Source organism: Corynebacterium sp. 2571A, from assembly GCF_055700935.1.
In genome coordinates this window covers 399,775-455,024 of the sequence record NZ_JASTTE010000003.1, presented here as the reverse complement: position 1 = coordinate 455,024, position 55,250 = coordinate 399,775, and the positions used below count along the sequence as shown (strand labels likewise).

At 66.7% G+C, this 55,250-nt stretch carries 53 protein-coding genes and 4 tRNA genes (2 of these 57 only partly in view); 21 read left to right on the top strand and 36 right to left on the bottom strand.

The genetic code is table 11. The features are described from left to right. Window positions 1–1,735, bottom strand: the 5' portion of a protein-coding gene (polA, locus tag QQS53_RS08555) for a DNA polymerase I (RefSeq protein ID WP_472775471.1). The gene continues 872 nt to the left of window position 1, outside the view; only the first 1,735 of its 2,607 coding nucleotides appear in the window; the start codon lies at window positions 1,733–1,735; its stop codon lies off the left edge, out of view. Window positions 1,736–1,886: 151 nt separating this feature from the next. Here polA and QQS53_RS08550 point away from each other — a divergent pair. From QQS53_RS08550 to QQS53_RS08525, 6 genes are all read left to right on the top strand, one after another. Then, a tRNA-Leu gene (locus QQS53_RS08550) sits at window positions 1,887–1,963 on the top strand. A 238-nt stretch (window positions 1,964–2,201) separates the two neighbouring features. Continuing rightward, window positions 2,202–3,113, top strand: a complete 912-nt coding sequence (locus tag QQS53_RS08545) for an ABC transporter substrate-binding protein (RefSeq protein WP_472775431.1) — start codon at window positions 2,202–2,204, stop codon at window positions 3,111–3,113. Continuing rightward, window positions 3,110–4,045, top strand: a complete 936-nt coding sequence (locus tag QQS53_RS08540) for an amino acid ABC transporter permease (protein WP_472775430.1) — start codon at window positions 3,110–3,112, stop codon at window positions 4,043–4,045. The genes QQS53_RS08545 and QQS53_RS08540 overlap by 4 nt, the downstream gene beginning before the upstream one ends. Beyond that, complete coding sequence (locus QQS53_RS08535) at window positions 4,035–4,814, top strand: amino acid ABC transporter ATP-binding protein (protein WP_472775429.1); 780 nt, start codon at window positions 4,035–4,037, stop codon at window positions 4,812–4,814. The genes QQS53_RS08540 and QQS53_RS08535 overlap by 11 nt, the downstream gene beginning before the upstream one ends. A 52-nt stretch (window positions 4,815–4,866) precedes the next feature. After that, entirely contained in the window at window positions 4,867–5,685 is an 819-nt protein-coding gene (locus QQS53_RS08530) for a DUF368 domain-containing protein (protein WP_472775428.1), read from the top strand. A gap of 101 nt (window positions 5,686–5,786) precedes the next feature. Further along, window positions 5,787–6,791 (top strand): HNH endonuclease signature motif containing protein, encoded by a 1,005-nt coding sequence (locus QQS53_RS08525; protein ID WP_472775427.1) that lies wholly within the window; start codon window positions 5,787–5,789, stop codon window positions 6,789–6,791. Window positions 6,792–7,051: 260 nt separating this feature from the next. Here QQS53_RS08525 and QQS53_RS08520 read toward each other — a convergent pair whose 3' ends face one another. Genes QQS53_RS08520 through QQS53_RS08485 form a run of 8 tightly spaced genes read right to left on the bottom strand, consistent with a single transcriptional unit; the run spans window position 7,052 to window position 14,152 of the window. Then, entirely contained in the window at window positions 7,052–7,789 is a 738-nt protein-coding gene (locus QQS53_RS08520; RefSeq protein ID WP_472775426.1) for a TSUP family transporter, read from the bottom strand. Then, window positions 7,786–8,259, bottom strand: coding sequence for a pantetheine-phosphate adenylyltransferase (gene coaD / locus QQS53_RS08515; protein WP_070767775.1), 474 nt, complete (start codon window positions 8,257–8,259; stop codon window positions 7,786–7,788). The genes QQS53_RS08520 and coaD overlap by 4 nt, the downstream gene beginning before the upstream one ends. 27 nt (window positions 8,260–8,286) lie before the next feature. Further along, window positions 8,287–8,850, bottom strand: coding sequence for a 16S rRNA (guanine(966)-N(2))-methyltransferase RsmD (gene rsmD, locus QQS53_RS08510; RefSeq protein ID WP_472775425.1), 564 nt, complete (start codon window positions 8,848–8,850; stop codon window positions 8,287–8,289). Continuing rightward, the gene (locus QQS53_RS08505; RefSeq protein ID WP_472775424.1) at window positions 8,847–9,062 is read right to left on the bottom strand and encodes an acyl-CoA carboxylase biotin carboxyl carrier protein subunit; all 216 of its coding nucleotides are present in this window, start codon (window positions 9,060–9,062) and stop codon (window positions 8,847–8,849) included. The genes rsmD and QQS53_RS08505 overlap by 4 nt, the downstream gene beginning before the upstream one ends. Window positions 9,063–9,088: 26 nt before the next feature. Beyond that, complete coding sequence (locus QQS53_RS08500; RefSeq protein ID WP_472775423.1) at window positions 9,089–11,164, bottom strand: ATP-dependent DNA helicase RecG; 2,076 nt, start codon at window positions 11,162–11,164, stop codon at window positions 9,089–9,091. A 5-nt stretch (window positions 11,165–11,169) separates the two neighbouring features. Further along, entirely contained in the window at window positions 11,170–12,522 is a 1,353-nt protein-coding gene (locus tag QQS53_RS08495) for a DAK2 domain-containing protein (RefSeq protein ID WP_472775422.1), read from the bottom strand. Between the two features lie 10 nt (window positions 12,523–12,532). After that, entirely contained in the window at window positions 12,533–13,189 is a 657-nt protein-coding gene (locus tag QQS53_RS08490) for a uracil-DNA glycosylase (protein WP_472775421.1), read from the bottom strand. 6 nt (window positions 13,190–13,195) lie between these two features. Then, a complete protein-coding gene (locus QQS53_RS08485; protein ID WP_472775420.1) occupies window positions 13,196–14,152 on the bottom strand; it encodes a thiamine-phosphate kinase in 957 nt (318 codons plus the stop codon). Window positions 14,153–14,180: 28 nt separating this feature from the next. Between QQS53_RS08485 and QQS53_RS08480 the strand changes: the two genes are divergently transcribed. Further along, entirely contained in the window at window positions 14,181–15,101 is a 921-nt protein-coding gene (locus QQS53_RS08480) for a DUF3515 domain-containing protein (protein ID WP_472775419.1), read from the top strand. On the opposite strand, the gene QQS53_RS08475 is transcribed toward QQS53_RS08480, so the two are convergent. Further along, window positions 15,098–16,180: a D-alanine--D-alanine ligase family protein gene (locus QQS53_RS08475; protein ID WP_472775418.1), complete on the bottom strand. Its 1,083-nt coding sequence runs from the start codon at window positions 16,178–16,180 to the stop codon at window positions 15,098–15,100. The genes QQS53_RS08480 and QQS53_RS08475 overlap by 4 nt on opposite strands. A 22-nt stretch (window positions 16,181–16,202) precedes the next feature. After that, a complete protein-coding gene (locus QQS53_RS08470) occupies window positions 16,203–17,198 on the bottom strand; it encodes an NAD(P)H-dependent glycerol-3-phosphate dehydrogenase (protein WP_472775417.1) in 996 nt (331 codons plus the stop codon). Window positions 17,199–17,314: 116 nt separating this feature from the next. Between QQS53_RS08470 and QQS53_RS08465 the strand changes: the two genes are divergently transcribed. Beyond that, a complete protein-coding gene (locus QQS53_RS08465; protein ID WP_472775416.1) occupies window positions 17,315–18,313 on the top strand; it encodes an NUDIX hydrolase in 999 nt (332 codons plus the stop codon). Window positions 18,314–18,316: 3 nt separating this feature from the next. On the opposite strand, the gene QQS53_RS08460 is transcribed toward QQS53_RS08465, so the two are convergent. The 3 genes from QQS53_RS08460 to leuC are packed head-to-tail and all read right to left on the bottom strand — an operon-like array spanning window position 18,317 to window position 21,245. Further along, window positions 18,317–19,171 (bottom strand): hypothetical protein, encoded by an 855-nt coding sequence (locus QQS53_RS08460; protein WP_472775415.1) that lies wholly within the window; start codon window positions 19,169–19,171, stop codon window positions 18,317–18,319. A 23-nt stretch (window positions 19,172–19,194) separates the two neighbouring features. After that, window positions 19,195–19,779, bottom strand: coding sequence for a 3-isopropylmalate dehydratase small subunit (gene leuD, locus QQS53_RS08455; protein WP_472775414.1), 585 nt, complete (start codon window positions 19,777–19,779; stop codon window positions 19,195–19,197). Window positions 19,780–19,820: 41 nt separating this feature from the next. Continuing rightward, the gene (leuC, locus tag QQS53_RS08450) at window positions 19,821–21,245 is read right to left on the bottom strand and encodes a 3-isopropylmalate dehydratase large subunit (protein WP_472775413.1); all 1,425 of its coding nucleotides are present in this window, start codon (window positions 21,243–21,245) and stop codon (window positions 19,821–19,823) included. Between the two features lie 51 nt (window positions 21,246–21,296). Here leuC and QQS53_RS08445 point away from each other — a divergent pair, with 51 nt between their 5' ends. Continuing rightward, window positions 21,297–21,980 carry an IclR family transcriptional regulator gene (locus tag QQS53_RS08445; RefSeq protein WP_472775412.1) on the top strand — a complete coding sequence of 228 codons (684 nt, stop codon included), beginning with the start codon at window positions 21,297–21,299 and terminating at the stop codon, window positions 21,978–21,980. Between the two features lies 1 nt (window position 21,981). Here QQS53_RS08445 and QQS53_RS08440 read toward each other — a convergent pair whose 3' ends face one another. The 5 genes from QQS53_RS08440 to gltX form a co-directional block, all read right to left on the bottom strand. Further along, the gene (locus QQS53_RS08440) at window positions 21,982–22,623 is read right to left on the bottom strand and encodes a DedA family protein (RefSeq protein ID WP_472775411.1); all 642 of its coding nucleotides are present in this window, start codon (window positions 22,621–22,623) and stop codon (window positions 21,982–21,984) included. 163 nt (window positions 22,624–22,786) lie between these two features. Further along, a tRNA-Glu gene (locus QQS53_RS08435) sits at window positions 22,787–22,859 on the bottom strand. Window positions 22,860–23,439: 580 nt separating this feature from the next. After that, a tRNA-Glu gene (locus QQS53_RS08430) sits at window positions 23,440–23,512 on the bottom strand. Window positions 23,513–23,551: 39 nt separating this feature from the next. Beyond that, window positions 23,552–23,623 (bottom strand) — tRNA-Gln (locus tag QQS53_RS08425). 170 nt (window positions 23,624–23,793) lie between these two features. After that, complete coding sequence (gltX, locus tag QQS53_RS08420; RefSeq protein WP_472775470.1) at window positions 23,794–25,287, bottom strand: glutamate--tRNA ligase; 1,494 nt, start codon at window positions 25,285–25,287, stop codon at window positions 23,794–23,796. Between gltX and QQS53_RS08415 the strand changes: the two genes are divergently transcribed. The 9 genes from QQS53_RS08415 (at window position 25,277) to QQS53_RS08375 (ending at window position 36,150) form a co-directional block, all read left to right on the top strand. Beyond that, complete coding sequence (locus QQS53_RS08415; RefSeq protein WP_472775472.1) at window positions 25,277–25,399, top strand: hypothetical protein; 123 nt, start codon at window positions 25,277–25,279, stop codon at window positions 25,397–25,399. The genes gltX and QQS53_RS08415 overlap by 11 nt on opposite strands. Before the next feature lie 111 nt (window positions 25,400–25,510). Beyond that, a complete protein-coding gene (locus QQS53_RS08410) occupies window positions 25,511–27,910 on the top strand; it encodes a choice-of-anchor M domain-containing protein (protein ID WP_472775410.1) in 2,400 nt (799 codons plus the stop codon). Window positions 27,911–27,951: 41 nt separating this feature from the next. After that, window positions 27,952–29,538 (top strand): TIGR03773 family transporter-associated surface protein, encoded by a 1,587-nt coding sequence (locus QQS53_RS08405; RefSeq protein WP_472775409.1) that lies wholly within the window; start codon window positions 27,952–27,954, stop codon window positions 29,536–29,538. Continuing rightward, window positions 29,538–31,031 (top strand): anchored repeat ABC transporter, substrate-binding protein, encoded by a 1,494-nt coding sequence (locus QQS53_RS08400; RefSeq protein WP_472775408.1) that lies wholly within the window; start codon window positions 29,538–29,540, stop codon window positions 31,029–31,031. The genes QQS53_RS08405 and QQS53_RS08400 overlap by 1 nt, the downstream gene beginning before the upstream one ends. Window positions 31,032–31,100: 69 nt before the next feature. Next, complete coding sequence (locus tag QQS53_RS08395) at window positions 31,101–32,009, top strand: choice-of-anchor M domain-containing protein (RefSeq protein WP_472775407.1); 909 nt, start codon at window positions 31,101–31,103, stop codon at window positions 32,007–32,009. Then, entirely contained in the window at window positions 32,002–32,742 is a 741-nt protein-coding gene (locus QQS53_RS08390; protein WP_472775406.1) for an anchored repeat-type ABC transporter ATP-binding subunit, read from the top strand. Before QQS53_RS08395 ends, QQS53_RS08390 begins: the two co-directional genes overlap by 8 nt. Before the next feature lie 2 nt (window positions 32,743–32,744). Next, window positions 32,745–33,623: an anchored repeat-type ABC transporter permease subunit gene (locus QQS53_RS08385; RefSeq protein ID WP_472775405.1), complete on the top strand. Its 879-nt coding sequence runs from the start codon at window positions 32,745–32,747 to the stop codon at window positions 33,621–33,623. Further along, window positions 33,620–35,035 carry a hypothetical protein gene (locus tag QQS53_RS08380; protein WP_472775404.1) on the top strand — a complete coding sequence of 472 codons (1,416 nt, stop codon included), beginning with the start codon at window positions 33,620–33,622 and terminating at the stop codon, window positions 35,033–35,035. Before QQS53_RS08385 ends, QQS53_RS08380 begins: the two co-directional genes overlap by 4 nt. Window positions 35,036–35,046: 11 nt before the next feature. Continuing rightward, window positions 35,047–36,150 carry an isochorismate synthase gene (locus QQS53_RS08375; RefSeq protein WP_472775403.1) on the top strand — a complete coding sequence of 368 codons (1,104 nt, stop codon included), beginning with the start codon at window positions 35,047–35,049 and terminating at the stop codon, window positions 36,148–36,150. On the opposite strand, the gene QQS53_RS08370 is transcribed toward QQS53_RS08375, so the two are convergent. The 10 genes from QQS53_RS08370 to QQS53_RS08325 form a co-directional block, all read right to left on the bottom strand. Continuing rightward, the gene (locus tag QQS53_RS08370; RefSeq protein WP_472775402.1) at window positions 36,147–36,779 is read right to left on the bottom strand and encodes a class I SAM-dependent methyltransferase; all 633 of its coding nucleotides are present in this window, start codon (window positions 36,777–36,779) and stop codon (window positions 36,147–36,149) included. The genes QQS53_RS08375 and QQS53_RS08370 overlap by 4 nt on opposite strands. A gap of 36 nt (window positions 36,780–36,815) precedes the next feature. Beyond that, window positions 36,816–37,610 carry a fumarylacetoacetate hydrolase family protein gene (locus tag QQS53_RS08365; RefSeq protein WP_472775401.1) on the bottom strand — a complete coding sequence of 265 codons (795 nt, stop codon included), beginning with the start codon at window positions 37,608–37,610 and terminating at the stop codon, window positions 36,816–36,818. Window positions 37,611–37,660: 50 nt separating this feature from the next. After that, window positions 37,661–38,296 (bottom strand): exonuclease domain-containing protein, encoded by a 636-nt coding sequence (locus tag QQS53_RS08360; protein ID WP_472775400.1) that lies wholly within the window; start codon window positions 38,294–38,296, stop codon window positions 37,661–37,663. Window positions 38,297–38,338: 42 nt separating this feature from the next. Beyond that, window positions 38,339–40,198 (bottom strand): DUF294 nucleotidyltransferase-like domain-containing protein, encoded by a 1,860-nt coding sequence (locus QQS53_RS08355; protein ID WP_472775399.1) that lies wholly within the window; start codon window positions 40,196–40,198, stop codon window positions 38,339–38,341. A 10-nt stretch (window positions 40,199–40,208) separates the two neighbouring features. Next, entirely contained in the window at window positions 40,209–41,795 is a 1,587-nt protein-coding gene (locus QQS53_RS08350; protein WP_472775398.1) for a cell wall-binding repeat-containing protein, read from the bottom strand. Window positions 41,796–41,886: 91 nt separating this feature from the next. After that, window positions 41,887–42,912 carry a 3-isopropylmalate dehydrogenase gene (locus tag QQS53_RS08345; RefSeq protein WP_472775397.1) on the bottom strand — a complete coding sequence of 342 codons (1,026 nt, stop codon included), beginning with the start codon at window positions 42,910–42,912 and terminating at the stop codon, window positions 41,887–41,889. 143 nt (window positions 42,913–43,055) lie between these two features. Continuing rightward, a complete protein-coding gene (gene serA, locus QQS53_RS08340) occupies window positions 43,056–44,642 on the bottom strand; it encodes a phosphoglycerate dehydrogenase (protein ID WP_472775396.1) in 1,587 nt (528 codons plus the stop codon). A gap of 63 nt (window positions 44,643–44,705) precedes the next feature. Beyond that, the gene (locus tag QQS53_RS08335; RefSeq protein WP_472775395.1) at window positions 44,706–45,653 is read right to left on the bottom strand and encodes a hypothetical protein; all 948 of its coding nucleotides are present in this window, start codon (window positions 45,651–45,653) and stop codon (window positions 44,706–44,708) included. Continuing rightward, window positions 45,643–47,448: a GmrSD restriction endonuclease domain-containing protein gene (locus tag QQS53_RS08330; RefSeq protein WP_472775394.1), complete on the bottom strand. Its 1,806-nt coding sequence runs from the start codon at window positions 47,446–47,448 to the stop codon at window positions 45,643–45,645. The genes QQS53_RS08335 and QQS53_RS08330 overlap by 11 nt, the downstream gene beginning before the upstream one ends. Window positions 47,449–47,469: 21 nt before the next feature. After that, window positions 47,470–48,417, bottom strand: a complete 948-nt coding sequence (locus tag QQS53_RS08325; protein WP_472775393.1) for a cation diffusion facilitator family transporter — start codon at window positions 48,415–48,417, stop codon at window positions 47,470–47,472. 341 nt (window positions 48,418–48,758) lie between these two features. Between QQS53_RS08325 and QQS53_RS08320 the strand changes: the two genes are divergently transcribed. The 3 genes from QQS53_RS08320 to QQS53_RS08310 all read left to right on the top strand — a co-directional run bounded on the left by QQS53_RS08320 (window position 48,759) and on the right by QQS53_RS08310 (window position 50,375). After that, complete coding sequence (locus QQS53_RS08320) at window positions 48,759–49,328, top strand: helix-turn-helix domain-containing protein (protein ID WP_472775392.1); 570 nt, start codon at window positions 48,759–48,761, stop codon at window positions 49,326–49,328. A 117-nt stretch (window positions 49,329–49,445) separates the two neighbouring features. Further along, the gene (locus tag QQS53_RS08315) at window positions 49,446–49,661 is read left to right on the top strand and encodes a hypothetical protein (protein ID WP_472775391.1); all 216 of its coding nucleotides are present in this window, start codon (window positions 49,446–49,448) and stop codon (window positions 49,659–49,661) included. A 360-nt stretch (window positions 49,662–50,021) separates the two neighbouring features. Continuing rightward, entirely contained in the window at window positions 50,022–50,375 is a 354-nt protein-coding gene (locus QQS53_RS08310; protein ID WP_472775390.1) for a hypothetical protein, read from the top strand. Window positions 50,376–50,430: 55 nt separating this feature from the next. Here the strand turns inward: QQS53_RS08310 and QQS53_RS08305 are convergent, their stop codons facing one another. The 7 genes from QQS53_RS08305 to QQS53_RS08275 all read right to left on the bottom strand — a co-directional run. Further along, window positions 50,431–50,805 (bottom strand): hypothetical protein, encoded by a 375-nt coding sequence (locus QQS53_RS08305; RefSeq protein ID WP_472775389.1) that lies wholly within the window; start codon window positions 50,803–50,805, stop codon window positions 50,431–50,433. Between the two features lie 406 nt (window positions 50,806–51,211). Next, a complete protein-coding gene (locus QQS53_RS08300; protein ID WP_472775388.1) occupies window positions 51,212–51,568 on the bottom strand; it encodes a hypothetical protein in 357 nt (118 codons plus the stop codon). After that, window positions 51,568–52,410 carry a peptidoglycan recognition protein family protein gene (locus QQS53_RS08295; RefSeq protein WP_472775387.1) on the bottom strand — a complete coding sequence of 281 codons (843 nt, stop codon included), beginning with the start codon at window positions 52,408–52,410 and terminating at the stop codon, window positions 51,568–51,570. Before QQS53_RS08295 ends, QQS53_RS08300 begins: the two co-directional genes overlap by 1 nt. Next, complete coding sequence (locus tag QQS53_RS08290; RefSeq protein WP_472775386.1) at window positions 52,407–52,988, bottom strand: carbohydrate-binding protein; 582 nt, start codon at window positions 52,986–52,988, stop codon at window positions 52,407–52,409. Before QQS53_RS08290 ends, QQS53_RS08295 begins: the two co-directional genes overlap by 4 nt. A gap of 22 nt (window positions 52,989–53,010) precedes the next feature. Continuing rightward, window positions 53,011–53,346 (bottom strand): hypothetical protein, encoded by a 336-nt coding sequence (locus QQS53_RS08285; RefSeq protein ID WP_472775385.1) that lies wholly within the window; start codon window positions 53,344–53,346, stop codon window positions 53,011–53,013. A 2-nt stretch (window positions 53,347–53,348) separates the two neighbouring features. Further along, on the bottom strand, window positions 53,349–54,935 hold the full coding sequence (locus QQS53_RS08280; protein ID WP_472775384.1) for a collagen-like triple helix repeat-containing protein: 1,587 nt from the start codon (window positions 54,933–54,935) through the stop codon (window positions 53,349–53,351). Next, window positions 54,935–55,250 carry the 3' end of a hypothetical protein gene (locus tag QQS53_RS08275; protein WP_472775383.1) on the bottom strand. It continues 365 nt past the right edge of the window, so only the last 316 of its 681 coding nucleotides appear in the window; the start codon falls outside the window, past its right edge — the gene reads right to left on this strand; it ends in the stop codon at window positions 54,935–54,937. The genes QQS53_RS08280 and QQS53_RS08275 overlap by 1 nt, the downstream gene beginning before the upstream one ends.

Below are 55,250 nucleotides of genomic sequence, written 5' to 3'. Positions count from 1 at the left end.
TGAGCTTCTGGTACTCGCGGTGGGCCAGCAGGTGATCCAGGAACGGGTGCGGGTGGTTGACCGCCAGGGCCTCGATCTCCTTGGCCGCGGTCGAATAGCCGGTCTTGGTCTTCTTCGTCTTCGGCAGGTCGAAGGTATCAAACAGCACCGCCTGCAGCTGCTTCGGCGAGTTCAGGTTCAGCGAGGGGTCGCCGGCCAGCTCGCGCGCGGCGTCCTCCTGCTCCTTAACCTGGGCGACGAAGGCCTCCAGCTGGGCGTCCAGCGTGTCAATATCCACGGCGATGCCGGTGGCCTCCATCCGCGCCAGGATGGAAATCAGCGGCAGCTCCAGGTCCGTGTACAGCTGGAAGGAGTCGATGTCGTGCAGCTGCCGGGTCAGCTCCGCGGCCAGCTCCATGATCGCGGCCGCGGAATCCACCAGGGAGGTCTCATCCAGCAGGCTCAGCTGGTCACTCGCCGCCCCCAGGGTCTTGTGCAGGTGGCGCTGGTAGACGTCCGGCAGCTCGTAGGTGCGCTGGCCCGGGCGCAGCAGGTAGGCCGCCACCGCGGTGTCGTGGGCGATGCCCGCCAGCTCAATGCCGCGCCCCAACAGCATGTGGTAGGCCGCCTTGGCCTCGTGCAGGTACTTGGGGCAGTCGGCATCGGCAAGCCATGCGGCCAGGGCCTTGTCGTCGGCCGCGTCGAGTTCGGCCAGCTCGACCTGCAGGCCGTGGTAGTCGGTGTCGACGAAGGCCATCGCCGCGGCATCGCCCTGCCCGGGCCGCCCGTCGCCCTGGACGAAGACGGCCACGTGCCCGCGCCCCGGCAGCCATTCCGCCAGCTTCTCACTAACGATGCTCACTTCCGGCACCTGCACATCCTCGTCCTGCGAGGCGGCCTCCCCGCCGTCGTTCGGGATGGCCTTGAGGACACGATCGCGCAGGTTGGTGCCGAATTCGAGGTCGTCGAAGTGATCGGCGACCTCGCTGACGACCGCGCCCTTAAAGGCCAGGTCGGCCGGGCCGACCTCTAAGTCCATGTCCGTAATCATCTGGGTCAGCTCGCGGTTGAGCTGGACCTGCTCCACGCGATCCCTAAAGTTCTGGCCGGCCACCCCCTTAATATCATCGGCGTGGGCGACCAGCTCGTCGAGGCTGCCGTACTGGGTAATCCACTTGGTCGCCGTCTTCTCCCCGACCTTCGGAATGCCGGGCAGGTTATCGGAGGGATCGCCGCGCAGCGCCGCGAAATCCGGGTACTGCCGCGGGGTCAGGCCGTATTTCTCCTCCACGGCCTCCGGGGTGAACCGGTGCAGGTTGCTCACCCCGCGCATGGGATAGAGCACCGTCGTGGACTCGTTGACCAGCTGCAGGTAGTCGCGGTCGCCGGTGACGATATAGGTATCGAAGTCCTGCGCCGCCGTAGCCTCGGTGGCCAGGGTCGCCAGAATGTCGTCGGCCTCGAAGTTCTCCCGCGACAGCGTCGTAATGCCCAGGGTGGTCAACACCTCGCGGATGATGTCCACCTGGCCCTTGAATTCCTCCGGCGCCGCCTCGCGCTGGGCCTTATACTCCGGGAACTTCTCGGTCCGGAAGGTCTTGCGCCCCACGTCGAAGGCCACTGCCATCTTGTCGGGGCGTTCCTCGCTCACGATGCTCGACAGCATCGACAAGAACCCATAGACCGCGTTGGTGTGCTGGCCGCCCGAGGTGGAGAAATTTTCCGCCGGCAGCGCGTAGAAAGCGCGGAAGGCCATAGAGTGTCCGTCGATGAGCAGAAGGCGTTGTTTGGAATCAGTCACGGCTCCCCAGTCTAGGCAATAGGCGCCCAACCGCGTAGGGCGGCGGGCGATTTCTCTTCCCCGCTTTCGATGCGCTAGTATTTCCCCAGTGCGGCCACACCCGCGCGCCCCTGTAGCCCAATTGGCAGAGGCAACGGATTCAAAACCCGTCCAGTGTGAGTTCGAGTCTCACCAGGGGCACCACTACCAGCGAAAACACTGTACCGACGCCACGAAACACCCGTTAGTGTCAAAAAAGTATTTCGCACAACAACCGGCCAGGGCAAAAGCCTCGGCCGGTTTTTCTGATCGGGGATAGAAGCTGGGCGAGGTAGAGAAGGAATCTCGCGCTCCGGCGCGGTAATTTCTTAAATGCGGGCGAATATTATACATTTGAGGGGTAACTATTCATTCGCACGTTTTCCCAAAGGACCACACGACTATGGTTGTGCCTGCACCAGGCAAAGTCACCGCCGCGCGCCGCGCCCGCCGGGCTACGGTCGCCGCAGTGGCGATAGCCACGCTGGGCTTGAGCGGCTGCGTGACCAACGTGGAAAAATCCACACCCGACGGATGGCAACCCATCCGCGCGGACAAGGTCGACGAAATTGCCGCAATGTATGACGATGACGACGGTGTGCTCAGCATCGGCGTCAACCCGCCCTTCGCCCCCTTCCAGCTCAAGGACGCCGACGGCCAGATCGTCGGCCTGGAGATGGATCTCGCCCACGCCGTCGCCGACGTGCTCGGGCTCGACTTCCGCATCGAGGAGCAGGACTTCGCCATGATCCTGCCGGCCGTCCAGTCCGGGCAGATCGACATGGGCGTCTCCGGTTTTACCGATACCCCGGACCGCCGCGAGAACTTCGACTTCGTCGACACCCTCTACGCCGGCATCCAGTGGACCAAGCGCACGGACTCCACCAAGGAGATCGACCCGGACAACCCCTGCGGCTTGACCGTGGCCGTCCAGCGCACCACCGTCTCCGACACCGACGACGTCCGCCCCAAGGCGGAAGCCTGCGACGGCGACATGCAGGTCCTGGCGTACGACACCGCCGACAACGCCGCGCTCGCGGTGCTCATGGGGCGGGCCGATGCCCTCTCGGCCGACTCCCCCGCCGCCGGCTGGGCCGTCAACCGCTCCGACGGCCGCCTGGAGCTAGTCGGCGACATCTCCCAGGCCGCCCCCTACGGGATGGCCGTCCCCAAGGGGTCGGAACTAGGCCCCGCCGCAGCGGCCGCGCTGCAGCACCTCATCGACAACGGGCAATATGCCGAAATCCTCGCGCAGTGGGGCGTCGAAGACGGCCTCGTCGACGAGCCTCTCATCAACGAAAGGCCAGTGAAATGACACAGGATACCCCCTCCACTCCCCCGGAAATCCACGCGAAACCGCTGCGCCACCCGTGGCGCTGGGCTTTCGCCGCCCTACTGCTCGTGGTGGCCGCCTGGTTCGTCATCGCCGCCGCCAACAACGAGGCCTACGGCTGGTCGACGTACTTCAGCTACCTGCTGGATACGCGGATTGCTATCGCCTCGCTGCACACCATCGCGATCACCATTCTGGCGATGATCATCGGCGTCGTTGGCGGCGCCGTGCTAGCCATCCTGCGCATGTCCCCCAACCCCGTGCTGCGCGCGGTTTCTTGGGTCTTCCTCTGGGTTTTCCGCGGCACCCCGATCTACGTGCAATTGGTCTTCTGGGGCCTGCTCAGCGCCATCTACCAGTCCATCAACCTGGGCTTTGCGGAAATCTCCCTCGAGGAACTTTTGTCCAACGCCTTCTTCCTGGCTGTTATCGGCCTGGGCCTTAACGAGGCCGCCTACATGGCCGAAATCGTGCGCTCCGGCATCAACTCCGTGGGCGAGGGCCAGCGAGAGGCATCGAAGGCGCTGGGGCTGAGCTGGTGGCAGACCATGTACCGTACGGTCATGCCGCAGGCCATGCGCATCATCATCCCGCCGACCGGCAACGAGTTCATCTCCCTGCTCAAGACCTCCTCCCTGGTCGTGGCCATCCCGTACACCCACGAGATTTTCGGCCGCGCCACGGACATCTCCGCCGCACTCTTCGAGCCGATCCCGCTGATGATGGTCGCCGCCACCTGGTACTTGGTCATCACCTCGCTGCTGATGATCGGCCAGCATTACCTCGAGCGCTACTTCGACCGCGGCGCCACCCGCGAGCTGACCGCCCGCCAGCTGGCCGCGCTCGCCGATGCCGAAGGCGTCATCCCCAACAATGTCAACGTCGTCCAGGAGGCCCCGCGCAATGAACGCTAAAGATACCCGCCAGCCCATGGTGCAGGCGCAGCAGATCCACAAGAAGTTCGGCTCCCTGCAGGTTCTGCGCGGCATCGACCTTGAGGTCCAGCACGGCGAGGTCGTCTGCCTCCTGGGGCCGTCCGGCTCCGGCAAGTCGACCTTCCTGCGCTGCATCAACCACCTAGAAACCATCGATGCCGGCCGCCTCTACGTCGACGGCGACCTCATCGGCTACAAGGAGCGCAACGGCGTCCTCTACGAAATCTCCGAGAAGGAAGCCGCCGCCCAGCGCGCCGACATCGGCATGGTCTTCCAGAACTTCAACCTGTTCAGCCACCGGACGGTCCTCGAAAACGTCGTCGAGGCCCCCATCCACGTCAAGAAGGTCGACCCCGCGGCCGCGAAGCAGCGCGCCATGGAGCTGCTCGACCAGGTGGGGCTGGCATCGAAGGCCAACGCCTACCCGGTCCAGCTCTCCGGCGGCCAGCAGCAGCGCGTGGCCATCGCCCGCGCCGTGGCCATGGACCCGAAGCTGATGCTCTTCGACGAGCCAACCTCCGCGCTTGACCCCGAGCTCGTCGGCGAGGTCCTGCGGGTGATGAAGGAGCTGGCCGCCGACGGCATGACGATGCTCGTGGTCACCCACGAAATCGGCTTCGCCCGCGAGGTCGCCGACAAGATCGTCTTCATGGCCGACGGCCGCGTCGTCGAGGCCGGCCCGCCGAGCCAGGTCATTGACAACCCGCAGCAGCCGCGTACGCAGGAGTTCCTGTCTTCCCTGCTCTAAGCGCCGGAGTGGCGCGACCACCGCGGGTTTAGTTGCCGCTAGGCTGGAAAGAATGAATCATCTTGCCAATGCAATACGCGGTGGGCTCATCGGCTCCGCCGAGCTGGTCCCCGGCATCTCCGGGGGCACAGTTGCCCTCATCGTAGGCATCTACGAGCGGGCCCTCCACAACGCCGACAAGATCCTCAAAGCCCGCTTCAAGGAAGTCGAGTGGGGCTTCATCATCGCCGTAGCCGTCGGCATGCTCGCCGCGGTCTTCGGCCTCTCGTCCGTCATGTCCAGCTTCGTCGAGGGGCATGTGTCCCTGTCCAAGGCCCTTTTCCTGGGCATGGTCGCCGTCTCCATCATCGTGCCGGTGTCCATGATGGACAAGGCCGACCGTTTCAAGGCCCCCTCCCTCATCGCCTTCGTGGTGGCCGCCGTGCTCATTTTCTTCATCACCGGCTTTACCTCCGCCCCGCATGAGGACCCGTCGCTGGTGGTCGTCTTCTTCGCCGCCGCCATCGCCGTCTGCGCCCTAGTGCTGCCCGGCGTGTCCGGTTCCCTCATCCTGCTGACGATGGGCCTCTACCAGCCGATCATCGGCGCCGTCAGCGACCGCGAGATGGGCACCGTCGCCGTCTTCGCCTTGGGCGCCTTGTGCGGCTTGGCCGCCTTCGTCAAGCTGCTCAACTACCTGTTGGACAACCACCACTCCGTAACCTTGGCCGCGATGGCCGGCTTCATGCTGGGCTCGCTGCGTGCCCTGTGGCCCTGGGGCGAGAGCCAGGACGCCGGCACCCCGGCCATCCTCGGCATGATTGTCCTCGGCGTGGCCATTGTCTCCGCGTTCATCTACTTGGACAACCGCAAGGCCAAGTCCTACCAGTAGCTTCGCGCCCACGATGCCCCTTCCAGTTGCAGGCTGGCAGGGGCTCCTTTAGTGTGTGGGGCATGACATCGGGGGATTGTTTTTCTAGGTTCGTGGCTGCCGTGACCCAGCCCGGAATCGAGATCGTGGAGGGCGCTTGGCACGCCGACTGGGATGCCGAGCGCGCCGCCGCCGGCTCCGGCCGCGACGAGTTGGAGCGCCTCTTCGACCTGGCCGGGGTGTTTTTCGGCCCGGTCAGGCACGCGGGCCGCCAGCGGCGGGTGCGCGCGAATGCCGCCCGCCACGGCCACTGCCTGCCCGTGCTGGATGTGTTGCGCGGGGTACTGCGGCGGGTGAAAAACAAAAACGATGCCTGGCGCATCATGGAGGAGCTGTCCGCCCAGCCGGTTGATGCCAAAGAGATGGCCGCCACGGCCCGCCGCAAAATCCAGGAGGCCCGGCCCGCCCCGACGCCGCAGCCGGGGGTGATCTACCGCCGTTCGGCGGAGGGGTTGTGGTCGATGCGCCTGATCGCCGACGCCGGCCTCGTCGCCGATATCAAAGCCCAGGTCCGCACCGTCGAGGATGCCCGCGCGGTCTTCACCGGCGGCGACGGCGATGGTGCTGGTGTCGGCGCCGGTGGGGTGCGCGCGTCGGTGATTACCAACGTGGTAGTCAATCTCAAGGATTTCGGGCACTTGGTTGGCGGCAAGGATGCCGGGGATATTACCGTGCAGTTGACCAACGGTGCGGTGATTAGTGGTGCGGAGTTGGTGACCCGGGCGTTTGAGCAGGTCGGCTACGTCGGGGTTTTCGATCCGGTGGCCGGGCCGGTTAATTGTTACCGGGATGAGCGTTTGGCGTCGTGGAAGCAGCGGCGCTTGGCGTTGATGGAGCATCCGGTGTGTGCGTGGCCGGAGTGTTTGGCCGGCGCGGATGAGTGCCAGGTCCATCACCTGGAGTCGTGGGATTCGGGTGGTCCGACGAACGCGGCGAACCTGGCGACGTTGTGCCCGCACCATAACGGTGCCAACGAGGATGGGCCGGGCCCGGCGCAGACTAGGGGCCGGATGGCTAGGGTTGGCGGCCGGGTGGTGTGGATACCACCCGAACGCGTGCCGGCCTAGTCCGCCTAGCGGCACACCCTGCGGCCAACACCTCGCAGCCAGCCCGGCTGCCACTTCGGCAACGGCAAAACAAACCGGCGATCGATCTGGTGGCAGACGCGCAGCAAACACCAGGAACACGCGAGTAGGCGTCGACGGTGTAAGACCGTGAACGCCCATTCAGCGTGCCTACTCGGCGCGCCTAGTTTGCACGCCTAGGACGCGCGCCTAGGTCGGGCACCGGGGTCGCGCGCCGAAGTCCCGCGCCTAGACCGCTCGTTTTAAAGGCTGGTGAGGCCGCGGACCACGGCGCTGGCGGCGCCGACCGAGGCGATAAAGAGCGAAAACTTATGCGCCGCCCCACGCGGGACGCGACGCGCCAGCGCGGTGCCGGTGCTAATGCCCAGCAGCATGGCTATTAGGCCCACCGGCCACAGCCAACCGCTCACGCCGTCGAAGCCGCCAGCACCGACCAGCAGCTTAACCGTGACGGAGATGAACCCGCCCACCATGAAGATGGGCTGCAGCGTGGCGGTATACATCTGCTGCGGCCAGCGCGCGGCCTGGGCGTAGACCGTGATGACTGGCCCCGCGATGCCGGCCAGCGTGTTGGTAAACCCGCCCAAAACGCCAGCGGAGACGGCGGGGCCGGTGCCCTGCATCGGCGGCACGAAGCGCTTGCCGAAGGTCACCACGCCCAGCGCGACAAGCAGCGCGCCGCCGACGATTACCAGCAGCGGAGCCGTGTCCGTGCGCGCCACTAAGAAGCCAGCCGGGATGGAGCCGAGCACCATCACCGCCGCAATCTGGGCGAAGACCTTCCAGTCCACGTCGCGGCGCACGGCCACCGTCGTCAGCGCAGCGTTGATACAGGCCAGCACGTTGATGACCAGGATGCCCTCGACCGGCCCCATCAGCAGCATGAGCACGGGCCCGCCGATAAGCCCCAGCCCCATCCCGGAGACCCGCTGCATGCAGGAGCCTAAAAGGACGACGGCAAAGACGGCCAGCAGCATCATGCGTGGTACTTGTCCATGACCGCGCAGGCCACCGCCTCGGGGAACATGCCCTGCACGTCGCCGCCAAACTTGGCGACCTGCTTGCACAGGGAGGACGAGATATACCCGTATTTCTCATCGGTGAGCAGGAACATGGTGTCAATCCCGGTCAACCGCCGGTTCATCTGCGCCATCGGCAGCTCGTACTCGTAGTCCAGCGAGGAGCGCAGGCCCTTGACCAGGCAATCGATGCCGTGCTCGCTGGTGTAGTCCACCAGCAGGCCGCCCCAACTATCGACCTTGATGTCGGCGGGCACGCTCTGGCGGATGAGCTCCATGCGCTCGTCGATGCTGAACAACCCCGACGGCTTGTCCGGATTGCCGGTCACGAGCACGGTGACCTCGTCGAACAGCTGGTTAGCCCGGGTAAAAATGTCGAGATGCCCCAAGGTCATCGGGTCAAAAGAGCCCGGGCACACGGCTTTCGTCATGGCGTTCAAGGTCCTTCCTGTAGCGGTCTAGGAGGCGCGGTGGTACAGCGCCATGTCCATCCGCGCAATACCAAAGGTACGCTTCTTCAGCTTCTGGCCGGTCGGCTCGAAGCCGGCGGGCCACTCGGTAGGTGGGGAGTCAACGTGGCGCTCGATGACGACGATCGCCTCGTCGGCCAGCGCCGGCTCGATGGCGGCGATGAGCTCATCGACGGCATCGAAGGCGTAGGGCGGGTCCGCTAGGACCATGTCGAAGAACCCGCGCGGGGCGCCCGCCAGGTAGGCCGAGGTCTTCTGCTGCCGGATGGTCACCCGCGGGTGCCCGACGACGCTGACGTTGTGTTCCATGGCGCGGCAGGCGACGGCGGCATCGTCGACCAAGACGACCTCCTCGGCGCCGCGGCTGGCTGCCTCCAGGCCCAGCGCCCCGGAGCCTGCGAACAGGTCCAGCACGCGGGAACCGGCAAAGCCCCAGCGGGCGTTGAGGGAGGAAAACAGGCCCTCCCGGGCACGGTCGGCCGTCGGGCGGGTTCCGCTATCCGGCACCACGATGGTGCGTCCCCGGGCTTGTCCAGCAATGATCCGCGTCATGGGCGCTGTCCAATCTCGGCCAGCCGGTCACCGCCGGCCACGGTCGAAAAATCCGGAACCAGCACCCGGCTCACGATGCCCGGCGCCGGGCTGACCACCGGGATCTCCAGCTTGGTCGCCTCCACCGTCGCGACAGGGGCACCGGCTGCCACCGTGTCTCCTTCCGCCACGTGGTAGCGGACGATGCCCGCGAAGGGCGCACAAATTTCCATGCCCCATACCCTAGCACCGCGCCCGGTTAGTTCTTCTCCAGGTAGCTGAGTTTGTCCGCGTTCATCTCCTGGGTCAGCTGCAGCGCCAGATCCGGGTTGCGCTCGACCAAGGCGAAGGCGTCGGCGTGGCTGCGCTCGATGATGTCGCGGTCGCGCAACAGGTTGAGCAGTTTGAGGCTGCGGCGGGTGCCGGACTGCTCGGTGCCCAGCACGTCGCCTTCTTGGCGCTGGGCCAGGTCCAGCTCGGCTAGCTCGAAGCCCGAGTTCGTGGCCGCGACGGCCTGGACGCGGTTGAAGGCCGGGGTGCCTTCCTCGGCGAGCGTGTGCAGCAGGCAGACCGAGGCGTTGCCGCCGCGGCCGACGCGCCCGCGCAGCTGGTGCAGCTGCGAGACGCCGAAGTTCTCCGCGTTGCGGATGAGCATCACGGTGGCGTTCGGCACGTCGACGCCGACTTCTACCACGGTGGTGGCTACGAGCACGTCGATTTCGCCGCGGGCGAAGGCGGCCATCCGCTCGTCCTTGTCCGTCATACGCCCGTGCAACAGTCCGACGCGCAGGTCCTTCAGCGGCCCGTGGGCCAGCTGCTCGCAGACGGCCTCGACGCCGCCCTCGCCCTCGATCTGCGGGCAGACGATATAGGCCTGGTGACCGGCCGCGACCTCCTCGCGGATGCGCTCGAGCGCCCGGGAGACCCAGGACGGCATCCACTCGGGCACCACCGAGGTCTGGATGGGCTTGCGCCCGCCCGGCAGCTCCGTCAGCGTGGAGACGGACAGGTCGGCGAAGACGGTCATCGCCACCGTGCGCGGGATGGGGGTCGCCGTCATGACCAGCAGGTGCGGGCTAAAGCCCGGGTGGGACTTGGTGCGCAGGGCCTCGCGCTGCTCGACGCCGAAGCGGTGCTGCTCGTCGACGACGACCAGCCCCAGGTCGAAAAACTCCACCTTGTCCTGGATGATGGCGTGCGTGCCGATGACGATGTCCGCGTCCCCGGAGACGATGTCCAACAACGCCTGGCGCTTCTCGGCGGCCTTCATCGAGCCAGTCAAGCAGACTACCTTGACATCCGCGGGGACGGTGGCCGTCACGGACTCGTAGTGCTGCGCGGCAAGCACCTCCGTGGGCGCGAGCAGGGCGGCCTGGAAGCCGGCATCGGCGGCCTGCAGCATGGCCAGGACGGAGACCATCGTCTTGCCGGAGCCGACCTCGCCTTGCAGGAGCCGGGCCATCGGCGTGTCCTGGGTCATATCGTGGGAGATGTCGGCGCTCACGCGCTTTTGCCCGTTGGTCAGCTCGAAGGGCAGGTTGCTTAAAAGCTCGGCGCGGAAGCCATCGTCCAGCGGCGGCAGTGGCTTGGCCCGGTGCGACTGCGCGTCGCGGTGCCGCAGGGCCATCACCAGCCCGATACCCAGCGCCTCGTTGTACTTCAGGCGCTGGATGGCGCGCTGTGGGCCGGCCGGCCCGGGCTGGTGGACCTGGCGCAGCGCGGTGTCGAAGCTGACCATCTGCCGCTGGTCAAGCGGCTCGGGCACCTTCGGCAGCGTGTCGAGGACGCGCTTGACCGCCATCATGATGAGCCACGAGGGGGCCTTCTCCGAGGCCGGGTAGACCGGGATCCACTCCCACTGGCTCAAGACCTCCTCGAGCTCACCGGCGCTGGCCAGCCCGCGCAGGGCCCCGGAGCCGGCCACCGTGCCGTCGTGGCTATCGAGCATCACGAAGTCCGGGTGCTGCAGCTGCGGGGTCCCGCGGAAAAACTGCAGCTTGCCGGAGAACATGGCCCGGCGCCCGCGCTGGAGGAATTTGCGCTGGAACGTCGGGTTGAAAAAGCTCACGACCAGGCCGTTGTCCAGGAAAACCCGCAGCACCCCGCGCCGGCTGGTGGGCCGGAAATCGGTGCGGGTGATAACGCCGGAAAGGGTGACGTGGTCGCCTTCGTCAGCATCGGCGATGCCCACGTCGTAGCCGTGGCGCATATAGTCGCGCGGGCAGTGCTCCAGCAGCTGCCCGCAGGTGGTGTAGCCGAAGGCGGCCTCCAGCCGGCGCGCCTGCTTCGGGTCTAAGACCTCCGACAGCTTTCGTTCATCGCGCCACCCCAGCATGCCTGCTACTCTACCCCAACTTCCGTGGCGATCCCGGGCACCTGGAGGGCCGCGACCTCGGCGCCGAGCCTTTCCCCCAGCTCCACCGAGTCGATCGGCTGGGCGGACAGGACGGTGACCTGTTCCCCGCCCGCGGCCAGCAACCGGCGGCCGGCTTCCTCGACGGCCTCGGGGGTCTCCTCGTCTAGGATCTCGACGCGCATTGAGTCGGCGACCTCCTGCATGGCCTGCACCATGGCGGCGGTGTCCGGGTTGCCGGGCTCGTAGACGCTCAGCGCGGCCAGGCCGGCGACGAAGGATCCCGTCGGCACCACCTGGCAGCGGCCGGTCTCGGACTCGGTGCCGTTGGTGAGGAAAATATCGTTGTCCTGCGTCTCGCCCGCGCTCTTGCCGGGAGCTACGACGTCCACTCCGGCGGCGGCAAAGAGCTTGGCCACCGCGCCGTCCGGGGCGGCCGCGATGACCCGGCGCACCTGATCGCTGCCTGCCGCAGGCTCCGACGGGACCGGCAGGACCTCCAGGCGCAGATCGCTGACCTGGCCGGTTGCGAAGGCCTCCTCGATGACCGGGCCGGCGACGGTGGTGTGCAGGTGGACGGTGGCGGCATCGTCGGCCGCGGGGGCGACGACCAGGCAGTTGCCCATCGCGTCCAGGCGGGCCTGGAGCTCGTCGACGTCGCCGCGGAAGAAGAACATGACCTCCAGCCAGTCGCCCTCCTCCGCCGGCGCGGCGGACGGGGCGGGCTGGGTGTCGGTGGACAGCAAGGACTCGAGGAGCACCACCAGGCCCGCCCCGCCCGCGTCCACGACGCCGGCCGCGGCCAGCTCCGGCAGCAGCGAGGGCGTGTTTTGCAAAGCGATGCGCGCCGCCTCCACCGCCGCCTGCGCTACCGGCTGCAGCTGCGGGTCGTCCTCGGCCGCGTCCTCGGCGGCTTCCGCGGCCGCGCGCAGGACCGTGACCACGGTGCCCTCCACCGGCTGCGCGATGGCCCGGCTGACGAGCCGGACTGCTAGCGTCAGGGCATCGGCGAGCACTTGGCCGTCCAGCGGGCCGTCGTGGACGGTCTCCGCTACCCCGCGCAGCACCTGGGAGAGCACCAGCCCGGAGTTGCCGCGGGCCCCGCGCACCGATCCGACGGCGAGCGCCTGGGCCACTCCACCCAGGTCCGCCTGCGGGTGCTGGTCGGCCTCGCGCAGCGCGGCCTCCATGGTGTAGGCCATGTTGGAGCCGGTGTCAGAGTCCGGCACCGGGAAGACGTTCAGGGCGTTGATCTCTGCGCGCCGGCGCGACAGTTCGCCGGTGGCCCGGCTGGCCCACCCGCGCAGCCCGGCCGCATCTAAGGACCCTAGAAAAGACATGGCCGTTATCTTACAAGCGCCAGTCCACTTCGCGCGCGCCAGCCGCCCGAAGGTACTCGTTCGCTCGAGAAAACGGCCGCGAACCGAAGAACCCGCGGTGTGCCGATAGCGGCGACGGGTGCGGGGCGGCCAGCTTGTGGGCGTGCGGGATGAAGCTTGCGCACTTCTGCGCGTCCCGGCCCCACAGGATGGCCACGAGCTGCTCGGAGTCCAGGCTGCGGATGGCGGCCTCCGTGACCGCCTCCCAGCCGTGGCCGCGGTGGGAACCCGCCTGGCCCGGCGCCACGCTCAGCACGCGGTTGAGCAGCATGACCCCCTGGTCGTTCCAGGCCGACAGGTCGCCGTCGGCGGGCGGCTCTACGCCTAAGTCGTCGTGGAGCTCTCTGTAGATGTTGACCAGCGACTTCGGCGGCTTGACCCCCGGCTGCGTCGAGAAGGCCAGACCCATCGGGTGGCCCGGGGTCGGGTACGGATCCTGGCCCAGGATGAGCACGCGCACCTGGTCGCGCGGCTGCCAGAAGGCGCGGAAGAGGTTCTCGGCGGCGGGCAGGAAAGCCCCGGCGTCCAGCAGGGACTGGATCTGCGGCCAGTGCTCGTCCAGGACGGGGCCCAGCACCTCCTCCCAGGACGGGTGGTAAGTCGGCGTGCACGTGGGGAGATCGCTCATGGGTATTTAGAAGGCCTCCCAGCCGGCGTCGTAGGCGGATTCTTTCCCATCCACCGTAGCCGCCGCCCCCTTGTTGACGCTGCCGATGACCCGAAACCCCGACGGCGCCTCTTTCGCCGTAGTGCCCACCAGGGTGTGGTCCTCGCCGCCGGTCAGCACCCAGCGCCACGGATCCTCGCCCAAGGCGCGGCCGGCCTCGACCAGCAGCTCGTGCGGGGCGATGGCGGCCGAGTCCAAGTCGATGTTGACCCCGGAGCGCGCCGCGATGGTGCCGACGTCGCGGATGAGCGAATCGGAGATATCCGTCATGGCCGTCGCGCCTGCCGCCCGGGCGATCATGCCCCGGCTGGGATCCAGCCACGGGCAGCAATGGGCATCGATGAGCGGGCGAAGATGGGCCAGCTCGGCGGGTAGCTCGCGGCCGAACCGCTCGAGCAGGGCCAGCCCGGCGGCCGACCACCCGATCTTGCCGTGCGCGACCAGCTGCTGGCCGGGCCGGGCGCGGTCCACGGTCATCGCCGGACTATACCCGCCCAGGTGCCCGATCGCGGTGACCGTGACGGTCACCTGCATGCCCTGGGTGAGATCGCCGCCCACCAGCTCGGCGTTATAAGGCTCGCAGCGCTGCGCGATGCCCTCCGCAATCCCCCGCACGAACTCCACCGGGGTATCGCCCGGGGCACTGATCGCCAAAAGGGCCGCGATGGGGCGCGCACCCATGGACTCGACGTCGGCGAAGTTTTCTAGGATAGCCTTCTGCCCGATCTCGTTGGGCGTTGACCAGTCGCGCCGGAAATGGCGGCCTTCGACCATCATGTCCGTCGCCGCGACGGTGCGCGTGTTGGGGGCGGCCGGAAACATCACCGCCGCGTCGTCGCCGTTGAGTGCGCTGGGCGCGGCCGCGATGATCTCGCCGATGACCTCGTGTTCGCCCACATCGGCCAGAGTCGGGGTTAAGTTCACCGAATACCTTTCGATAAGATTGCAGTTTATGGACTCTCAGGGTAACCAATTTAACCGCACCGCAGTCTACGCGCTGCTGGCTATCTCCTTAAGTCTTATCGTGGCGGTCCTGTTCGGGGCCAAGTACTACTTTTCCACGGTGGCGCGGGAGCCGGTGGCGATGTCGCCGGTGCCGTCGCAGGAGGCATCGTCGGCCGAGTGCGCCGCGGTGATAGACAACCTGCCGGGCAAGTTCTACGGCCACGAGCGCTCCGACATCGTCGAGCCCGTGCCGGACGGGGTGGCCGCCTGGGCGACTATCTCCTCCGAGGCCACCACGCTGCGCTGCGGCGTCGACCTGCCGTTGCAGTACACGCCCTACTCCGAGACCACCGAGGCCAGCGGCGCGCAGTGGCTGCAGGTCCGCGACATGACGCCGGGGTCGACCCTGACCACGTGGTACACCGTCGACCGCGCCCCCGTCGTGGCGGTGACCACCCACGACGACGGCCAGCCCGACGGCTTAGAAGACGCCCTGGGCCAGCTGGACCATAAGGCCCAGCAGCCGCACGCGGCTCCCCTGTCCCAGCTCCAGGCCGCCGCAGGAGACAACCGCTCGACCTGCCGCGCCCTCGATGCCGCCCTGCCGGAGACCTTGGCCGAGAACTACCAGCGCCAGCGGGAGCTGCCGGAGGGCACCGCCGCGGGCACGGCCGTGTGGACCGCACCGGGCCGCGAGGCCATCGTCCTGCGCTGCGGGGTGGAACCGGCGCCGGGCTATGCGGCCGGCGAGCAGGTCCAGCAGGTCAACGACGTGCCCTGGTTCGAGGACACCACCCTGGCGCCGGGCACCACGGCCAGCACCTGGTTCGCGCTGGGCCAGGACACCGACATCGCCGCACACCTGCCGCAGGACGTCGCCGACAGCGTGCTGGTGGAGCTGGGCGATGCCCTCGGGGCCGCCGACTAATCCGCGACTTCGGCCGCGTCCGCCAGCGCGGTTTCGATGAGCGTGTCGAGCAGGGTCGCGTAGTCGACGCCGCTGGCGGCGAGTACCTGCGGGTACATCGAGATCGGGGTAAAGCCCGGCATGGTGTTGATCTCGTTGAGGACTGGGCCCTGCTCGGTGACGAAGAAGTCCACGCGGGATAGCCCCTTGCAGTCCAGGGCCTGGAAGGTCTCCAGGGCTAGCTCCTTGAGCTGGTCGATGACCGCCGGTTCGAACGGGGCCGGGATGGTGGCGGAGACGACGTTGTCCAGGTACTTGGTCTCGAAGCCGTAGAAGCCTTCCTCCGAGTCGCCGGTGCCGTTGAGCAGCGCCGGCACGGACGCCAGCAGCCTACCGTCCGGGTACTGCAGCACGCCCACCTCGACCTCGGAGCCGACGATTTCCTTTTCCACGATGACCTTCTGGTCGGACTCGCGGGCCAGGCGGACGGCCTCCGGCAGCTGCGCCCAGTCGGTGACCTTGGAGATGCCGATCGAGGACCCGCCGCGCGCGGGCTTGACGAAGACCGGCAGGCCCAGCACGGCCTTTTCCTCCTCGGCCAGCTCGGAACGGTCGCGGAGGATGACCTCCGGGGTGACCGGCAGGCCCTCGGCGACCATGAGCTTCTTGGTGAACTCCTTGTCCATGCCCGTGGCCGAGGACAGCACCCCGGTGCCCACGTAGGGCACTGAGGACATCTCGAACAGGCCCTGGATGGTCCCGTCCTCGCCGAAGGGACCGTGCAGGACCGGGAAGACGACGTCGACGTCGGCGTAGACCTCGCCGCGGGTGACGTTGACGAAGCGCCCGCGGGAGCTGGGGGTCAGCGACAGGGAGAGCTCGTCGCCGGCGGCAACCTCCGGCAGAACGCCGCCTTTCAGCTGCAGCCCCTCGGTGGTCCCCGGGGTCCACAGGCCCTGGCGGGTAATGCCTACGGGCACCACCTCGTATTTGTCGTGCGGGAGGTGGCTCATCACCGCCCCGGCGGAGATACAGGACACGGAGTGTTCAGTGCTGCGGCCACCGTAGACGACCGCCACGCGGATCTTTCGGGAACTCATAGGCAGCTAGCTTACCGGGTGCCTACTCCGACTTCTTGGACCGACCCATCAACGCGACGATCATTTCCTCCACGGCGACCCCTCGGTGGCACACGCCGTAGACCGAATGGGTAATGGGCATGTCGATGTTGTGCTGCTGCGCCAGGCGGAAGACCGAGTCCGAGGAGATAACGCCCTCGGCGACCTGGCCGTTGGTGGCGGCCTTGGCTTCCTCCAGGGTCCCGCCCTGGCCCAGGCGGTAGCCGAAGGTGCGGTTACGCGACAGCTCGGAGCTGCAGGTGGCAACTAGGTCGCCCAGGCCGGCCAGGCCGGCGAAGGTGCGCGGATCGGCGCCCAGCTCCACCCCCAGGCGGCTGATTTCGGCCAGGCCGCGAGTAATCAGGGAGGCCAGGGTGTTGTTGCCCAGGCCCTTGCCGGAGGCGATACCGCAGGCGAGGGCGATGACGTTCTTGCAGGCGCCGCCGATCTCGCAGCCGATGACGTCGGCGTTGGTGTAGGGCCGCAGGTAGTTGGTGGCCACGGCGGCCTGGACCAGCTGGGCGCGGGACTCGTCCTCGCAGGCGATGACGGTGGCCGCCGGCTGCTCCAGCGCGATCTCCTTGGCCAGGTTAGGGCCGGAGAGCACAGCGATGCGCTCGGCATCCACGCCGGAGCCCGCAATCACCTGGCTCATCCGCTGCAGCGAGCTCGACTCCACGCCCTTGGAGATGGAGACCACGGTGGCATCGTCAGGCAGGTGCTGCGACCAGGCGTCCAGATTTTCGCGCAGGGTCTGGGAGGGGACTGCGAGGACGACGATATCGGCATCGGCAAGCGCGTGTTCCGGCTCGGTCGTCGGGGCGATGGTGGCGGGCAACTCGATGTCCGGCAGGTAGTCGGCGTTGCGGTGGGTCTCCCGGATGATGGCGGCCAGCTCCGGCCGGCGGACCCAGAGCCGGACACTGTTGCCGGCGTCGGCGAAGACCTTGGCCAGCGTGGTGCCCCACGAACCAGCCCCCATCACTGCAACTCGGACCATTAAGCGCTCCTCCATAGACATCACGAACAATAGTAGTGTAGCCGGCCCCACCGCGGGACTATGATGGACCGCGAGAATTATCCGTTTCCGACAGTCGCAAGGAGTAGGCGCGGCCCATGCCCAAGCCCAAGAACATGCACGAAAACGACAAAGACAGCCAGTCCGAGGTCTTCATTTCTGGGCGGCACCAGGAGATCAGCCCCGATCCGGCGAAGGAATTCGCCCGAACCACCCTGGCGGCGGGCGCGGTGCTGTGGCGCGGCAACCCCCACGATCCGGAGGTAGCCGTCATCCACCGTCCGCACTACGACGACTGGTCGCTGGCCAAGGGCAAGGTCGATCCGGGCGAGTCGCTGCCGACGACCGCCGTGCGCGAAGTCGCCGAAGAGACCGGCTACCAGATCAAGCTGGGCAAGCTCATCGGCAAGGTCACCTACCCGGTCCAGGGGCGGACCAAGGTGGTCTACTACTGGCTGGGCAAGGTCGAAGGCGGCGAGTTCACGCCCAACGACGAGGTAGACCAGATTAGCTGGATGACCGTGGACGCGGCCATCAATCGGCTGTCCTACCAGGTGGACGCGGACGTGCTGCGGAAGGCGAAGAAGCGCCTCCGGCTGGCCCCGACCACCCGCGTGCTCTACGTCCGCCACGCCCGCGCCCTGCCGCGCAAGGGATTCAGCGGCGACGACAACCTGCGCCCCCTGGACAAGAAGGGCCTGCGCCAGGCGGAGATGCTCGTGCCGATGCTTACGCCCTACAAGCCGACGGCCATCTATTCCGCGCTGCCTGACCGCTGCCAGCAGACCGCCGCTCCCCTGGCCGCCGAGCTCGGTTTCGACGTCACGGTGGACGAGCGCCTAGGCGACGACGGCTGGCTGCAGGACAAAGAGGCGGCGCGGGAGGCTTTCGACGGCATCGTTGAGCAGGGCGGCACGCCCGTCATCGTGAGCCAGGGCCTGGCCATCCCCGAGATGATAGCCAGCCTGGAACCGGTGTTTTTAAAGTGCGACGTGGACGACCTGAAGGTCAAAAAGTCCTCGGTGTGGGTGCTGTCCTTTAACGACGGCGAGCTGACCGGCGCGGATTACCTGGCCAGCCCCCTGCCCGTGCGCTAGCGCCTACCAGCGCGCGGCCGGGCGCCGGGTCAGGCAGCGGTAGGCCAAGACCCAGGCGAAGTACAGCACCGGCATCACCACGAGGCTGCCGACAATCGGAATGAGGCTGGCGGCCAGCTGCAGCAACACCAGCAGGACGACCAGCAGCAGCGTGGTACCAATATTCTGGGTGGACAGGCGGTAGGACTCCCCCATCGCCTCGCCGATGCCCTTGGACGGGTCCTCGGCCTTAATCACGGCTACCCAGCACAGCAGGAAAGCGATGATAAGGCCCGGGATGATAAAGAAAAGGCAGCCCAGCCACACCAGGATCCCGTAGGCGGCGAGCGTGACCATAGTCCCGACGCGGCCTCGGTCAAAGCGGAACAGCCCGCGGAAACTCACGCGCTGCTCGTTGGCCTCCTCGACGGCCCCGTGGTAGAAGTTTGCGTACATCCACAGGCCCACCAGAAACACGCAGGCGCCCAGCAGCAGCAAACTGACAAAAGCCGCGGCCGCACTGACTGGGCCGGGGCTCGCGGTGCCCTCGGTTTCGAGGAGGCCGGAAAGCGCGATGACCAACGTAAACGAAATCATGGGGACGAACTGCAGCACCAGGTAGACCACCGCGGCGCCGAACCAAGGGCCGAAGTTCTGGAAGTAGCCTTTGAAGCCCTGGCCGACGGCCCCGGGCGCGTCCGGCGGGGTGGGCGCGTAGACGGTCCCCGGTTGGAAGCCGGCCTGCGGGCCGGCCCCGGCGTAGCCGGGCTGGCCGTACGGCCCGCCCTGGTTCGGGTTTTGGCTCTGGCTTTGGTGGCCGTAGCCTTGCGAGGAGCCTTGGACGTAGTTGTGGGAGCTGTTCCACTCAGGTGTCGTCATGACACCTGAGCATATTCCAACTCCTAGCGCACCGCTGGCTTAAACGACGGGCGGTTGCCCTCGTACGCTGCGATGGCGCCTTCGTCCCGCAGCGTCAGCCCGATGTCGTCCAAGCCTTCCAGGAGGCGCCAGCGCGTGTAATCGTCGACGTCGAAAGAGTAGACGTTGCTGCCGACGGTGACGGTACGCGCCTCTAGGTCGACGCTCACGGTGGTCTCGCCGCCCTCTAGCTGCTTCCAGATGAGCTCGATGTCTTCTTGGGCCATCACGCCGGCCAACAGGCCCGCCTTGCCCGCGTTGCCGCGGAAGATGTCGGCAAACCGGGAGGAAAAGACGGCCTTGAAGCCGTAGTCGTTGAGCGCCCAGACGGCGTGCTCGCGCGACGAGCCGGTCCCGAAGTCGGCGCCGGCGAACAGGACGGAGCCGTCGCGGAAGGTCTCCTGGTTCAGGACGAAGGCGGGGTCTTTGCGCCAGTTGGCGAAGAGGGCATCGGCGAAGCCGGTGCGCTTGACGGATTTCAGGTAGACGGCCGGGATGATCTGGTCCGTATCCACGTTGGAATACGGCAGGGGCACGCCGGTGCCGGTGTGGGTGGTGAATTTCTCCATCGGAATGTACTCCTCTGTGTCGGTTATCGGCTCGGGCGCGCTTAAGCGGGCAGGTCGGCTGGGGAGGCCAGGTGGCCGGTCACGGCGGTGGCGGCGGCCACCAAGGGCGAGACCAGGTGGGTGCGCCCGCCGGGGCCCTGGCGGCCTTCGAAGTTACGGTTAGAGGTGGACGCGGAACGCTCGCCCGGGCGCAGCTGGTCTGGGTTCATGCCCAGGCACATCGAGCAGCCCGCGGTGCGCCACTCCGCGCCGAAGTCGGCGAAGACGCGGTCGAGTCCCTCGGCCTCGGCCTGCTGCTTGACGACGGTAGAGGACGGCACGACCAGCATGCGGGTGCCATCCGCGATGCGGCGGCCGCGGACAACCTCGGCGGCGGCGCGCAGGTCCTCGATGCGCGCGTTGGTGCACGAGCCCAGGAAGACGGTGTCGATGGCGACATCGCGCAGCGGGGTGCCCGGTGTTAGGTCCATGTACTCCAAGGCCTTCTCGGCGGCGGCGCGGGAGTTGTCGTCGCCGAAGTCCTCCGGGCTCGGCACGTTGGAGCCCAACGGCAGGCCCTGGCCCGGGTTGGTCCCCCAGGTCACGAACGGGGTCAGCTCGTCGGCGTCGATTTCGACGACGGTGTCGAATTCCGCTCCCTCGTCGGTCGGCAGGGTTTTCCAGTACTCGACGGCCGCGTCCCAGTCCGCGCCCTGCGGGGCGAACTCGCGCCCGCGGACGTAATCGAAGGTGGTCTCGTCCGGGGCGACCAGGCCGGCGCGGGCGCCGGCCTCGATCGACATGTTGCAGATGGTCATGCGGGCCTCCATCGACATCGCGCGGATGGCCTCGCCGCGGTATTCGATGATGTGTCCCTGGCCGCCGCCGGTGCCGATCTTGGCGATGATCGCCAGGATCAGGTCCTTAGCGCTCACGCCTTCGGCCAGGCGGCCCTTGACCTCGATGGCCATGGTCTTGAACGGTTTGAGCGACAGCGTCTGGGTGGCCATGACGTGCTCGACTTCGGAGGTGCCGATGCCCATGGCGATGGAGCCGAAGGCACCGTGGGTCGAGGTGTGCGAGTCGCCGCACACGATGGTCATGCCCGGCTGGGTGATGCCCAGCTGCGGGCCGACCGTGTGGACGATGCCCTGTTGCTCGTCGCCCATCGAGTGCAGCCGGACTCCGAACTCCTCGCAGTTTTTCCGCAGGGTGGACACCTGGGTGCGCGAGGTGGTGTCGGCGATTTCGTTCAGCCCGCCGATCTTGATGCCGGTGGTGGGCACGTTGTGGTCCTCGGTCGCCAGGTGCAGCTCCGGGTGGCGCAGGCTGCGGCCGTTGAGGCGCAGCCCCTCGAAGGCCTGCGGGCTGGTAACTTCGTGGAGGAGCTGGAAGTCAATATAAATGAGGTCCGGGGCCCCGTTTTCGCCGCGGGTGACGACGTGGTCACGCCAGATTTTCTCTGCCAACGTCAGTTTTTGACTCATGCTCTTCCTCCACACTTGAAATCTCAGATTTTGAGACGTAAATTTCAAAGTATGGGAGATTATAGCGCAGTTTCCGGGATCAAGGTACTGGATCGGGCCGTGGCCATCATGATGGCGGCCGCCAACCGGCCCTCGAGCCTCAATGACCTGTGCGAGACCACTGGTTTGCCGCGGGCCACGGCGCATCGTTTGGCCACCGCACTGGAAGCACACCGAATATTAACCCGCACAGATGAGGGGAAATGGACCGCCGGCCCCGCCCTACCAGGCAACCGGGACCGGTTGCTCACCGCGGCCGGGCCGATCATGGATAAATTGCTCGAGGAAACCGGCGAATCGGTCCAGCTGTACGAGCTCACCGGCACCACCCGCACTTGTATTGCCACCCGGGAGCCGGAAGCCGGCCTCCACAACGTCGTGCCCGTGGGCCGGCAGCTGCCGCTCACCTCCGGCTCGGCGGCGCGCATCATCGCGGCGTTTACCCCCACCACCGTCAGCGGCACCACCTTCGGCGAGGCCGATATCGAGGCCGCCCGAAGCAACGGCATCTCCGAGTCCGTCGAGGAGCGCGAGGCCGGCCTCTCCTCAGTCTCCGTGCCGGTCCTCGACCCAGCCGGCACGTTCATCGCCGCGCTATCTGTGTCCGGCTCAGCCGAGCGCTTCCGCCCCAGCCCCGCTGCTAAATTCGGTTCACCCCTCAAGGACGCCGCCCGGAAGCTGGGCGCACTGTTGTAGGCTACCGGGCCGGTTCGGCATCGTTAGCCGTAGCGTCCGGCTTGCGGCGCCAGCTGCGCGCGCCGGAGATGACCACCGGCAGGACGGAGACGCCCACAATAACCAGCACGATGGCGTCGATGCGGTCAGCAATCCCCGGGATACCGCCCAGGAGGACGCCAACCATGGTCATGGTGACGATCCAGGCCACCGCACCCAGGACGTTCCAGCCCACGAACTTCCTGTACGGCATCGCGGCCGTACCCGCCGAGACCGGCACGTAGGTGCGCACGATGGGCACAAAGCGCCCCAGCACCAACGCCAGCGGCCCGTGCTTGCGGAAGAAGGCCTCCGCGCGCTCCAGGTACTCCGTCTTCAGGATCTTCGCGTCCGGCTTAAACAGCCGGCGGCCAAAGGTATGCCCCAGCCAGAAGCCCACCTGGTCGCCCAAGAAGGCCGCCACCGTGCCGACCAGCAGGATGAGGGGGACGCTCAGACCTAGGTCGTCGCGGAGGATGGCCGCGGTGACCAAGAGGGAATCGCCGGGCAGGAACGGGAAGAGCACGCCCGACTCGATGAAGATGACCAAGCCCAGGCCCGCGAGCGCCCAGCCCCCAAAATTCTGGAGCAAAACGCCCGCGTCCATGAGATCGCTAAGATGCACGGCGCATCCCTTCTGTGGCAGGAATATGGACAACGTTTTAGTTTTACTCCCCCTCACCCCGTTAGACCAAGGCAAAGACGCCGGTGCGGGCAAGTCCCCAGAACATTCACAGCCAGCTGGCGGCAAAAAAGCCCAACCCGGGCTGGGTTGGGCTTCTACATTGTACCCCGTACGGGATTTGAACCCGTGTTACCGCCGTGAGAGGGCGGCGTCCTAGGCCGCTAGACGAACGGGGCCTAGCTGGTCCAAAGCAGCGCACGCTGTGCGTTGCGGACTTGAATTACTCTAAACTATGCGCCAGGCATCAACAAATCCGCAGCTGAGGACATAAAAATCCCAGTGCGGTAGTGACAGTTCCTTCTGTCCGGCCGGATGCGAATCGAATCAGTGGTTATTTCGCTTGCAGTCTGTCTGACTGTCAGTGGCCCGAAGGATCCTCGGCTACGCTGCACTGGGATTTCGTTTCTGCGTCGAGATTCATCCTCGTTTAGCTCCTGTACTTCGTGCAATAGTCGCGGTGGGAAGTTATGAATTATGGCAATGCCGCATCTTCACGAGCTATAAATCTTCGTTGCGCTTAAGACGGAAAGAAGCTTTCATCCAATCTCCTTTTCTTTCGGTTAACGTCTTGAGACCTAGTATATGACCAGCTCATAGGGGATGGAAGCGATTGGAGGAAAGTCCCGAAAATGGCGGGTGGTCCTACCCCACCGGGCCCGACAACTTGAGCTTTCCCGGCGGTGGTCTGGGGTAGGGTAATACCACCCCGCGGACACGAAAGAAGGCAGCCAGTAAAACTGACTGCCTTCCGATTTGTACCCCGTACGGGATTTGAACCCGTGTTACCGCCGTGAGAGGGCGGCGTCCTAGGCCGCTAGACGAACGGGGCATAGAACTGTGACTCCAGGTTTTAACCCCTTTATCACTGCTGGCCTACCAGGACTCGAACCTAGAACGACGGTACCAGAAACCGCTGTGTTGCCAATTACACCATAGGCCAATTGTTGCTGTGCTTTTCGATTGGGAGATTATTTAATCTCTCGCAACCGCTCGCTGCAACGGTTAATAACTATAACCACCCCGGCGGCACACTAGCAAATCGCCTGGCTAGAGGAGGTTTTTAGCGCCATTTTTAGTGTGCCTGCCGCGGATGAATTACAGCGTGTGGATTTAGGCTTGCGCGCTTTCCCACGGGGTTTTGGCCAGGGCGGCCCGCAGGCGGTTAAGGGTGGACTCCTTGCCGAGCAGCTCCATGGACTCAAACAGCGGCGGGGACACCGCAGCGCCGGAGATGGCTACGCGCAGGGCGCCGTAGGCCTTGCGCGGCTTGAGCCCCAGATCCTCGATGAGAGCCTTTGACAGGGCCGCCTCGATGGGCTCAGTGGTCCAGTCCTCGATGGGCTCCAGCGTCGCGATGGCGACCTCGAGCGGCTGGACGGCGTCCTCCTTGAGGTTCTTGCGGGCGGACTTCTCGTCGAGCTCCAGATCCTCGTCGGCGGTGACGAGGAACTTGAGCAGGCCGTAGGCATCGGACAGCGTCTTGATGCGGGTCTGGACGAGGTCGGCGGCGAAGGCGAACTTCTCTGGGTCGTAGTCGGCCGGGAAGTCGGTGTACTCCGTCAGGTAGTTGCGCAGGCGGAAGGCGAATTCCTCCGGCTCCAGCAGGCGGATGTGGTCGGCGTTGATGGCCTCGAGCTTCTTCTGGTCGAAGCGGGCCGGGTTACCCAGCACGTCGTGGACGTCGAAGTTCTTGACCAGCTCGTCGGTGCCGAAGATGTCCTGGTCTGCGGACAGGGACCAGCCCAGCAGGGACAGGTAGTTGAGCATGCCCTCCGGGATGATGCCGTTGTCGCGGTGGTTGAACAGGTTGGACTGCGGGTCGCGCTTGGACAGCTTCTTGTTGCCCTCCCCCATCACGAAGGGTAGGTGGCCGAACTGCGGGGTGAACTCCGCAACGCCGATCTGCTTCAGGGCCTCATAGAGGGCCAGCTGGCGCGGGGTCGAGGACAAAAGGTCCTCGCCGCGGAGGACGTGGGTGATGCCCATCAGGGCGTCGTCAACCGGGTTGACCAGCGTGTAGAGCGGCTCACCGTTGGAGCGGGCCACCACGTAGTCCGGCTGGGTCTCGGCCTTGAAGGTCATCTCGCCGCGGACCAGGTCGGTCCAGGACCAGTCCTGCTCCGGCATGCGCAGGCGCCAGACGGGCTTGCGGCCCTCGGCCTCGAAGGCATCGATCTGCTCCTGGGTGAGCTCCCGGTCGTAGTTGTCGTAGCCGAGCTTCGGGTCGCGGCCGGCGGCCTTGTGGCGCTCCTCGACCTCCTCGGCGGTGGAATAGGCCGGGTAGACCAGGCCGGCGTCCTTCAGCTTCTGCAGGACGTTGGCGTAGATGTCCTTGCGCTGGGACTGGCGGTACGGCTCGTGCGGGCCGCCCACATCAATGCCTTCGTCCCAGCCCAGCCCCAGCCAGGTCAGGGAATCAATAATCGCCTGGTAGGACTCCTCGGAGTCGCGGGAGGCGTCCGTATCCTCAATTCGGAAAATCAGTTTGCCACCGGTGTGGCGCGCATAGGCCCAGTTAAACAGGGCCGTGCGCACCATCCCCACGTGTGGGGTGCCGGTCGGCGACGGGCAGAATCGTACACGTACATCACTCATGCCCACCATCGTAGACGAGCCGGCGGCCTGCAATTCGCTGAGCCTGCGCGCCACGCGCCACGCACCACCGGAACGCCCGCACGGCGCTACCCCCGCCACTATTGGGGATGATATCCATTAGTCGTCGTCAGGGCCCCGTCGCGCCACACCGCAGGGGTAGACTATTTGGATTGGAAACCGTTTTCTTTAATCTGGGGTGGAAACCCCAAACTGAAGAAAGGCTTTCCCGACCGTGGCTACACTCCGGCGTCGCTGCATCGCTTTGCTCCTCACCCCTGCCCTCCTGTCGCCCGCGACTGCTCTAGCCGGGCCCGACGACGGCAAGATCGTCGCGACGCAGACCCACATCGACTCTCCCAAGACGTTCTGGGAAAACGACTCCTTCGCGCTGAAATCGGAGTTCCACCAAAAAGCCCACCCCCTGGACCAGACCGTGGCCTGGGTGGGCAAGGGCTGGGCGGCAGGCAGCGGCCAGCAGCAATACCAGTTCCAGCTGCCGGAGGATGATTCCTTCGCCTTCGCCGGCCAGCCCGGCGATGTCGTCTACAACGCCCCGGCCAACCCGCGCGGCAACCACGACCCCATCTGGATGGGCTTTGGCTCGGACCGAGGCCTGCCGGTGACGGATTTTCGGGGGAACGTGGCCTCGCTGGATCTGGTCTCCGTGGACGGCCCGGGCGACTTCGAGCTTTACAACTGGCTGCCCGGCCAGGCCCCGGAGCGGATCTTCGGCTCTTTTGCCGACTCGGCGCGCTCCACCCCGCTGGAGGCCGGCACGCACACCCACAACCACATGCTCTTTACCAAGGCGGGACGCTACGAAATCACCTACCGCACCACGGCTCGCACCGCCGACGGCAAGCTGGTGGCCTCTCAGCCGACCACCACCTCCATCCAGGTCGGCGGCCAGCGCCCGCTCGATGACCCGACGGAACCGCTGGAGCAGCGCTACCGGGCTGCCGGTGCCGGGGACCGAGACTCGTTGCAGTCCGCCGGCTACCACTTGCGGGTGAGCCCGAAAACGGGGAAGGACAAGGACGGCGACAAGAACCTGACCACCCTGGACTTCCGCGCCGAACAGCCCGTCGACGGCACGCTGACGGTCTTCCACGACGGCTACTTCCTCACCGACCTGACGGTCACCGGCGGCCGCGCCCAGTTCGACGAGCTGTTGGGCGCCGGTGATTCCCGCCTGCAAGCCGTCTTCGTGCCCGACGGGGATTCCGCCCCGCGGTGGGTCTCCGACGTCATCGCGACCACCGCGGCCAAGCGCCAAGGCGAGTCCCGCGCGAGCACTACCGAGCACTCGCAGGAGCCGAGCGCCTGGGAGGTGGCCTCACAGCCGCGCGGCATGGCCGCCACCACGGAGGCCACCGTTTCCGACCAGTCCGCGAAGGTGCGCGTGGAACCGGCGGCCAACGGGCAGTCCCGGCTGGTTATTGATACCGCCGACCCGCACTACACGGGCTTTATCACCGGCGGGATGTACTCGTCGAAGGACGACGAGCTGCCGATCATCGATTTCCACGCCTCCGTCACCGCCGGCCACGGCGAATACTACTTCAAGAAGGACTGGGACGGCGACAACACGCTCAAACTCAAGTTCACCCCGCACCCGCTGGTCGCCGACCTTTCCTCCACCGAGGCGGTCATCACCGAGGACTACTCCCCGACCGGGACGTTCGAAAAGACCGTCTCACTTGCCGGCGCGGATGCCGCCCGGCCCACGCCGGGCGCCCCGGACCAGGGCCCGGCACGCTGCGGCGAGCGCTACCTGTTGGATAAAGGCCACGTGGATGTGGCGGCATCGCCAAGCACGGAGGGATTTGCGGTCGGCCTGAAGGACGACACGGGCCTAACCGGGAAGAAGGACCCGGTCCACCGGCTGGACGAGGTGGTGCTGGGCGTGCGGGATAACGCGCAGCGCACCCGGACGCAGGCCATGGCGGATAAGGCCCTGGACTTCATGGGCCCGGTGGGTAAAAAGTTTTTCCTGCTGCCGCAGACCCAAAAGGACGGCGTTATCTGGCCGGGCTATAACACCGAGGCGCTGGACTACGGCGCCTACGCGGAGGGCTCGGTCACCCTGGAGCTGGACCCGGTGCACGTCCCGGACGGGGCGAGCTGGGGCCTGTTTACCAACCAGGGCCTGGGCTCCGAGGTGGCGGTGCTGGCCGATTCCCGCGCCAAGGACACGACCGTGGAGACCCAGATGGCCTCGCACGTGCACGCCAACTGGGCCTTTAGCACGCCGGGCTGGTACCAGTTCGCCGTCAGCTTCCGGGCGCGCACCACCGACGGCCGCGAGGTCAGCTCGCGCCCGCAGGTGCTCAGCTTCGCCGTGGGCGACGACGCCGTCGACGACTGCGTGAAAAACGGAGCCCCGGACCAGGGCTCCCAGCCGAAGCCGGATCCGAAACCAGAACCGGATCCTAAACCAGAACCCACGCCCCAGCCGGGCCCGCAGCAGCCGGGCACGGGCGATGTGGTGCTGTCCTCCTTCCAGCCGCTGGCGCTGTTCGTGCCGCTGGCAGTCCTCGGGGTGGTCGGCGCCGCGGTCAGCTTCGCCTTCCGGCACGTGCCCGGGGTAGCCGCCGCCGTCGAGCGCTTACTGGCTGGGCTGGGCCGCTAGAAAAATCCCATCCGCTCAACCCTTTTAGAAAGGTAACTTCCATGCGAGTTGCGCACTACACCCGCCGCGCCGGCCACCACGTGGGCGCGCTGGTCGCCGCGGTCTTTCTTGTTCTGCTGGCGGGGGTCCTGCCCGCCGCCCGGGCCGAAGCCATCACCTTCGATTCCGGGCACGTCGATGCCTTCTACGTCACCGCCAACGGCGGCGAGCTGGACCTGGCGCTCAAGGAGGACGTCACCGGCTCCGGGGTGGTCCGGGCGCCGCAGGAGGTGACCCTGCAGGTCAACGAGCAGGCCTGGACTGACGCCACGGAATCCGTCGACGGCATCGGCGCCAGCACCTACCTGCTGCCGCAGACCCAGGACCCGAACCTGCTCTGGCCGGGCTGGGACACCCAAGCCGTGCGCGCCGGCGGCTTCGGGCAGGTCGACCTGAACTTCGACGAGGTCACCGGGCCGGGCGCGGTCTACGCCTTCGAGTCCACCGGCTTCGGCGACCTGGGCGGGGTGACCACCGACGGCGGCCTGGAGCTAGCCTCCGGGTCAGTGATCTCCCAGCAGACCCCGGCGCACCGGCACGTCAACTGGGCTTTTAGCGAACCGGGCACGTACACGATGACTGTGCGCGCTACTGCCGACGGCGCCGAGAGCAGCCCGCAGACCTATACCTGGGTGGTCGGCGAGTCAGGCGGCGAGCATCAGGATGCGGGTGCGGGCGAGGCGGCATCGGAAAGCGGTGGGTCTGCCCAGGCCGGGCGGGAGGATGCCTCTTCCGAGCCCGGGGCACGCGGCGGTGCGCCGGCAGCCGCGGCGGACAAGGGTCAGCCGGGCCACTGCACGCCGGGGATCCAGCCGCAAGTCAAGGACGACTCCACGACCCCCGCGCGCTGGGTCCCGGCCGACGATGCCGTCTTCCACCTCTCCGACGCCGCCCGCGCCGACCTGCCCGAGGACATCGGCCCGGTGGGCCGCGGCCCGGCGTGGATGATCGGTTCCACGCAGCAGCCGGGGGTGCCCTGGCTGGGCGCAAACACCCAGCACCCGACCATGCTGGAGCACCTCGACGGGCCCGTGACCTGGGAGCTTACCGAGTTCTCCGGGCCCGGCGCGATGATGGTCTACTCGCAGGGCCAGCTGGGCCAGATCGTGGGCCAGGAATGGTTCCGGGCGGAAGGCAACACCCCGTCCGGGTCCACCACCATCGACCCGAATACCCACGTCCACCCCAACTGGCTCTTTAGCGAGCCCGGCACCTACCGGGTGACGATTTCCCAGTCGGCCCGCCTGACCAACGGCAAGGACGTCTCCGGGCAGGCCACGCTGACCTTCGTGGTCGGCGGCCAGGCCCCGGCCGGCGCGTTCACCGAGGGCCACTTCGACTTAGGCGGCCAGGTCAACCCGGACGGCGGGGACTGCGCCGCGGGTAGCGGTTCTTCTGGGTCCCAGCCGGCGGCGGGCGCGGCTACCGGGCAGGGTGCGGCTACCGGTTCGTCGACGGCGGCGGCCGGTGGCACCCTGGCCAACACGGGGGCGTCGTTGATGAATACGGCCATCGCCGTGTTGGGCATCGGCCTGGCGGTCCTTGGCATCGGGATGGCGCGCTGGGCGCTGGCAGAAGGACGCCGCTAATGGCCCGGTACGACCCGGGCCGCCAACGCCCTTACCGCACCGCCTGCCGGGCCGGGGTGGCGCTGCTGTGCGGGTCCTTCCTCGTGGCCGGGTGCGCACCCGGCCCGTCGGCGGGATCTGATGGCCCGGAGAAGCTCCGGGTGGTGGCCACGACCCCGATCCTTGCGGATATGGCGCGCCAGGTCGCCGGGCCGGACGCGACGGTAACCAGCTTGGTGCCGCCGGGGCGGGACCCGCACACCTTCGAGCCCAGCCTGCGGACGGTGCGGGAGGCCGCTCACGCCGACGTGGCGCTGGCTAACGGTCTGCTGCTGGAGCCGGCCGCGCTGACCAGCACGCTGGAGCAGACCTCGGCCCATCCGGTCGTGGAGGTCGCCGAGCAGGCCCGCGCCCGCGGGGCGCAGGTCATCCCGCTGGTCGAAAACGTCGCCCTGGATGCCATCTGGCTGGGGCTAAAGTCGGCCTACACCACCGCCGGCGACGAGGTCGACTTCCGGCTGGAGGGCGTGGATGGGCCCGGCGCGGTGGCCGCCTATATCGTGGGCACCTTCGGCGCCCCGCAGGTGGTCTTCGACTCCGCGCACGGCGGCTCCGGCACCCGCCTGCCCAACTCGGCCCACACCCACCTGTCGTGGGCGTTTTCCGAGCCGGGGCTCTACCACCTGCGGTTGAGCGCCCGGGCCGGAGGTGCCGACCCGGTGGCCGCCACCGTGACCGTCGCGGTGGGTGTAGCCCCGCCCGCCGGGGCCGAAGTTCTGGACGAGGGCCACGTGGATATCGCGGCCGATATCGACGCCGGCCGGCTGGAGCTGCGCGACCGGGACCGGGTCTGGCGCCCGGAGGAGGTAGTAATCGCCGTGCCCTCGTCGACGCTGCAGCCCATCCCGCCGGATCCGCACTACCGCTTCCTGGGCAGGCCCGGGCAGGAGACGTACCTCCTCCCGCAGGCGGTGCTGGGCAAGCACGTCCACGGCGAGCTCGACCCGCACCTGTGGCACGACCTGGGCAACGCGAGAGCCTTCGTGGACGTCATCGCCGACGAGTTGGCGCTGGGCGATCCCAGCCACGGCCAGGCCTACCGGGCCCGGGCGGCGGCCTACCAGGCAAAGCTGGCGGAGACGAACCGCTTCGTGGACCACACGCTGGCCGGCATCCCGGCCGAGCACCGCCACCTGGTCACCACGCACGACGGCTACGGCTACCTGGCCAAGGCCTACGGCCTGAAGGTCGCGGGTTTCGTCACCCCGAGCGAGTCCGTCGAGCCCTCCCCGCGCGACGTGATGGCCCTGCGGCGCACGCTGCGCGATCTGCAGGTGCCGGCCGTGTTCATCGAGCCCAACCGCACCGGCGGCGCCGGCATCCTCGAGCAGACCGCCCGGGAAGCCGGCGTGCAGCTGTGTCCCATCTACGGCGACACCTTGGACGAGCAGGTCCCCACCTACCTCGACCTGATGCGTTTCAACGCCGAAAGCCTACGCCGGTGCCTGACCTAGCCGGCCGCTGTCTCCCGAACCGCCCGCACCCATTCCCCACAAAAGTTAGAAGCAAAAGGACTTATGACCATGACACGAATCCATCCCATCCGTTGCCTGCGCGCGCCCCGCGCGCTGGTGGCTGCCGCCGCCGTCGCCTGCCTTGCCGCAGGCCCTGCCGTCTGGCCTGCCCAGGCCGGGGACCTGGCCCAGGTCGTCGAGGGCAATGAGGCCATAGCCCCCGCCGGGGAGGAGGCCACCATCGACCACGGGCACGTTGACATCGGCGCCCAGGTCATCGACGGTCAGGCCGAGTTTCTCGCCCGCGACGACTCCCAGCCGCAGCCGGTCTGGCGCCACCTGGACGACGTGGTCTTCCGCGTCGGCGATGCCGCCCAGCTGACTGTGCCGGATGACGACGAGTTCTCCTTCGTCGGTGCGGAAGGCTCCTCCCCGGTCTGGACCGTGCCGCAGACCGAGATCGCGGACGTGCCGTGGCTGGGCTGGAACACGCAGGCCCCCTCGCTGGTCGAGGCCGTCGACCGCGGCGTGGACATGGAGTTTCTGGGCCACAGTGGCCCGGGTGAATTTTCCCTCTTCCTGCAGAACGGCGGTTTCGAGCCGCCCGAGGTCCTCTGGTCAACGAAGGCGGGCAAGGCGGATAGTTTCTGGGTGGATTCCGGCACGCATACCCACGCCAACTGGGTCTTCACGGAGCCCGGCATCCACCAGGTGGGTATCCGACTGCACGCCCAGACCCGCAGCGGCGAGGACTTAAGAACCGACGGCATCCTGACCTTCGCCGTCGGTTCTGCGGCGGACGCGGACCCCGCCCAGGCGCACGAGGCGCAGTGGGACCCGGCTGCCGCCCGCACGGGCGCCGAGGACGGTCCCGCCCCGCGCTGGCTTATCGGCGCCGGGCTGGCGGGGGCAGCGCTTGTGGTCCTCGCGGTCATCGCGGTAGTGCTGCGCCGGCGGAAGGGGCACGACCATGCCTAAACAGCAGGAGACAAAGCCGGTCCTCGACGCGAAGGGCGTGGAGGTTTCCTTCGGCTCCCGGCCGGTGGTGCGGGGCGCGTCGTTGCGCATTCGCCGCGGGGAGCTGGTCGGCCTGCTGGGCCCGAACGGGGCGGGCAAGACCACCCTCATGCGCGCCTGCCTGGGGCTTGTGCCCCACCGCGGCACGGTAGGGCTGACCCGCCGCTTCGGCTACGTCCCCCAGCGCCACGAGGTGGAGTGGTCCTTTCCGTGCACAGTCTACGAGGCCGTCCTGCTCGGCCGGGTCGGGCTGATCGGGTGGCTCAAGCGCCCGGGCCGCGGCGACCGGCAGTCCGCCCACCGCGCGCTGGAACAGACCAACCTGACCGAACTCGCCCGGCGCCCCATCGCGGAGCTGTCCGGCGGGCAGCGCCAGCGCGTGCTCATCGCCCGGGCCCTGGCCACCGAGCCGGAGCTGCTGGTCCTCGACGAGCCCTTCACGGGCCTGGACGCGCCCAATATCGAGCAGCTCCTCGACCTGTTCGCCCGCCTCGTGGCTGAGGGCACCGCGATTGTCATGTCCACGCACAACCTCGCCGAGGCCGTCCACACCTGCCCGCGCCTGGTGCTTTTCAACCGCACCGTCGTCGCCGACGGGCCGGTGGCACAGGTCCGCGCGGATCCCGCAGCCTGGGTGGAGGCCTTCGGCGTGCGCACCACGTCCCCGCTACTAGCGGCGCTGGGGGTGAGCTAGGCATGCTCGAGGTCTCTATCGCCCAGTTCTTCGCGGACCTGGCCAACCCGCAGCTGTCCTTCCTCCTGCGGGCAGTCATCATCGCGGTCGTCGCCGCGGTGGTCTGCGGCCTGGTCGGCGGATACGTCGTGCTGCGCGGGATGGCGTTTATCGGCGACGCCGTCTCCCACGCCGTTTTCCCCGGCCTGACCATCGCCTTTAGCCTGCAGGTCTCCCTGCTGGCCGGCGGGGCCGTCGCCGGCGGCGTGGTGGCCGTACTCATCGCGCTGTTCTCCCGCCGCGACAGCCTCAAGACCGACGCGGTCATCGGCATCTTCTTCGCCGCGGCCTTTGCGCTGGGCAATGTCATCATCTCCCGGCAGGAGGGCTACACCGCGTCGCTGACCAGTTTCCTCTTCGGCTCGCTGACGGGCACCTCCGCGTCCCAGATCTGGATCGCGCTCGGGGTGGCTGCGGCCGTCGGCGCCTTCCTGTTTGCCTGCGGCCCGCAGCTGCGCGCGGTCTGCCTGGACCGGGAATCCGCCCGCGCGCTGGGCCTGCCGGTTATGGCCTTAGATATCGCGCTCTACCTAGCCATTACCGCCGCGATTGTCATCTCCGTCAACACCGTGGGCAACGTGCTGGTGCTCGCCCTGCTCATCACCCCGGCGGCCACCGCCCGGCTGGTCTGCGACCGGCTGACCCCCATGCTGTGGTTGGCCGCCGCCCTGGGCGCGGCCGGCAGCGTGGTGGGCATCTACCTGGCCTGGGCCATCGATCTGCCCGCCGGGGCCACCATCGTCCTCACCCTGACCGCCCTGTTCTTATGCGTGTGGGCCCTGGCACCGCTCAAGGGCCGCCGCCGCGCCAACGAACGACTAGAAAGCGTGCAAACACCGTGACAACTCTTCCTACCCCATCGCTCTGCGCCACCCGACGGCGTGCCGGCCGCCTCCTCTCGGTGCTGGCGGCCTGCTCCTTCTGCGCGGCAACTACTGCCGCGCCGGGGGCGAGTACGGCAGAACCAACCAGCCAACCGAGTGCCGACGGCGAACCCTGCACCCTCTCGCTGGTCAAGCGCGGCGAGCACCCGGCCACCACCCGGGGCATTAGCCACGGCGAGCAGGCCTTGGCGCTCTACGAGTCCGTGGACGGGCCGGCCACCGGCGTCTTTGATTCCACCGACTCCAGCGAGTCCCCGCTGGCCTCCGGCGCGGCCACCTTCCGGGTCGCTGGCACCGGGCAGGAACCAGACTCCCTCGGGTTTGATGGCACCACCTGGGTGCTCTCCCCCGCCAGCCCGGGCAGCCACCTGCGCCTGGCCGCCCCCGATGCCGACGCTGGCGCCCGCACAGCCGTGCACGTGGAGGTCGCTGAGCGCCCCACCGACTCGGCCCGCGTCGCTGCCTGGAGCGCCCGCGCTGACGATGCCGCCGCCGAGCCCTTCTTCGATAGCGCCGAGCAGACCGCCGGCGAGGCCACCCTGGACGGGGATGAGCCGCTGCCCGTGGGCTTTGCCTTCAGCGAGCCCGGCTATTACCAGCTGCGCCTGAGCTTTGCCGGGGACGACGCCGAACCGCGCGACCTGAGCGTCGGCTTCCTCGTTGGAGACGGCCGGGCGGCGGGCGGCGCCGTGGAGGGGACCATCGACGTCACGGCCTCCCAGGGCTGCCTGGATCCCGTGGCCATCGCCCGGGACCTCAACGGCATTAACAAGGAGCTGCAGGCCCTGGACAAGGCCGTCGGCGACACGGAGAAGAAGGCCTTAGCCCTGGTGGGCACCAAGGCGGGCAAGGACGCCGCGGCCTCCCGCACCCCGGCCCGCCCGGCAACGCCGGCAGGCGGCCACCGCCGCCCCTCCGCCCCGGCCGCTGGAGTGTCACAGGCCGCCCCCGGCCCGGCGGGAAGCGGCACGCAGGGCGCGGCTCGGCCGAAGCCAGCACCTTCCACGCGTGGCGGGACGGGCGCCACCGGACCGGCGGCCGCGGCCAAGCCCGCGCCCAAGAAGGCAGCCAAGGCCGCGGCGCCGAAACCTGCTGGGGGCAAGCCGGAGGCGGCCAAGTCGGCCGAGACTCAGGATCCGGAGGCGGAACCGGCCCCGCTTAAAGACCCGCAGGCGCAGGCGTCTGGCCCGGCCACCGAGCAGCCGGCCCCGGTCGGCCTGACCATGGACAAGGTCAGCTTCTGGTCCGGGATCCTGGCGGGGATGGGCGTGGTGGCCTTCTTAGTAGGCGCCTACCTCGTATTCGCGGTCTACTGGCGGCAGCGCCGGCAGGACCGAGCTGATTCCGCGGTAACGCAGCCGGGTGACTAAAATATTTTTTCATGCATGAAAACCGGCCATCGACCGCGCCCGACTTCCTCCTCTCGCGCGCCACGGGGTCCGTGCGCACCCAGGGCTGCGCGCAGTCCTACACGGACCCGTGGGAGGCGGCGCAAGCTCTGCGCGAGTCCCGCCACGAGATGGTGGTCGGGGCTATCCCCTTCAACGCGGACGAGCCCGCCGCCCTGACGGTGCCGCGGTCTATCATCCGCGAGGACGGCCCCCTCGAACCGCACGCCTACTACCGGCGCGGCCACCTCAACGCGGAGATTTCCGGGGTGGATCCGGAACCGCAGGAGCACCTGCGGCGCGTCGAGGCCGCCGTGTCCACCATCCAGAACTCCCGCCTGGAGAAGGTCGTGCTGGCCCGCGCCGTCGATATCGCCTTCGCGCAACCCGTCGACCCGCGGCTGGTCGCCGCGCGGCTTATCGATAATTCCTCCCACCGCGACGGATTCATCGCGGATCTAACCCCGGCGGGCCGCACCGGCGCGATGCTGGTCGGCTCCTCCCCCGAGGTCCTTATCAAGAAGCAGGGCTCGACCGTCTCGGCCTTCCCCCTGGCCGGCTCCGCGGCGCGGCATCCCGACGCCGCCGCCGATGCCCGCGCCGCCGAGACCCTGCGCGGGTCCGCCAAGGACCAGGCCGAGCACGCCTTCGTAGTCGAGCACCTGCGGCGCATCCTAGAGCCGCTGTGCTCCCACCTGGATTGCCCGGAGACCCCGCAGCTGCTCAGCACCACCGAGATGTGGCACCTGGGCACCCCGATTACCGGCACGCTGGCAGATTCTTCCACCAACGCGCTGGAGCTGGCCCTGCGGGTGCACCCCACCCCGGCCATTTGCGGGACCCCGACGGCCGCGGCCGAAGCCCTCATCCACACCGCGGAGACCGACCGCGGCTTCTACGCCGGCGCGGTCGGCTGGTGCGACTCGGCCGGCGACGGCGAATACATGGTGGCCATCCGCTGCGCCGAGGTTGCCGGCGACGGCCTGAGCGCGCGGGCCTGGGCCGGCGGGGGCATCGTAGCGGATTCGGACCCGGACACGGAGTTGGAAGAAACGACGGCCAAGCTGCGCACCATCCTGGCCACGCTGGGCCTCTAGGAGCTCTGCCCGGCGGGCCGCTGGGCGATGAGCACCACGTCCTCGTGGTGGTGCGCGCCCGCGCCGTGGCTGACGTTGCGCGGGCGGGACTCGAAGCTTAAAACCTCGAGGTTAGACAGGCGATCCCGCACCCACGCCGGCATGGCCACGCCCTCGCCGTCGGCGAAGTGGTGGACGAAGAGCAGGTAGCCTCCCGGGGCGACCGCGTCCTCGAGGGCGTGCAGGGTCTCCGCTTCGGCGGGCAGGGTACTGTAGTGGCAGCTGACCAGATCGAAGGTCTCGCCGCGCGCGGAAAAATCGCGGAAGTCGATGGCCTCCAGCCGGGCGCGGGCGGCGGCGTCGGGGGCTTGTTCGCACAGCAGCTGCCGGCTGCGCTCGATGGCCACGTCGACTAGGTCGATGCCCACCACCTGCCAGCCGCGGCTAGCCAGGTAGGCGACGTCGGCGCCCTCCCCGCAGCCGATGTCAAGTGCCGTGCCCGCCGGCGGAGCGGGGGCATCGCTTAAGAAACTGACCAGGGCCGCATTCGGGTTGCCGGACCAGACCTGCTCGGACTGGCCGTAGACCGCGGCGAAATGCTCGCGGCCGTGCGGGCCGTGGGGGTTGTCTGCGCGCTCGTCGTGCTGCATGCCCCACAGCCTACCGCCGGTAGACGCGCGCGGTTACTAAGCGCGCGCGATGGGGTTGGACAGCGAGCCGATGCCCGGGATCTCGATCTCGATGTGATCGCCCGGCGTCATCGGGGCGGTGCCAGCCGGCGAGCCGGTGGTGATGACATCGCCCGGCAGCAGGGTCATCGAGGCGGAGATCTCTTCCAGGATGCCGCCCATCTTGACGATCATCTGGTTGGTGTTCGAGTCCTGCTTCTGCTCCCGCTGTCCCTCGTGGGTCAGGTAGGCGTTGATCTTGGTGTTGTCCAGATCCAGGGTGTCCAGGTCGGTCTCGATCCACGGCCCCAGTGGGCAGAAGGTATCAATACCCTTGGCGCGGGCCCACTGGCCGTCGGAGAACTGCAGGTCGCGTGAGGAGACGTCGTTGCAGATGGTGTAGCCCAGCACGTGGTCGCGCCAGTTCTCGGCCTTAATATTCTTCGACGGCTTGGAGATGACCACGGCCAGCTCGCCCTCGAATTCCACGCGGGTGGCAAAATCCGGGATCTTGATGGCGTTGCCCGGGCCGATGACGGCCGTAGAGGGCTTGACGAAGATGGTCGGCGGCAGGTGCTCCGCGGACTCCTTGAAGACCTCGGCCACGTGGTCCGCGTAGTTGCGGCCCAAGGCGACCACCTTGGTCGGCAGCGTCGGGGCCAGCAGGCGCACCTCGTCCAGTTTCCACTCCCGGCCCGTCGGCTTCGGGGTGGTAAACGGGGTGTCCGCGATTTCCTTCGCGACGAGTTCGTCCTCGCCCTCGATGATGGCGAAACAGATTCCTTCTGGGTGTGCAATTCGTCCTAAACGCATGACGCATAGTGTACTCATGGACTCCTTTGCAACTTTGTTAATCCCCCCTGTTAGGTTCCTTTGATCTGCACTCCGCGCTGGATCTCTTTGAGCGTACCTACCCGCATCCCGCTGACAATCGCCAGGTAGAGCTCGGCGCAGGCCAGGGCATCGCCCAGCGCGTTGTGGCTGCCGTAGGCCGGCAAACCGTAGCGCGCACGCACGTTTGCTAAGCGCAGGTCCTCCCCGCGCGGGTACGTCCCCATCCGTTCCATGTGGCGGCGCTCGAGCCCGAAGGTGTCCACCACCTCCAGGCGCGGCACGCGCCCGAAGTGGCGCCGGGCCGCCGCGTTGACGAACCCGACCTCCAGCCCGGCGAAGTGCGCTAGCAGCACCCGCCCGCGCAGGGCGGCGAAAAGAGACTCCAGGACCTCGTCTTCGGCCTCGCCGCTAGCCAGGGCGTCGTCGGTGAGCAGGTGGATGGTGGCCGACTCGCCCACCTCGGCCCCGCGCACGACGTGGTAGCCGGCGCCCGCCAAGTCGATGACCCGCCCGCGCACCGGCACCCAGCCGACCGAGACGATCCAGTTGCGCCGCGGGTCTAGCCCGGTGGTCTCCATGTCGACTGCCAGCAGCTCCAGCTCCGCGAGCGGCGTGGACCGGGCCGGGGCGCCTAGCTCCAGGCGGGGGCGGCGAAAAAGCGCCATGGGCCTGCCTCCTTGTCTTCTCGCGGTTTTCTCGCGCGCGGGCTAAATATTGCGGACCGGGTACTTGGTGGCCAGGGCGTTTTGCTGGCCCTTGATGATCTGGAAGGCGTCGCGCAGGTGCTCGCGCTGGTTGCGGCTAAGCTCCTTCGGCGACAGGTGGTAATCCGGCTGCTCGCCGCGGGCGTGCTGGCCGGCCTGGTGCTCCAGGGTGATGCTGGTCAGGTAGTCGAAGGCGTCGCGCAGGTCGGCCGCACCCTGCTGGCTGACGCTCTGGCCGGCGGCATCGCCAAGCCGGCTGCGCGTGTCGACGGCCGTACTGCCGGTAACCAGCGCGTACAGGCGGGCCATCTGCACCACGGCGGCGAGCCCGCCCTTCTTCACGTCGAGGGTCTGCGCGTAGTCGCCGGAGCGATCCACCACGAAGCCTTTGAAAAACGTCAGCGGCGGCTCGCGGCGGGCGGCCAGGCTGGCCAGGTGGGCGTGCGTGCGCCGGGACGCCTGCCCGGCGGCCACGGCCCCGCGGTGGACCCCGGCGGCCAGCTCCGCGCTGCCGGCCACCGCCCGCAGGTCGAAAAAGACCTGGGCGTGGAGAAGGGCGTCCGGCTGCGGGGCCTGGACCCAGCGGCGGAACGTCGCGTCCCAGGCACCCACGGGCATCCGCCACTCCGGGTTGCTGGCCATCATATCGCCCGGGCACAGTGGCTGGCCGGCGTCTGCCAGGCCCTGGCAGACGAACTCGGAAAAGCGGGCAAAGTACTCGCCGTGGCGGGACTCGTCGTAGTCGCCGGCCAGGACCAGCGCGTTGTCCTGGTCGGAGGCGAAGCCGACCTCGCGGCGGCCCTGGGAGCCGACGGCGACGAAGGCGTAATCCACCGGCGGCGCGCCGAGCTCGCGCTCGGCGAGGGTGCACAGGCGCCGGGCCAGGGCGTCCGCGCCCAAGGTCAGCACCCCGGCGGTCTCCTGCGGGGAGGCGTTGCGGCGCACGTAGCGGGCGGCCAGCTGGCGCGAATGCGCGAAGGCAGCGGCCAGCTCGGCGCCGGCCTCGCAGCGGTGGAAGTCCGCGGCGACGTAGAGCGGGTCTTCTTGCAGCGTGCGCGCGATGTCCGCCTGGAGCAGCACCGCCACCACCTGCTCCCCGTCGACCACGGGCACGTGGTGGATGGACTTTTCGGCCATGACCAAAAGCGCCTCCATCACGAGGCTGTCGGGGCGCACCGTGGCCACCGGTGCGGTCATCACGGTCGACAGTTGTTGGGCCGGGTCGATGCCGGCCGCCACCACGCGGGCGCGCAGGTCCCGGTCGGTGACGATCCCGCGCGCGCTGCCGTCGGCGGGATGGGTGACCACCAGGCAGGAGACGTTGTGCTCGGTCATGCGGCGGGCGGCATCGGCGATGCCCTCTTCGGCCGCGGCGGTGACCGGCTCCTGCAGCGGCAGGTCGGTCACGCGCTGGCGCAGGATCTCGGCGTGTTCGGTGTCGGTGAGTTTCTTCGCCTCCGCCCGGATGCGGCGCGACTGGGAGGAGAAATAGCGGTCCACGTCCGGGTGGCGCTGGGCCAGCTCCGCGAAGTCGGCGCGCGGCAGGGCCAGCACCAGGCTGTCCTCGACGGCCTCCATCCGGTAGCGGGAGGAGTTCTTGCCCACCAGCGTGGAATAGCCGAAGCTCTGGCCGGCGTCGCGCCGGTCCAGCAGCACCCCGTCGGCGTCCATGATGTCCACGGCGCCCGACCGGATGACGTAGAGAAAATCGTTGGGCGCGCCCGGCTCCACGAAGACCTCGCCCCGGCGGGCGTAGCGCATGGTCCAGCGCGCGGGCAGGGCGTCGAGCTCCGCGCCCGGCAGGCGGGCGAAGGGCTCGTGGGCGGCTAGGAAGGTGCGGACCTCGGTAATCTCCACGCTCATGTGAGCTAGGTTACTGGTATGAGACGAACCAGGGGCGCGGTTTTATGTCATAAGTCTGCTCGGGGGTGAAAGTGGGTGTGTCCTCGTCGATGAAGTTCTTCCACGCCATGAAGTAGTCGTCGCTCAGGCCCTGCTGCATGGTGTTCCAGGTGTCGAATTTCTGATCCGGGCCACCGTGGCCGTCGGCGTGCAGGATGAAGGCCAGCTCCGGGTGATCCGTGTTGATGGTCTCGCGGTCGCGGATCATCTGCAGCTGGAACTGGTGGACGATAAGGCCCTTTTGCGGCAGCTCGTTGTCGCGGACCAACCCGGCCAGCCAGTCGGCGACCTCGGTGACCTCTTGGGCCTCGACGTGGCCGACGCGCCCCATGGGCTGCTCGTCCGGGCCGATCTTCCACTCCGGGTCCAGGGCCAGCCCGACGTTCGGGCGCTTGAGCAGGTCCTCGTAGAGCTTCGCCTGGTCGAGCAGGCGCGCCCGGCCCGGCTGCAGATCCAGGAAGGCGTACCCGCCGGCCTCGGTGATGGCGTCGATGTACGGGATAAGCTCGTCCGGATCCGCCTCGTTGGAGAAATCACCATCCGGGCCCGGCTCCGAGGAGGCTACCGTCGCGATGATCTCGAAGGCTGGCATGACCGGGTAGTCGGTGTGCGGCTGGTACTCGTCGACCAGCTTTTCCACGCGGTCGACGGCCTCGGCCGGGGGCTGCTCCCCCATCAGGCCGAGGGCGCCACCGGAGGGGTGCCCGTAGAGGGCCACCATGCGGCGGCCCGGGAAAACCAGCCCGCCGCCGCCCGGCAGCTCCCCGGCGGCGGCCAGCTCGGCGCTGGCGTCGAATTTGTCCTGGGAGTCGAAGTCCTTGCCCAGGCCGACCACGGCGCCGTCCTCGAGTGCCTGCATGGATTCGCTGGTCGCGCGCGGGTCGGCGACCGGAACGCCGAGCACCTCGGCACCGGCGGAGCGGGCCGTCGCCGCCAAGGCGGCCCCGCCTTCGCCCTCGGCGGTCTGGGCCGAAATCAGCGCCGCGGCCGGCACGTCGTACTCGCTGTCTAGGCCCGCGATGCGCTTGACCTCCCCCAAGGGATCCGCCGCGTCCGCGGCCTGGGTGCCGAAGTCCTCGATCGCCTCGATCGATAACCCGTCTGCCAGGTCCGCATCGCTCAGGCCGGCGCCGTAGTCGTGGACGGTCTCCGCGCCGAGGCGCTCGATCTCTTCGGCGACGGCGGCCACGTTGCCATCCCGCGCAGCCCCCTCGCCGCGCACGACGAGCATGGGGGCGCCGGCGGCCACGGCGGCATCGGCGGCGCTGGCCTGGGCGTTGCGGTCTTCGCCGGCGACGAAGACCTCGGAGGCCGAGTCGAAGAAGGCCTGCGTGGTAGCCACGCCGTTGCCGTTCTCGTCCGCGACGAGCTCGCGGGAGTCGGCCGCCAGCTCCTTGGCCCCCTCGGGGCCGCTCGCGTCGCTCTCGGAGCCGGAGGAGCCGTCGCCACCGGCGCAGGAGGCCAGCCCCAGCGCGGTCGCGGCGACGATGAGCGCTGCCGCCGCCCGCGGGGTGCGGCGGGAGCGAGGGGACAAAGAATTCAGTGCCTTGGTAGCCATCGTGACCATCTTACAAGCCGGCCGGGGCCGGTATGCAGTTTCCTGCATTCTTCCCCGGCGGTTGCCGGCCGCTGGGCCGGTCCAGGCGGGTTTAGCCAGCGCACACGGCTCGTGCCAGGCGGTCGCCGACCTCGGCGGTCACGATGGGGGCACCCGTGCGCGCGCTAACGTCGGCGGCCACGGCCTTCTCGATGCGCGCGGCGTTGTCCTCGTCGCCTAGGTGGCGCAGCAGCAGCGCGGCGGACAGGATGGCCGCGGTCGGGTCGGCCACGCCCTTGCCGGCGATATCCGGCGCGGAACCGTGGACGGGTTCGAACATGGAGGGGTTGGCCCCGGAGGCGTCGATGTTGCCGGAGGCCGCCAGGCCGATGCCGCCGGTGACCGCGCCGGCTAGGTCCGTGAGGATGTCGCCGAAGAGGTTGTCGGTGACGATGACGTCGTAGCGGCCCGGGTCGGTGACCAGGTAGATGGTGGCCGCGTCGACGTGGTTATAGTCGACGGTGACGTCCGGGTATTCGCGGGCCATCTCGTCGACGGTGCGCTGCCAGAGGCCACCGGCGTTGACCAAGACGTTGGTCTTGTGGACCAGGGTCAGGTGCCCGCGGCGGGCCTGCGCGCGGGCGAAGGCGTCGCGCACCACCCGCTCGACGCCGAAGCGGGTGTTCTGGGAGACCTCGGAGGCCACCTCGTGCGGGGTGCCTTCCCGCAGGGTCCCGCCGTTGCCGCAGTAGAGCCCCTCGGTACCCTCGCGCACGACCACCAGGTCGATGTCGCCCGGGTTGGCCAAGGGGCTGCTCGCCGCGCCGGCGCGTGAGGTGAACGGGCGCAGGTTGACGTGGTGGTCAAGTGCGAAGCGCAGCTTCAGCAACAGGCCGCGCTCCAGCACGCCGGGCGCCACCCGGGCCGGGTCGCCGATAGCACCCAGCAGGATGGCGTCGTGCTCGCGCAGGGCCGCCAGGTCGTCCTCGGTCAACAGCTCGCCGGAGCGCACGTAACGGGAAGCCCCCAGGTCAAACTCGGTGGCCTCGATGTCCGAGCGCACAGCGCGCAGCACCTTGAGCGCCTCCGCCGTGACCTCGGGGCCGATTCCGTCGCCGCCAATAACCGCCAGTTTCATATACTGAGACTCCTATTCCGCATAGTGGACTTTGGCTCAGTGTAGCAAACCCGGCGGCCCGGCGGCCCTTTTTGTTCGCGGGCCGGCTTCCGGGGCCTCCCGCCTCGGCATCACATTTTCTCGCGTAAGCCTCGTTTAAAGGCCTACGCGTCGAAGTTCAGCTGCAAGCAGGTCGCCCCCAGCTTGTCGCAGATCTCGTCGGTCAGCTCGCTGGAGACCGGGTTGTCCACGCGCAGGATGAGGACGGCGTCGTCGGCCAGCTTGCCCTGGGTCAGCGCGGCGGCCTCGATGTTGATGCGAGCTCCGCCCAACACGGTGCCGACCGTGCCGAGCGCGCCCGGGGCATCGGCGTAACGGAAGAACAGGTTGCGGCCCTGGGCCCGCATGTCGACGCCGCGGCCATCGATGCGCACGATCTTCTCCACGCCATCGATGCCGGTGCGCGCGCCCTCCAGAACGGAGACCTCGCCGCCGGAGCCGATGACCTTCACGCGCAACACGGAGCTGTGCCCCTGGGCGGCCTCGCCGGTGCCGACGCGCACGTCGACGCCGCGGCTCTCGGCGATCTGCATGGCGTTGACGAAGGTGACCGGCTCGTCCACCACGCCGCTGAACAGGCCGCGCACGGCCGATAGCCCCAGCACGCCCGGGTCCTCGCCGGCTAGCTCGCCGCAGGCCTGGACCTCGATGGCCACGGCCGGGGAATCCAGCAGCTTGCCGGCGGCCAGGCCGACCTTGCGGGCCAGCTCCAGCCACAGGGCGACCTCCTCGCCCACGCGGCCGCCGGAGACGTTGACCGCGTCCGGGACGAACTCGCCGGCCAGCGCCTTGAGCACCGAGGCCGCCACGTCCGTGCCCGCGCGGTCCTGGGCCTCCACCGTGGAAGCGCCCAGGTGCGGGGAGACGGTCACCGCGTCCAGCTCGAAGAGCGGCGAGTCGGTGCACGGCTCGGTGGCGTAGACGTCGAAGCCGGCGCCGCGGTGGCGGCCCGAGCGAATGGAGTCGGCCAGCGCGGCCTCGTCCACCAGCCCGCCGCGGGCGGCGTTAATGAGGATCTGGCCGGGCTTGGCCTTGGCCAGCAGCTCGGCGTCGAACATCCCGGCGGTCTCCGGGGTCTTCGGCAGGTGGATGGTCACGAAGTCGGAGCGCTCCATCAGCTCGTCGAGCTCGACCAGCTCGACGCCGAGGGAGCCGGCCCGGGCCGGGTTGGCGTACGGGTCGTAGGCCAGCAGGGTGGCCTCGAAGGCCTTCAGGCGCTGGGCGAAAAGCTGCCCGATGTGCCCGAAGCCGACGATGCCGACGGTCTTGCCGTAGACCTCCACGCCCTTGAACTCGGAGCGCGCCCAGCGCCCTTCGCGCAGGCTGCGGTCGGCGGCGGGCACCTGGCGGGCGGTGGCCAGCAGCAGGGCGATGGCCTGCTCGCAGGCGGAGTGGATATTCGAGGTCGGTGCGTTGACCACCATGACGCCACGCTCGGTGGCCGCGTCGATGTCGACGTTGTCGAGTCCGACGCCGGCGCGGCCGACGATCTTCAGGTTGGTGGCGGCGGCGAGCACTTCCGCGTCCACGGTGGTGGCGGAGCGCACCAAGAGGGCATCGGCAGCCGGGACGGCCGCCAGCAGCTCGGCCCGGTTCGGGCCGTCGACCCACTTGACCTCCACGGACTCACCAAGCGCGTCGACGGTGGACTGGGCAAGCTTGTCGGCTATCACTACTAGGGGCTTGGTCATTGAAGGCTCCTGGGGTTGTTGACTGGAAAAGAGGGACCCGGCTGGCCTTCCCGTGTACCCTAGCTATGCAGCGGGAACGCTACTGACAGGGCGGGGTTCCGACCAGCCTTCTCTAATTCTATCGGCTAATAGTTTTTCATCCCCGAATTCGGGGCCAAGAGCCACCAGCGGGCCGTCTTCCATCCCCTCGACCATGGCCTGCGAGACCTTCGACTCCCGCGGGTCGGCCGTGGGCATCATCCGCACGCCCGCCCCATAAGACCGGGCGTTGGCCACCGACGCCACCGATGCCGCCTCCGTGGCCACCACGATGGGCGCCATGTCCGCGTCGCGCCGCGACTGCGCCGGCAGCGGCACGGCCTCTTCGTCCTCGAGCCGCTCCAGCGGCTCCCAGGCCGCCTTCAGCTCCGTGAGGGTCCGCCCGTCTAGGTGCGCGACCGCGCGCGCCATATTCTCCCGGTTGGCCACGACCTTGCTCTCGAACTGGAAGGCCGTGATCTGCCCCAGCGCCCAGGTCGTGCCCGGGTCCTGGATGAGGCGCACGGCGCCGTCCGCTGCCGTCATGGGCACCCGGCCGACCATCAACGCCCGGTCCACGCCCAGCCGGGCCATCTCCGTGTAGATGTCCTGGCGGATGGACTCGTCGTAGACCAGCATGGGCGCGCGCTGGGACACCGCGATAGAGGCCGCCCGCAGCTTGGAGGAATCCCGCTGGTCGCTAATGACCAGCGTCGGCGACTCCGGGAAAAAGTAGCGCAGCGTCTCCAGCCCGTACGGGTCCTCGAAGACGTGGAAGTGGCCCTTGAACTCCTCCTTGACCATGCGGTTGCGGTTCTCGGCCGCCGCGTCGTCTAAGTTGATGTCGGATTCTGCCGGGGTCACCGAATCCGTGGGCACCGCCGTCGGCTGGTGCAGCACGTCGGTACACCCGGTCAGCGTCAGGCACAGCGCCACCGACGCGACGTGGGCGGCGACGACTGCAGCGCGGGTGCGAACACCTTTAGCGAACAAAGGCTTGCGGTCCTTCTTCTCCGGCAGTCAGATCGGCCTCGTCCACGTCCCGACGCACCGGCTTGCCCATGGCGTATTCGATCATCGCCACCAGGCGCTGGCGGCGATCCCGCAGGAAGCCGTCGAAATCGGCGGCCCACAGGTAGTCCGGGTCGAGCTCGTGGCTGGCCAAAACGGCTGCGAACTCGTGGTCTTCCATTAAAGACTTGGATTGTACCCGGGGCAGGTAGCGCGCCGGCGAATAGCCGTCCAGAACCACCTCGGTGCGCTTGCCCATGGGCGCGCGGTTGAGCACGGACTCCGCCACAGCGCCCGCCACCCCGTGCTTTTGCGCCCACGGCAACGGGAAGACCGGCTCGAAGCCCGGCTGCAGCTCCCCGATGGTGCCGCGGTTAAACGGCTGGGCGGTGCGCCAGTCCCGCGCTCCCCTGCCCATCAGCAGCGCGTAGATGGCGTGGAAGACGCCGTCGTCCGGGCCGGCGGACAGCAGGCGGGACTCGCTAAACTGCGCGTCGCGCACCGTCTTCGGCGCCCGGTCCGTCTTGCCTCCGACCCAGGCGGTGACCTGATCGACGTCGCGGGCCGAGCGCAGCTTCACCGCCGCCGAGCCGTAGAGTTCGCCGAAGACCCCGCACCAGAACCACTGATTGAGCTTGTCCCAGGCCGCCTGGGAGCTCAAGACCCGGCCGTGCTCGCCGCGGGCGTCGGAAAGCTGGGCCAAAATCACCGCCAGCGGCACGATCTGGGCGCTATAGGGCACCTGGTCCAGCTCGAAGATGCAGCGCTGCGACAGGAATTCGGCGACCTCGCGGAAGGTAATCCGCAGCGTCTCGGTGGCCTTTTGGTAGTCGGCCAGCCGCAGGTTCAGGATGTCCTCGCGCTGCCCGCGCGCAGGCCCCCGCGAGCCGGTAACCAGCAGGGATACGGCCGACAAGAACTGCGTGCGGCCGATGCCGTCCAGCGCCGGGTAGTCCCGCAGCACCCGCTCGGTCACCTCCCAGTCCCGGGCCAGGTGGAAGTCCGGGTCCTCCGCGGCGAAGACCGCGGTGAGCAGGTCGAAGACGTCCATCTGCAGGCCCGCGGCGTTGGCCTGGGCGAAGATGGAGCCCACGCCCGCACGCGCCGTGTGGCGCGCCAGCCGGATGATCGGCGTGTGGTAGCCGTTCAGCGGCGCCATGACCCGGTGCTGGAAGGCCGCGAGCAGCTCCCGGTCGCCTTCGCCGGCCTGGGCGGCCATGTCGAAAAGCAGCGCGGGGCCCTCCTCGCCCAGCAGCGCGGCGACCGGCAGGCAGAGGTTGGCCACCTGCTGGTGCCGCTCGTGCAGGTTGCCTTCGATGTCCGGGCCGAAGTGGGAGCGCACCAGCCCAGCCTGGTTGACGGCGAAAACCGCCTCGTCCGGCAGCAGGTCCCCGCGCACGGCGCTGCGCACGTCGACGAAGAAGCTGCGGGTTATCTTCTTGGAGCGAAAATCGGTGGTCTCTACCTCGCCGGAGCCGCGGAAGCAGTGGTAGAGGCTGGTCAGGCGCTGCTGGCCGTCCAGCAGCAGCATGCCGGGCGCACTGTCGGTGGCCGGGGCCCCGCTAATCTGGCGCGGCCGGAACCGCTGCGGCTCGTTGCGCGTGTCCAGGGCCATCATCGCCCCCATGGGGTAGCCACGCAGGACGGTCACGATTAAAGAACGGATGCGGTCTTCGTCCCAGGCGTAGGAGCGCTGGAAATCAGGCAGCTGGATATCCCCGCGGTCGATGCGGGCGAACAGGTCGGGCAGGTCATAGCTTGGCGTGGTGAAACCCATGCCGCCTAGCTTAACCCCGGCCTAATCCCGGTGCGAGTGCTCAGTACAGGTTGTCTCGTGCGCCTGGTGCCCGGGGTGCTCGAGCTGGATGGTGGAATGCTCGATGCCCATCTCGTGCAGGATCTCCTGCGCCCTATCCAGCACCGGGCCGGTGGAGAAATCGTCGTTGACCACCAGGTGGCAGGTGGCCAGCGCCTCGGTGCCGCTGACCGACCAGACGTGCAGGTCGTGGACGGCGCGCACCCGGGGGATTTGCTCCAGCGCGGCGGAGATTTCCGCGATGTCGTAGCCGGCGGGCACCCGGGCCAGCAGTACGGACAGGGACGCGCCCAGCAGCTTGATGGCGCGCGGGGCGACGATGGCGGCAATGGCCAGCGAGGCGATCGTGTCGGCGGCGTGCCAGCCGGTGAAGTAGATGACGACAGCCGCCGCGATCACCGCCACCGAGCCCAACAGGTCGGTCAGCACGTGGAGGAACGCGCCCTCGACGTTGAGGGAGGCGCTGCGCTGGCGGTGCAGCACCCACGCGCTGATGGCGTTGGCCAGCAGGCCAACGACGGCCACCCCGCCCATCACGTGCGGGTCCACTGCCTCGTCGTTGCTCAGGCGCAGCAAGGCGGAGACGACGATCCACACGGACACGGCCACGACCGCCACGGCGTTGACCGCGGCGGCGAGCGCCTCCACTCCCCGGTAGCCGTAGGTGGCCCGGGGCGAAGCGGCCTTGCGTCCGATGACCACGGCGATGACCGCCAGGATGAGCCCGGTGGCATCGGAGAGCATGTGCATGGCATCGGCCAGCAGCGCCAGCGAGCCGGAGATCACGCCGCCGGCGACCTCCGCGAAAAACACCGTGCCCGTGACAGCGAGCGCCGTAACCAGCGCGCGCAACGGGGTGTTCTGCGGGTCGATGCCGTGCGAGTGATCGCGACTGTGACCGTGACCGTGACCGTGACCGTGCGTTGTCATACCCACTGAGTATAGCCGAAAAACCGGCTATTGAAAATAGATTGAAAACCTAGCGGGCGGTGTCGGTCAGCTCGACCTTGACCCAGCTCTTAAGATCCTGCGGGTTCTGTGGCCTGCATGGTTCCCGTTATTGCAGGTCACCAGACTTCCGATAGTGCTAGCTGTCCCGATAATCCCCCACTTCCCGGCGCTAGTGGGGGATTTTTGAGGGATCGCCCCACAACCGTAGTGTGACTCATGGCATAGTGTTCCCGTTAGGCATGTCGTGCCGCCATACATTAGACTGCGGCTAGAGTCAATGATCCAGGAAGCCATCAACTACGGACTGGAGACAACGCGGGATGGAAATTGACTACAGGGGCGCGACGATTAACGCGTGGAATTCGAAAAAAGCACAGGAAGCGCTTTACCGCCATGGCGGCGGCCAGCTCGACCGGGAGAAAGAGTTAGCGCGCTGGGCTAGCGCGTGGAGCGGATGGAACGGGGTTGACGGCGTGATCGTTTCACCCGTCGGCCACATACTAGGGGAAACGGTAAAGGCTCCGGAAGGGTGGCTAGTGACAGAAAACACCGGCGAACTTCAGAGGCTTTCGCAAGGCGAACTTGAGTCCGCACTGGACGAAATCGAAGAAAATCTAGGGGTTAGGCCAATCCATATTAGGGCTGAAGAGATTACTACCCCGTCGCAGCTCAACAGCCCGATTTTTTACGACATTCGCAGACAGCGGGAAAGGATATCGGAGATTCAGTCCGCCCTTGACCGGGAGCACGAACGGCTACGGGCTCAGGTGGCCCGCCTGACATGGAATGATTCCGTGTCGATTCAGGAAATTTCCCGCGCCGCCGGCGTGACTAGACAGACCGTTCACCGGTGGCGCGATGAATTTTACCCGCCCTCCGGGAGTGAGTAGCCCCACTGAATAGTAATTGTGTTGCGGGTAGACATTGTGGGCAGGTGTTGCTAAAATATAGGTATGCGGCGAAGGGAACAGCCCGAAAGGCCGCTAAGAATTCGGAAAGGACCGAAAATGATTAACCGAGACGCCACCCTATTCGCTAAGACGAAGAACGAGCTGACCTTCAACCGTGGCGCAGAAAAAGTTACCTACCCCGCCGGAACCATAATCGCACTAGACGAAGATGGACTAGTCGCCGGCATCTTCAACGCGGTCGTTGCCGAGACGCTCAACGAATATACCAAAACCTGGAACACCCTAACCCCGGAAGATATCATTCCCGCCTAGCAGGAAAGACTGACTGGCAGGCACCGGGGTTCAAGCCCCGCTCAGGCACTACGGGGCCGGAACACGGCCTCCGCCTTCCAAGACCTAATTGACGCAAGCTAACCAAAAGGACCGACCACTATGAAAAACGCCGCCGTAATCACCGATACGGACAATTCCACCCGTATACGCCGCCAACTAAAAACTCCCTCCTAACGTGGCACCCCTCTACCAATCACTGGGTTCATGTTTCCCCCTTCGGGACCATGGAAACCCGCCACGTACTTGCGGACGTAAAAAAGATCGACGGAATCGAATACACCCTTCATCCTTCCGAAGAATGGAACGAAATCATCGACGCCCTCTAGGGAAGAAGCCACTATGACACCGGCAGAATTCAAAATCCTAACCCGCGCCATGGCGCTAACGGCCGACGATATCGCAGGTAAATTCAAGGTCAACAAACGTACCGCACAACGCTGGATGACCACCAACACCCCGCCCTACCAGGTATCAGAAGAAATCCTATTCATGTGGGCGGGCCGGCTTGACCAGATCGATGAATTCGTATCAATAGCCGAAGAAAAAGGCTCCGCCAAAATCACCGCCTGCCGAAACGATGAAGAGGCCGCGCGGTACCGAATGACAGAAGAACAGCACACCTCCCTAGTAACGCAAATCGCAACTAACCTTGCACTAGCGGATATCCCCTACCAGATCACCTACAAAGGCTAGGCCCCGAAAAACACAAAAAGGCCCCGCCCCCAACCGGGGACGGGGAGCACTAGCCTTATCCGTTAACAACGTCCTCTTTCACTTCCGCCGGAAGGCGCGCGGCGTCCAGCGCGCCGGGGTAGTGGCCAATAACCCTGCGGAGACCGGCCACCGCCCCCCAATACTTCCGCCGCGTGGAATCAATCGTTTTTTGCAGAACATCAACGCGAGAGCGAAGTTCTTTTATTAGCGCGGATTGAGTATCAATTTCTTGCTGCTGCCGATCCAATCGTTCCATGATTTTATCGGTAAACCCGGACCAATCAGGGGCCGCCGCCTCGATTTGTTTCGCCTTGACATTCGACCGGGCCGTAAAAATAACCCCGGCGCACGTGAGCCCCGCGGCCACTATCGCGCCCAACAGTGACAAAATTTCGCCCGATAGGGCCATAGGTCACCCCCTAACGAGAGAAAAATCAGGAGTACTAGGCCGCCGCCCCCGCCCAAAAGCCCACAACGCAACAAAAGCGATAGTCCCGTAGGATAGCGAGGATACCCAACCGCGTCCGCCAATCAGCGTAAACGACACCGCCCACATGAAATTAAGACCAATAATAAGGCCAACAGCCGCCGGGCGGGCACGCTCCCACACTACGGCGACTAGGGAGATAACACCGATCGCAATCCACGCCCAGGACCACACCGTCGGCGGGGCGATGTATTCCAGCAGATGGGCGGCATTTCGATCCGTATTCACGAAAAGCGGAAGATAGGACACGCCACGGAGAACGGCAGCCACACCAAGAATCGAAAGCCCTACACCATCAGACGTCACAAGAGACCACGGGACACGCCGACTACCCACGATTAACCCGATCTGGAGTTGCAGTGCCAGCAAGCACGGCCAGCTCAGCGCCATCAGACAAACCATCAGCGCCGGGTTCATCGCTAGGTTGAGGCGCTACCTCTTCCAGCCGGTGCCCCATGGAAGGCGTAATCGCGCCGGGTGTTGCCGCGTGGACAATGGTTTGGCACACGACGATAAGGCCGGCGATCGCAATGTTCGCCCATTGTGGCATTTCGGGGATTTCAGCTAGCGCAAAAATATTAAGCAGCTGCAATAGCCCGCCGGCCACGGCGGTTAGCGAGTCTTTACGTCGTAAAAACCACGATTGGCCAGCTAGTGCTTCAGCTACGGCTTCGCGGAATTCCATTATCGGGCACCCCCCAACTGGGTTTTGATTTCTTCCAATTCATCGCGAATTTTGCCCTGTTCGTCCAGAACCACGGCCACCATTTCCGGGATAGTGCCGTAATCCCCGGGCCGGTTCCCGAAAGAGCGGACCAGCTGGCCTACTGACCAACCAGGGTATTCGCCGGAGTCCCGCCCGCCGGTGATTTGCTGGCGGACATCCTTGACATCAGAGACTACCGGACCTAGAAACCCGGTAATGAAGTCCTTGAAATACGTTGTCGACAGCACAGAATTATTCCCCTTCCGTGGTTGCTGCGTCTTTTTATCCGGCACCCCTCCCCCGCCGGGGTTGTCGTACCACCACTGGGCCCGAGCCATGTAGGTGTCGTGATCTTCCCCACCGCGATCCAGCTGGTGAGGGCACGAAGTCGACGTGTAAATAGAGTGCGGAAAAACGTTCTTCCCCCAGGTTGGCCGGCCCAGTTTGTAGGCGCGGCATAACGCCGCGGTTAGGCGGGCGCCGTTTTCGATCGTTTTATCCGAGATTTGCCACCGCGGCGCCCCACCGATGTTCGCGTGTTCAATGCCAATCGATCGCGCGTTAATATTTGTATTGTTCGAGTGCCAGGCGGTATCCCAATCATTGACCAGCTGGCCGATACGCCCGTTTGCCTCCACTTGATAATGAGCGGAGGCAACACGTTCATAATTCCACAACCGCTGAAGATCTTCCGTTGTATTCCGTACACCGGCGTTATGGTGAATGACAATACGGTCTATCGGAAGCGCCCGCCCGCGGTTAAACCGATTCCCGTTCACCAGGGCATAAACATCAGGCTCTAGCGTAGCCCAGTTCTTCATGATTCCACCTCCTCAAAAAGCGCCGGCGTGTTGACCGGTTCCCAACCCTCCTCGGCGGTATGAGGCTGAACCACAGTAAACACGCGGCCGCCGTAGGTGACCGTGTCGCCGGCGGAGTACCCGCGCCCGGCCTTCCACTCCGCCGGTCCGCCAACTTCATCGCCGACCGGGGACCCGCCGTCGGGTCCAGCTTCACCTTCCGGTTCTTCCACGGCTTCCCAAATACGGCCATCAAGATTCAGCGCGCCGGGCTCCCAATGATTCAACCCGGGAAAAGTAGATCGAACGGTCTTCCCGCCATGGCGGACAACATCTCCTTCCCGGTACATCATCGAATGGTCCACCCCGGGGTCCACCCAATCCGGGGCGGGCTCACCAACCTTGACGGATTCCAGGGTTGCCGCCTCCGGGCGGGGCAGCTTCCCCGCCTCCTGCAGGTCCTTGATGATTTCCGCCTGCCCTTGCTCCACCGCCGGAGCTGCAGCCCGCCGGTCCGACTCCGGCCCAACGGCCCAGCTTAGAAACGCCCGCCAATCATCATCATTTAATGAGTGGACCTTATTCTTCAGTTCTTCCATGATGTTTCCTTCCTGACTCTTTCTACGCCTTGTCAGGCGTGCGGGAGCTGCCTATTGGCGTTATCGCGATATAGGTATCAGATTTATCGGTGGAAAAGAGAAGGTCACCACGCGACGCCGCCGGAAACGTTCGTTCACGCATAGACCCAGTGCCCGAGCTAAACTTTTCTGAAAAAACCTCATTGCCAGTCGCCCAATCCAGTAGGGTTACCGTCGCGTCCCCACTAGAGTTCCACTTGTGCCACAAAATCGCGATTTCCTCAGTCATCCGCGGTAGGCGATAGACAACGTCTTTTTCCGGCATAAACGTTACGCCGACAGTCTGCAGCGGCCCAACTAGTTCGCTTGTGATAGCCATGCTTACACCCCTGTGATCTTATGCAATTCCATTGTTGTCTCGTTCAGCCAGAAATCACCGACCTGCGCGCCCGCAATTGTGCGCGGCGGGTCACCCGCCCCAGAAAACAGCGCAGGCCGCGCCTCCACCCGAGCTTTCACAACACCGGACGTAGTATCCACATAGGACTTTGTAGCCACCTCACTAGACGATTCCGGCTCGACACCGTAAATCCGGCCTTCACTGTCCCGCGCAACAAGCCCACCAGAACTAGTCGAAGAAGCCACCGGGGGAAGCGCGTCCAGGCGCGCGCCTAGGGAATCGAGCTGTGGTTGTGCGGATGACGCCCCGCCGGCGACTACGTCACCGGTTACAGTGATTTCTCGGATAATTGAGCCTTTAGACCAAAAGTTCAGTTCAACGCCGTCAACAAAATAACCGTCCGGTAGGACCAGGTCCGGTAGGCCAGATGAAAAATACATGTAGGCGCCGCCGCCCTTAGCGGAAGTACGAGTCCACTGATCGTTGGCGTCGCCGCGGTAGCGGTTTCCATCTCGATCGAAAATTCGAGGCATGAAAAGGCCCCCGTATCCGCCGTCCGGAAACGACCAATCTGCCTTGAACGACAGAGTGCCGCGCAACAGAGGGGTTGGGATGACGATTTCCGCCGCTTTGCTATCAAGGGCGTATTCACCACGGAAAATAATGAAGGAACGTACAGGGGATTTCAGGCGTTCGTCTAGGCCATCAATATCGCCGGTTGTGTGGCGGTGGCTTTCTACATTTCCGGTGTCGCCCTTCGGGCCACGGGCGCCGGTCTCGCCCTTGTCCCCCTTTTCACCCGTGTCGCCTTTAGGGCCTTTCGGGCCACGGGGTCCTGTTAGCGGTGGGGATTGCTTGCCGGCTACGGTTACCCGGTCCCCGTCCCAGCTTGTGGTGGTGGGGATATCTTCCATTTTCTTTAAATCCCGGGCCGCTTTGCTAGCCGCGGTTTCAGCGCGGCCGGCGCTATCCGCAGCTTCGGTAGAAAACGTTTCCGCTTGGCCGGCGTCAGTTTTGGTTTGTGACGCGTATTTCTTAGCAGCTTCCTCCGACTTCCGCGCGGCTTCCGCGTCCGCAGAAGTGGCTTGCGCATACCCGGTAATAGTGACGATTTGATCGTTAGCAGAATCCCGGAGTTCTTCAGCCGCTTTAATCGCTGAATCCACCTTTTCAACGTCACCAAAGCGGTTAGCGATCTGCTCCGCCGTGTCCGCGTAGCCTTCCGCGCGGCGGGCGGCTTTTTCCGCCCGGCCGACCACGGCAGGTGTCCATGTAGTGCCAGCGTCCATCAAATCAGCTAGGGCAAAAGTTCCCGTTGCCGGAATATCGATATCCCAACCTTGGCCGTGGACTTCACGGCCCTCCAATTCGATACGCGCCGGCCCCGGTTCTAGGTTAGTTGTGAATTTTCCGCCGGAATTTTCCATAGGAATACGGTCATGCAATTCCAGGATCACATGCCCGTTGCTTCCCGGTCGGGTCACGCGTGAATAAATACACACGTAGTTATCGGGCCCTTCGAATGGGGCGCCGCCAATCGAGCGTAAATCACCGTTGACTTTTGTCATTAGCTATTCTCACTTCCAGACACGGAATCAGATGATTCAGAACCATTAGCCCACTTGCCGTCGACTTCCCGTGCAATATGCTGGACCACAAGACGGGAGTTATTAGGGCCGGCCAGGTGTTCGCGGGCGCCGGAAATACGGCCCGCGCGAACTTGCACCTTGTAGCCCGGGGCGGGGACCACCACAGACGAAACGATCACGTGCGTGTTCGCGCCCGTGTCTTCAACGAACGTGGATTGTTGCGAAAAGACTTTCCCGGACGGGTCGATAACTTGCAACGAGTATTCAACGGCCTGCTTGAACACATTCAGGTCA

What these genes read in the sequence shown, in the direction of transcription:
- QQS53_RS08500 (WP_472775423.1), bottom strand. Translation starts at nt 11,164, where the DNA reads ATGCTGGGGTGGCGCGATGAACGAAAGCTGTCGGAGGTCTTAGACCCG.
- leuD (WP_472775414.1), bottom strand. Translation starts at nt 19,779, where the DNA reads ATGGAGAAATTCACCACCCACACCGGCACCGGCGTGCCCCTGCCGTAT.
- QQS53_RS08495 (WP_472775422.1), bottom strand. Translation starts at nt 12,522, where the DNA reads ATGTCTTTTCTAGGGTCCTTAGATGCGGCCGGGCTGCGCGGGTGGGCC.
- QQS53_RS08545 (WP_472775431.1), top strand. Translation starts at nt 2,202, where the DNA reads ATGGTTGTGCCTGCACCAGGCAAAGTCACCGCCGCGCGCCGCGCCCGC.
- coaD (WP_070767775.1), bottom strand. Translation starts at nt 8,259, where the DNA reads ATGACGAAAGCCGTGTGCCCGGGCTCTTTTGACCCGATGACCTTGGGG.
- QQS53_RS08490 (WP_472775421.1), bottom strand. Translation starts at nt 13,189, where the DNA reads ATGAGCGATCTCCCCACGTGCACGCCGACTTACCACCCGTCCTGGGAG.
- QQS53_RS08390 (WP_472775406.1), top strand. Translation starts at nt 32,002, where the DNA reads ATGCCTAAACAGCAGGAGACAAAGCCGGTCCTCGACGCGAAGGGCGTG.
- QQS53_RS08405 (WP_472775409.1), top strand. Translation starts at nt 27,952, where the DNA reads ATGCGAGTTGCGCACTACACCCGCCGCGCCGGCCACCACGTGGGCGCG.
- QQS53_RS08540 (WP_472775430.1), top strand. Translation starts at nt 3,110, where the DNA reads ATGACACAGGATACCCCCTCCACTCCCCCGGAAATCCACGCGAAACCG.
- QQS53_RS08385 (WP_472775405.1), top strand. Translation starts at nt 32,745, where the DNA reads ATGCTCGAGGTCTCTATCGCCCAGTTCTTCGCGGACCTGGCCAACCCG.
- QQS53_RS08320 (WP_472775392.1), top strand. Translation starts at nt 48,759, where the DNA reads ATGGAAATTGACTACAGGGGCGCGACGATTAACGCGTGGAATTCGAAA.
- QQS53_RS08285 (WP_472775385.1), bottom strand. Translation starts at nt 53,346, where the DNA reads ATGGCTATCACAAGCGAACTAGTTGGGCCGCTGCAGACTGTCGGCGTA.
- QQS53_RS08375 (WP_472775403.1), top strand. Translation starts at nt 35,047, where the DNA reads ATGCATGAAAACCGGCCATCGACCGCGCCCGACTTCCTCCTCTCGCGC.
- QQS53_RS08280 (WP_472775384.1), bottom strand. Translation starts at nt 54,935, where the DNA reads ATGACAAAAGTCAACGGTGATTTACGCTCGATTGGCGGCGCCCCATTC.
- QQS53_RS08365 (WP_472775401.1), bottom strand. Translation starts at nt 37,610, where the DNA reads ATGCGTTTAGGACGAATTGCACACCCAGAAGGAATCTGTTTCGCCATC.
- QQS53_RS08465 (WP_472775416.1), top strand. Translation starts at nt 17,315, where the DNA reads ATGCCCAAGCCCAAGAACATGCACGAAAACGACAAAGACAGCCAGTCC.
- QQS53_RS08535 (WP_472775429.1), top strand. Translation starts at nt 4,035, where the DNA reads ATGAACGCTAAAGATACCCGCCAGCCCATGGTGCAGGCGCAGCAGATC.
- QQS53_RS08530 (WP_472775428.1), top strand. Translation starts at nt 4,867, where the DNA reads ATGAATCATCTTGCCAATGCAATACGCGGTGGGCTCATCGGCTCCGCC.
- QQS53_RS08520 (WP_472775426.1), bottom strand. Translation starts at nt 7,789, where the DNA reads ATGATGCTGCTGGCCGTCTTTGCCGTCGTCCTTTTAGGCTCCTGCATG.
- QQS53_RS08505 (WP_472775424.1), bottom strand. Translation starts at nt 9,062, where the DNA reads ATGGAAATTTGTGCGCCCTTCGCGGGCATCGTCCGCTACCACGTGGCG.
- QQS53_RS08395 (WP_472775407.1), top strand. Translation starts at nt 31,101, where the DNA reads ATGACACGAATCCATCCCATCCGTTGCCTGCGCGCGCCCCGCGCGCTG.
- QQS53_RS08305 (WP_472775389.1), bottom strand. Translation starts at nt 50,805, where the DNA reads ATGGCCCTATCGGGCGAAATTTTGTCACTGTTGGGCGCGATAGTGGCC.
- QQS53_RS08345 (WP_472775397.1), bottom strand. Translation starts at nt 42,912, where the DNA reads ATGAAACTGGCGGTTATTGGCGGCGACGGAATCGGCCCCGAGGTCACG.
- QQS53_RS08370 (WP_472775402.1), bottom strand. Translation starts at nt 36,779, where the DNA reads ATGCAGCACGACGAGCGCGCAGACAACCCCCACGGCCCGCACGGCCGC.
- QQS53_RS08470 (WP_472775417.1), bottom strand. Translation starts at nt 17,198, where the DNA reads ATGGTCCGAGTTGCAGTGATGGGGGCTGGTTCGTGGGGCACCACGCTG.
- QQS53_RS08325 (WP_472775393.1), bottom strand. Translation starts at nt 48,417, where the DNA reads ATGACAACGCACGGTCACGGTCACGGTCACGGTCACAGTCGCGATCAC.
- QQS53_RS08415 (WP_472775472.1), top strand. Translation starts at nt 25,277, where the DNA reads ATGCCCACCATCGTAGACGAGCCGGCGGCCTGCAATTCGCTGAGCCTG.
- QQS53_RS08355 (WP_472775399.1), bottom strand. Translation starts at nt 40,198, where the DNA reads ATGAGCGTGGAGATTACCGAGGTCCGCACCTTCCTAGCCGCCCACGAG.
- QQS53_RS08330 (WP_472775394.1), bottom strand. Translation starts at nt 47,448, where the DNA reads ATGGGTTTCACCACGCCAAGCTATGACCTGCCCGACCTGTTCGCCCGC.
- leuC (WP_472775413.1), bottom strand. Translation starts at nt 21,245, where the DNA reads ATGAGTCAAAAACTGACGTTGGCAGAGAAAATCTGGCGTGACCACGTC.
- QQS53_RS08310 (WP_472775390.1), top strand. Translation starts at nt 50,022, where the DNA reads ATGACACCGGCAGAATTCAAAATCCTAACCCGCGCCATGGCGCTAACG.
- QQS53_RS08315 (WP_472775391.1), top strand. Translation starts at nt 49,446, where the DNA reads ATGATTAACCGAGACGCCACCCTATTCGCTAAGACGAAGAACGAGCTG.
- QQS53_RS08290 (WP_472775386.1), bottom strand. Translation starts at nt 52,988, where the DNA reads ATGGAAGAACTGAAGAATAAGGTCCACTCATTAAATGATGATGATTGG.
- QQS53_RS08460 (WP_472775415.1), bottom strand. Translation starts at nt 19,171, where the DNA reads ATGACGACACCTGAGTGGAACAGCTCCCACAACTACGTCCAAGGCTCC.
- gltX (WP_472775470.1), bottom strand. Translation starts at nt 25,287, where the DNA reads ATGGTGGGCATGAGTGATGTACGTGTACGATTCTGCCCGTCGCCGACC.
- rsmD (WP_472775425.1), bottom strand. Translation starts at nt 8,850, where the DNA reads ATGACGCGGATCATTGCTGGACAAGCCCGGGGACGCACCATCGTGGTG.
- QQS53_RS08300 (WP_472775388.1), bottom strand. Translation starts at nt 51,568, where the DNA reads ATGGAATTCCGCGAAGCCGTAGCTGAAGCACTAGCTGGCCAATCGTGG.
- QQS53_RS08480 (WP_472775419.1), top strand. Translation starts at nt 14,181, where the DNA reads ATGGACTCTCAGGGTAACCAATTTAACCGCACCGCAGTCTACGCGCTG.
- QQS53_RS08445 (WP_472775412.1), top strand. Translation starts at nt 21,297, where the DNA reads ATGGGAGATTATAGCGCAGTTTCCGGGATCAAGGTACTGGATCGGGCC.
- QQS53_RS08400 (WP_472775408.1), top strand. Translation starts at nt 29,538, where the DNA reads ATGGCCCGGTACGACCCGGGCCGCCAACGCCCTTACCGCACCGCCTGC.
- QQS53_RS08350 (WP_472775398.1), bottom strand. Translation starts at nt 41,795, where the DNA reads ATGGCTACCAAGGCACTGAATTCTTTGTCCCCTCGCTCCCGCCGCACC.
- QQS53_RS08295 (WP_472775387.1), bottom strand. Translation starts at nt 52,410, where the DNA reads ATGAAGAACTGGGCTACGCTAGAGCCTGATGTTTATGCCCTGGTGAAC.
- serA (WP_472775396.1), bottom strand. Translation starts at nt 44,642, where the DNA reads ATGACCAAGCCCCTAGTAGTGATAGCCGACAAGCTTGCCCAGTCCACC.
- QQS53_RS08475 (WP_472775418.1), bottom strand. Translation starts at nt 16,180, where the DNA reads ATGAGTTCCCGAAAGATCCGCGTGGCGGTCGTCTACGGTGGCCGCAGC.
- QQS53_RS08360 (WP_472775400.1), bottom strand. Translation starts at nt 38,296, where the DNA reads ATGGCGCTTTTTCGCCGCCCCCGCCTGGAGCTAGGCGCCCCGGCCCGG.